Annotated in this window: 65 protein-coding genes and 1 tRNA gene (2 of these 66 cut by a window edge); 29 read left to right on the top strand and 37 right to left on the bottom strand. The window is 61.8% G+C overall.

Annotation, left to right across the window (positions count from 1 at the left end; translation table 11 throughout):
* Window positions 1-1292, top strand: partial view of a DNA double-strand break repair protein Mre11 gene (gene mre11 / locus ACGYLY_RS05495; protein ID WP_395282606.1) — the 3' portion only. It extends 175 nt beyond the left edge of the window; only the last 1292 of its 1467 coding nucleotides appear in the window; its start codon lies beyond the left edge, outside the window; its stop codon occupies window positions 1290-1292.
* A complete protein-coding gene (gene rad50 / locus ACGYLY_RS05490; RefSeq protein ID WP_395282607.1) occupies window positions 1289-3955 on the top strand; it encodes a DNA double-strand break repair ATPase Rad50 in 2667 nt (888 codons plus the stop codon). The genes mre11 and rad50 overlap by 4 nt, the downstream gene beginning before the upstream one ends.
* On the opposite strand, the gene ACGYLY_RS05485 is transcribed toward rad50, so the two are convergent.
* Genes ACGYLY_RS05485 through ACGYLY_RS05475 form a run of 3 tightly spaced genes read right to left on the bottom strand, consistent with a single transcriptional unit; the run spans window position 3932 to window position 4960 of the window.
* Window positions 3932-4366, bottom strand: a complete 435-nt coding sequence (locus tag ACGYLY_RS05485; RefSeq protein ID WP_395282608.1) for a hypothetical protein — start codon at window positions 4364-4366, stop codon at window positions 3932-3934. The genes rad50 and ACGYLY_RS05485 overlap by 24 nt on opposite strands.
* Window positions 4367-4391: 25 nt before the next feature.
* Window positions 4392-4727 carry a hypothetical protein gene (locus ACGYLY_RS05480; RefSeq protein ID WP_395282609.1) on the bottom strand — a complete coding sequence of 112 codons (336 nt, stop codon included), beginning with the start codon at window positions 4725-4727 and terminating at the stop codon, window positions 4392-4394.
* Window positions 4728-4774: 47 nt separating this feature from the next.
* On the bottom strand, window positions 4775-4960 hold the full coding sequence (locus tag ACGYLY_RS05475) for a hypothetical protein (protein WP_231183199.1): 186 nt from the start codon (window positions 4958-4960) through the stop codon (window positions 4775-4777).
* A gap of 108 nt (window positions 4961-5068) precedes the next feature.
* Here ACGYLY_RS05475 and ACGYLY_RS05470 point away from each other — a divergent pair, with 108 nt between their 5' ends.
* The 7 genes from ACGYLY_RS05470 (at window position 5069) to ACGYLY_RS05440 (ending at window position 12803) form a co-directional block, all read left to right on the top strand.
* Window positions 5069-7750, top strand: a complete 2682-nt coding sequence (locus ACGYLY_RS05470; RefSeq protein ID WP_395282610.1) for a DNA-directed DNA polymerase — start codon at window positions 5069-5071, stop codon at window positions 7748-7750.
* A 162-nt stretch (window positions 7751-7912) separates the two neighbouring features.
* Window positions 7913-8818, top strand: coding sequence for an ABC transporter ATP-binding protein (locus ACGYLY_RS05465; protein WP_231183197.1), 906 nt, complete (start codon window positions 7913-7915; stop codon window positions 8816-8818).
* Between the two features lie 9 nt (window positions 8819-8827).
* Window positions 8828-10258, top strand: a complete 1431-nt coding sequence (sufB, locus tag ACGYLY_RS05460; RefSeq protein WP_231183196.1) for a Fe-S cluster assembly protein SufB — start codon at window positions 8828-8830, stop codon at window positions 10256-10258.
* Window positions 10255-11463: a Fe-S cluster assembly protein SufD gene (gene sufD, locus ACGYLY_RS05455; protein WP_395282611.1), complete on the top strand. Its 1209-nt coding sequence runs from the start codon at window positions 10255-10257 to the stop codon at window positions 11461-11463. Before sufB ends, sufD begins: the two co-directional genes overlap by 4 nt.
* A gap of 90 nt (window positions 11464-11553) precedes the next feature.
* Window positions 11554-12054: a ferritin-like domain-containing protein gene (locus tag ACGYLY_RS05450; protein WP_395282612.1), complete on the top strand. Its 501-nt coding sequence runs from the start codon at window positions 11554-11556 to the stop codon at window positions 12052-12054.
* Complete coding sequence (locus tag ACGYLY_RS05445; RefSeq protein ID WP_231183193.1) at window positions 12051-12479, top strand: metal-dependent transcriptional regulator; 429 nt, start codon at window positions 12051-12053, stop codon at window positions 12477-12479. Before ACGYLY_RS05450 ends, ACGYLY_RS05445 begins: the two co-directional genes overlap by 4 nt.
* A 222-nt stretch (window positions 12480-12701) precedes the next feature.
* Window positions 12702-12803 (top strand) — tRNA-Gln (locus ACGYLY_RS05440).
* Window positions 12804-12921: 118 nt separating this feature from the next.
* Here ACGYLY_RS05440 and ACGYLY_RS05435 read toward each other — a convergent pair.
* From ACGYLY_RS05435 to ACGYLY_RS05420, 4 genes are all read right to left on the bottom strand, one after another.
* Window positions 12922-13233, bottom strand: coding sequence for a hypothetical protein (locus ACGYLY_RS05435; protein ID WP_395282613.1), 312 nt, complete (start codon window positions 13231-13233; stop codon window positions 12922-12924).
* Between the two features lies 1 nt (window position 13234).
* Window positions 13235-13606, bottom strand: coding sequence for an ArsR/SmtB family transcription factor (locus ACGYLY_RS05430; protein WP_395282614.1), 372 nt, complete (start codon window positions 13604-13606; stop codon window positions 13235-13237).
* Between the two features lie 300 nt (window positions 13607-13906).
* Window positions 13907-15091, bottom strand: coding sequence for an outer membrane lipoprotein carrier protein LolA (locus ACGYLY_RS05425; protein WP_395282615.1), 1185 nt, complete (start codon window positions 15089-15091; stop codon window positions 13907-13909).
* Between the two features lie 202 nt (window positions 15092-15293).
* The gene (locus ACGYLY_RS05420) at window positions 15294-15941 is read right to left on the bottom strand and encodes a PEGA domain-containing protein (RefSeq protein ID WP_395282616.1); all 648 of its coding nucleotides are present in this window, start codon (window positions 15939-15941) and stop codon (window positions 15294-15296) included.
* Window positions 15942-16378: 437 nt separating this feature from the next.
* Here ACGYLY_RS05420 and ACGYLY_RS05415 point away from each other — a divergent pair, with 437 nt between their 5' ends.
* Complete coding sequence (locus tag ACGYLY_RS05415; RefSeq protein WP_395282617.1) at window positions 16379-16594, top strand: hypothetical protein; 216 nt, start codon at window positions 16379-16381, stop codon at window positions 16592-16594.
* A gap of 28 nt (window positions 16595-16622) precedes the next feature.
* Here the strand turns inward: ACGYLY_RS05415 and ACGYLY_RS05410 are convergent, their stop codons facing one another.
* Window positions 16623-17045 (bottom strand): hypothetical protein, encoded by a 423-nt coding sequence (locus ACGYLY_RS05410; protein WP_395282618.1) that lies wholly within the window; start codon window positions 17043-17045, stop codon window positions 16623-16625.
* A 166-nt stretch (window positions 17046-17211) separates the two neighbouring features.
* Between ACGYLY_RS05410 and ACGYLY_RS05405 the strand changes: the two genes are divergently transcribed.
* On the top strand, window positions 17212-18237 hold the full coding sequence (locus tag ACGYLY_RS05405) for a metallophosphoesterase family protein (RefSeq protein WP_395282619.1): 1026 nt from the start codon (window positions 17212-17214) through the stop codon (window positions 18235-18237).
* A gap of 38 nt (window positions 18238-18275) precedes the next feature.
* Here ACGYLY_RS05405 and ACGYLY_RS05400 read toward each other — a convergent pair whose 3' ends face one another.
* Entirely contained in the window at window positions 18276-18980 is a 705-nt protein-coding gene (locus tag ACGYLY_RS05400; protein WP_395282620.1) for an alanine--tRNA ligase-related protein, read from the bottom strand.
* A 110-nt stretch (window positions 18981-19090) separates the two neighbouring features.
* Here ACGYLY_RS05400 and ACGYLY_RS05395 point away from each other — a divergent pair, with 110 nt between their 5' ends.
* On the top strand, window positions 19091-19798 hold the full coding sequence (locus tag ACGYLY_RS05395) for an HD domain-containing protein (RefSeq protein WP_395282621.1): 708 nt from the start codon (window positions 19091-19093) through the stop codon (window positions 19796-19798).
* A gap of 14 nt (window positions 19799-19812) precedes the next feature.
* On the opposite strand, the gene ACGYLY_RS05390 is transcribed toward ACGYLY_RS05395, so the two are convergent.
* The 6 genes from ACGYLY_RS05390 to ACGYLY_RS05365 all read right to left on the bottom strand — a co-directional run bounded on the left by ACGYLY_RS05390 (window position 19813) and on the right by ACGYLY_RS05365 (window position 24927).
* Entirely contained in the window at window positions 19813-20469 is a 657-nt protein-coding gene (locus ACGYLY_RS05390; RefSeq protein WP_395282622.1) for a LysE family translocator, read from the bottom strand.
* A 39-nt stretch (window positions 20470-20508) separates the two neighbouring features.
* Window positions 20509-21222: a TMEM165/GDT1 family protein gene (locus tag ACGYLY_RS05385; protein ID WP_395282623.1), complete on the bottom strand. Its 714-nt coding sequence runs from the start codon at window positions 21220-21222 to the stop codon at window positions 20509-20511.
* 1 nt (window position 21223) lies between these two features.
* A complete protein-coding gene (locus tag ACGYLY_RS05380; protein ID WP_395282624.1) occupies window positions 21224-21895 on the bottom strand; it encodes a metal-dependent transcriptional regulator in 672 nt (223 codons plus the stop codon).
* Between the two features lie 69 nt (window positions 21896-21964).
* A complete protein-coding gene (locus ACGYLY_RS05375; protein WP_395282625.1) occupies window positions 21965-22618 on the bottom strand; it encodes an HAD family hydrolase in 654 nt (217 codons plus the stop codon).
* Window positions 22619-22740: 122 nt separating this feature from the next.
* Entirely contained in the window at window positions 22741-23997 is a 1257-nt protein-coding gene (locus tag ACGYLY_RS05370; protein ID WP_395282626.1) for a Glu/Leu/Phe/Val dehydrogenase, read from the bottom strand.
* A gap of 84 nt (window positions 23998-24081) precedes the next feature.
* Entirely contained in the window at window positions 24082-24927 is an 846-nt protein-coding gene (locus tag ACGYLY_RS05365; protein ID WP_395282628.1) for an HpcH/HpaI aldolase/citrate lyase family protein, read from the bottom strand.
* 105 nt (window positions 24928-25032) lie between these two features.
* Here ACGYLY_RS05365 and ACGYLY_RS05360 point away from each other — a divergent pair, with 105 nt between their 5' ends.
* The gene (locus tag ACGYLY_RS05360; RefSeq protein ID WP_395282630.1) at window positions 25033-25197 is read left to right on the top strand and encodes a hypothetical protein; all 165 of its coding nucleotides are present in this window, start codon (window positions 25033-25035) and stop codon (window positions 25195-25197) included.
* Between the two features lie 56 nt (window positions 25198-25253).
* Complete coding sequence (locus tag ACGYLY_RS05355; RefSeq protein WP_395282631.1) at window positions 25254-25439, top strand: hypothetical protein; 186 nt, start codon at window positions 25254-25256, stop codon at window positions 25437-25439.
* 125 nt (window positions 25440-25564) lie between these two features.
* Here ACGYLY_RS05355 and gdhB read toward each other — a convergent pair whose 3' ends face one another.
* Both gdhB and ACGYLY_RS05345 read right to left on the bottom strand, forming a co-directional pair.
* Window positions 25565-26839 carry a glutamate dehydrogenase GdhB gene (gene gdhB / locus ACGYLY_RS05350; RefSeq protein ID WP_395282633.1) on the bottom strand — a complete coding sequence of 425 codons (1275 nt, stop codon included), beginning with the start codon at window positions 26837-26839 and terminating at the stop codon, window positions 25565-25567.
* A gap of 308 nt (window positions 26840-27147) precedes the next feature.
* Window positions 27148-28347, bottom strand: a complete 1200-nt coding sequence (locus ACGYLY_RS05345; protein ID WP_395282634.1) for a PQQ-binding-like beta-propeller repeat protein — start codon at window positions 28345-28347, stop codon at window positions 27148-27150.
* A gap of 165 nt (window positions 28348-28512) precedes the next feature.
* Here ACGYLY_RS05345 and ACGYLY_RS05340 point away from each other — a divergent pair, with 165 nt between their 5' ends.
* Window positions 28513-28968: a MaoC family dehydratase gene (locus ACGYLY_RS05340; RefSeq protein ID WP_395282635.1), complete on the top strand. Its 456-nt coding sequence runs from the start codon at window positions 28513-28515 to the stop codon at window positions 28966-28968.
* Here the strand turns inward: ACGYLY_RS05340 and ACGYLY_RS05335 are convergent.
* From ACGYLY_RS05335 to ACGYLY_RS05325, 3 genes are all read right to left on the bottom strand, one after another.
* Window positions 28965-29309, bottom strand: coding sequence for a DUF5658 family protein (locus ACGYLY_RS05335; protein ID WP_395282636.1), 345 nt, complete (start codon window positions 29307-29309; stop codon window positions 28965-28967). The genes ACGYLY_RS05340 and ACGYLY_RS05335 overlap by 4 nt on opposite strands.
* A gap of 113 nt (window positions 29310-29422) precedes the next feature.
* Complete coding sequence (locus ACGYLY_RS05330; RefSeq protein ID WP_395282637.1) at window positions 29423-31126, bottom strand: acyl-CoA carboxylase subunit beta; 1704 nt, start codon at window positions 31124-31126, stop codon at window positions 29423-29425.
* Between the two features lie 151 nt (window positions 31127-31277).
* Window positions 31278-31700 carry a hypothetical protein gene (locus tag ACGYLY_RS05325; RefSeq protein ID WP_231183167.1) on the bottom strand — a complete coding sequence of 141 codons (423 nt, stop codon included), beginning with the start codon at window positions 31698-31700 and terminating at the stop codon, window positions 31278-31280.
* Window positions 31701-31987: 287 nt separating this feature from the next.
* On the opposite strand from ACGYLY_RS05325, the gene ACGYLY_RS05320 reads away from it, so the two are divergent.
* Window positions 31988-34420 (top strand): hypothetical protein, encoded by a 2433-nt coding sequence (locus ACGYLY_RS05320; protein ID WP_395282638.1) that lies wholly within the window; start codon window positions 31988-31990, stop codon window positions 34418-34420.
* Window positions 34421-34483: 63 nt separating this feature from the next.
* Here the strand turns inward: ACGYLY_RS05320 and ACGYLY_RS05315 are convergent, their stop codons facing one another.
* The 3 genes from ACGYLY_RS05315 to ACGYLY_RS05305 form a co-directional block, all read right to left on the bottom strand.
* Window positions 34484-35320: a class 1 fructose-bisphosphatase gene (locus tag ACGYLY_RS05315; protein ID WP_395282639.1), complete on the bottom strand. Its 837-nt coding sequence runs from the start codon at window positions 35318-35320 to the stop codon at window positions 34484-34486.
* Between the two features lie 2 nt (window positions 35321-35322).
* Window positions 35323-36111 carry a class I fructose-bisphosphate aldolase gene (locus ACGYLY_RS05310; protein WP_395282640.1) on the bottom strand — a complete coding sequence of 263 codons (789 nt, stop codon included), beginning with the start codon at window positions 36109-36111 and terminating at the stop codon, window positions 35323-35325.
* Window positions 36112-36230: 119 nt separating this feature from the next.
* Window positions 36231-36809, bottom strand: coding sequence for a helix-hairpin-helix domain-containing protein (locus ACGYLY_RS05305; RefSeq protein ID WP_395282641.1), 579 nt, complete (start codon window positions 36807-36809; stop codon window positions 36231-36233).
* Between the two features lie 138 nt (window positions 36810-36947).
* On the opposite strand from ACGYLY_RS05305, the gene ACGYLY_RS05300 reads away from it, so the two are divergent.
* Window positions 36948-37805, top strand: a complete 858-nt coding sequence (locus tag ACGYLY_RS05300; protein WP_395282643.1) for a 3-hydroxyacyl-CoA dehydrogenase family protein — start codon at window positions 36948-36950, stop codon at window positions 37803-37805.
* Window positions 37806-37861: 56 nt separating this feature from the next.
* Here the strand turns inward: ACGYLY_RS05300 and ACGYLY_RS05295 are convergent, their stop codons facing one another.
* A complete protein-coding gene (locus ACGYLY_RS05295) occupies window positions 37862-38935 on the bottom strand; it encodes a phytoene/squalene synthase family protein (RefSeq protein ID WP_395282644.1) in 1074 nt (357 codons plus the stop codon).
* A gap of 171 nt (window positions 38936-39106) precedes the next feature.
* On the opposite strand from ACGYLY_RS05295, the gene ACGYLY_RS05290 reads away from it, so the two are divergent.
* Window positions 39107-39811 carry an RNase P subunit p30 family protein gene (locus ACGYLY_RS05290; protein ID WP_395282646.1) on the top strand — a complete coding sequence of 235 codons (705 nt, stop codon included), beginning with the start codon at window positions 39107-39109 and terminating at the stop codon, window positions 39809-39811.
* On the top strand, window positions 39795-40400 hold the full coding sequence (locus ACGYLY_RS05285; RefSeq protein WP_395282648.1) for a class I SAM-dependent methyltransferase: 606 nt from the start codon (window positions 39795-39797) through the stop codon (window positions 40398-40400). Before ACGYLY_RS05290 ends, ACGYLY_RS05285 begins: the two co-directional genes overlap by 17 nt.
* Before the next feature lie 179 nt (window positions 40401-40579).
* On the opposite strand, the gene ACGYLY_RS05280 is transcribed toward ACGYLY_RS05285, so the two are convergent.
* Window positions 40580-40870: a hypothetical protein gene (locus ACGYLY_RS05280; protein ID WP_395282649.1), complete on the bottom strand. Its 291-nt coding sequence runs from the start codon at window positions 40868-40870 to the stop codon at window positions 40580-40582.
* A gap of 157 nt (window positions 40871-41027) precedes the next feature.
* Here ACGYLY_RS05280 and ACGYLY_RS05275 point away from each other — a divergent pair, with 157 nt between their 5' ends.
* The 4 genes from ACGYLY_RS05275 (at window position 41028) to ACGYLY_RS05260 (ending at window position 44232) form a co-directional block, all read left to right on the top strand.
* The gene (locus ACGYLY_RS05275; RefSeq protein WP_395282651.1) at window positions 41028-41507 is read left to right on the top strand and encodes an Rpp14/Pop5 family protein; all 480 of its coding nucleotides are present in this window, start codon (window positions 41028-41030) and stop codon (window positions 41505-41507) included.
* A gap of 4 nt (window positions 41508-41511) precedes the next feature.
* Window positions 41512-42270 carry an archaeal proteasome endopeptidase complex subunit alpha gene (gene psmA, locus ACGYLY_RS05270; protein WP_395282652.1) on the top strand — a complete coding sequence of 253 codons (759 nt, stop codon included), beginning with the start codon at window positions 41512-41514 and terminating at the stop codon, window positions 42268-42270.
* A gap of 54 nt (window positions 42271-42324) precedes the next feature.
* Window positions 42325-43050: a ribosome assembly factor SBDS gene (locus ACGYLY_RS05265; RefSeq protein ID WP_395282653.1), complete on the top strand. Its 726-nt coding sequence runs from the start codon at window positions 42325-42327 to the stop codon at window positions 43048-43050.
* A gap of 84 nt (window positions 43051-43134) precedes the next feature.
* Window positions 43135-44232 carry an AI-2E family transporter gene (locus ACGYLY_RS05260; RefSeq protein WP_395282655.1) on the top strand — a complete coding sequence of 366 codons (1098 nt, stop codon included), beginning with the start codon at window positions 43135-43137 and terminating at the stop codon, window positions 44230-44232.
* A 17-nt stretch (window positions 44233-44249) separates the two neighbouring features.
* On the opposite strand, the gene ACGYLY_RS05255 is transcribed toward ACGYLY_RS05260, so the two are convergent.
* The 11 genes from ACGYLY_RS05255 to gvpO (ACGYLY_RS05205) form a co-directional block, all read right to left on the bottom strand.
* Window positions 44250-44489 carry a PRC-barrel domain containing protein gene (locus ACGYLY_RS05255; protein WP_395282657.1) on the bottom strand — a complete coding sequence of 80 codons (240 nt, stop codon included), beginning with the start codon at window positions 44487-44489 and terminating at the stop codon, window positions 44250-44252.
* Between the two features lie 64 nt (window positions 44490-44553).
* Window positions 44554-44802: a gas vesicle protein GvpM gene (gene gvpM, locus ACGYLY_RS05250; protein ID WP_395282658.1), complete on the bottom strand. Its 249-nt coding sequence runs from the start codon at window positions 44800-44802 to the stop codon at window positions 44554-44556.
* Window positions 44799-45584: a gas vesicle protein GvpL gene (gene gvpL / locus ACGYLY_RS05245; protein WP_395282659.1), complete on the bottom strand. Its 786-nt coding sequence runs from the start codon at window positions 45582-45584 to the stop codon at window positions 44799-44801. Before gvpL ends, gvpM begins: the two co-directional genes overlap by 4 nt.
* The gene (locus ACGYLY_RS05240; protein WP_231183150.1) at window positions 45577-45894 is read right to left on the bottom strand and encodes a gas vesicle protein K; all 318 of its coding nucleotides are present in this window, start codon (window positions 45892-45894) and stop codon (window positions 45577-45579) included. The genes gvpL and ACGYLY_RS05240 overlap by 8 nt, the downstream gene beginning before the upstream one ends.
* On the bottom strand, window positions 45881-46258 hold the full coding sequence (gene gvpJ / locus ACGYLY_RS05235; RefSeq protein ID WP_395282661.1) for a gas vesicle protein GvpJ: 378 nt from the start codon (window positions 46256-46258) through the stop codon (window positions 45881-45883). Before gvpJ ends, ACGYLY_RS05240 begins: the two co-directional genes overlap by 14 nt.
* Window positions 46251-47009: a hypothetical protein gene (locus ACGYLY_RS05230; RefSeq protein ID WP_395282662.1), complete on the bottom strand. Its 759-nt coding sequence runs from the start codon at window positions 47007-47009 to the stop codon at window positions 46251-46253. Before ACGYLY_RS05230 ends, gvpJ begins: the two co-directional genes overlap by 8 nt.
* Window positions 47002-47424: a gas vesicle protein GvpH gene (gene gvpH, locus ACGYLY_RS05225; RefSeq protein ID WP_395282663.1), complete on the bottom strand. Its 423-nt coding sequence runs from the start codon at window positions 47422-47424 to the stop codon at window positions 47002-47004. Before gvpH ends, ACGYLY_RS05230 begins: the two co-directional genes overlap by 8 nt.
* On the bottom strand, window positions 47424-47678 hold the full coding sequence (gvpG, locus tag ACGYLY_RS05220) for a gas vesicle protein GvpG (protein WP_231183146.1): 255 nt from the start codon (window positions 47676-47678) through the stop codon (window positions 47424-47426). Before gvpG ends, gvpH begins: the two co-directional genes overlap by 1 nt.
* Complete coding sequence (locus ACGYLY_RS05215) at window positions 47675-48301, bottom strand: GvpL/GvpF family gas vesicle protein (RefSeq protein WP_395282664.1); 627 nt, start codon at window positions 48299-48301, stop codon at window positions 47675-47677. The genes gvpG and ACGYLY_RS05215 overlap by 4 nt, the downstream gene beginning before the upstream one ends.
* A 163-nt stretch (window positions 48302-48464) precedes the next feature.
* The gene (locus ACGYLY_RS05210) at window positions 48465-49112 is read right to left on the bottom strand and encodes a hypothetical protein (RefSeq protein WP_395282665.1); all 648 of its coding nucleotides are present in this window, start codon (window positions 49110-49112) and stop codon (window positions 48465-48467) included.
* 12 nt (window positions 49113-49124) lie between these two features.
* A complete protein-coding gene (gene gvpO / locus ACGYLY_RS05205) occupies window positions 49125-49568 on the bottom strand; it encodes a gas vesicle protein GvpO (protein ID WP_395282666.1) in 444 nt (147 codons plus the stop codon).
* Window positions 49569-49766: 198 nt separating this feature from the next.
* On the opposite strand from gvpO (ACGYLY_RS05205), the gene gvpA reads away from it, so the two are divergent.
* Complete coding sequence (gvpA, locus tag ACGYLY_RS05200; protein WP_231183142.1) at window positions 49767-50030, top strand: gas vesicle protein GvpA; 264 nt, start codon at window positions 49767-49769, stop codon at window positions 50028-50030.
* A 17-nt stretch (window positions 50031-50047) separates the two neighbouring features.
* A complete protein-coding gene (gvpO, locus tag ACGYLY_RS05195; protein WP_395282668.1) occupies window positions 50048-50539 on the top strand; it encodes a gas vesicle protein GvpO, halophile-type in 492 nt (163 codons plus the stop codon).
* Window position 50540: 1 nt separating this feature from the next.
* Here the strand turns inward: gvpO (ACGYLY_RS05195) and ACGYLY_RS05190 are convergent, their stop codons facing one another.
* Window positions 50541-50861 carry an FUN14 domain-containing protein gene (locus ACGYLY_RS05190; protein ID WP_231183141.1) on the bottom strand — a complete coding sequence of 107 codons (321 nt, stop codon included), beginning with the start codon at window positions 50859-50861 and terminating at the stop codon, window positions 50541-50543.
* A gap of 203 nt (window positions 50862-51064) precedes the next feature.
* Here ACGYLY_RS05190 and tfe point away from each other — a divergent pair, with 203 nt between their 5' ends.
* The 4 genes in view from tfe to ACGYLY_RS05170 are tightly spaced (at most 34 nt apart) and all read left to right on the top strand, a layout consistent with a single transcriptional unit that may run on beyond the window.
* Window positions 51065-51592 (top strand): transcription factor E, encoded by a 528-nt coding sequence (tfe, locus tag ACGYLY_RS05185; protein WP_395282669.1) that lies wholly within the window; start codon window positions 51065-51067, stop codon window positions 51590-51592.
* Complete coding sequence (locus tag ACGYLY_RS05180) at window positions 51592-52263, top strand: DUF2110 family protein (RefSeq protein WP_395282670.1); 672 nt, start codon at window positions 51592-51594, stop codon at window positions 52261-52263. Before tfe ends, ACGYLY_RS05180 begins: the two co-directional genes overlap by 1 nt.
* On the top strand, window positions 52260-53027 hold the full coding sequence (locus ACGYLY_RS05175; protein ID WP_395282671.1) for a DUF5803 family protein: 768 nt from the start codon (window positions 52260-52262) through the stop codon (window positions 53025-53027). Before ACGYLY_RS05180 ends, ACGYLY_RS05175 begins: the two co-directional genes overlap by 4 nt.
* Window positions 53028-53061: 34 nt before the next feature.
* Window positions 53062-53669 carry the 5' portion of a competence/damage-inducible protein A gene (locus ACGYLY_RS05170; protein WP_395282672.1) on the top strand. It continues 91 nt past the right edge of the window, so 608 of the gene's 699 nt are visible here — the first part of the coding sequence; its start codon is at window positions 53062-53064; the stop codon falls past the right edge of the window.

Raw genomic sequence — 53669 nt, 5'->3', positions numbered from 1 at the left:
TGGTGGACCTCCACGGGACGATTTCGGTCCTCCGAAAGCTTCGTCGGGCGGACATCCCGTTTCTCGCGATCGTCGGGAACCACGAGAGTACGCACGGCCAACAGTGGCTCGACCTCTTCGAGACGTTGGGGCTCGCGACGCGACTCGGGGCGTCCCCGGTTCTCGTCGGCGACACCGCCTTCTACGGAATGGATCACGTTCCGGTCTCGAAACGCGACGACCTCGACTACGAGTTCGAGGCACACGACGCGGACGCCGCGGCGCTCGTCGCACACGGCCTCTTTCAGCCGTTCGACTTCGGTGACTGGGACGCCGAACGCGTCCTGACCGAGGCGTCGGTCGATTTCGACGCGATGTTGCTCGGCGACAATCACCAACCTGAGAAGGAGCGGGTCGCCGACGCGTGGGTGACCTACTGCGGTTCGACCGAGCGCGCGAGCGCGAGCGAGCGCGACGACCGGGGGTACAACATCGTCCACTTCGAGGAGGACGTGACCATCACCAGGCGCGGCATTCCGACACGCGATTTCGAATACGTCTCCGTCAGCCTCGCCGAGGAGGACGGCATCGACTTCGTCCGGGAGGCGATTCGTGAACACGACGTGGGCGACGCCGTCGTCCTCGTCTCCATCGAGGGCGAAGGAACCGACGTGACTCCCGCGCGGGTCGAGGAGTTCGCCACGAACGAAGGCGCGCTCGTCGCCCGCGTGACCGACCGGCGTGAAATCGAATCCGAAACCGACGACCTCTCGATTTCGTTTGCCGACCCGGACGACGCGGTTCGCGAGCGCGTCCGTGAGATGGGACTCAGCGAGACGGCCCACGCGGTGGACGAGATCGTCCGCGCGAGCAAGGTCGCGGACGCGAACGTTCGGGATGCGGTCGAAGAACACGTTTCGACCCAGATCTCCGAAACCCTCGCGGCGTTCGAACCCGCGGAAGGGGACGACCCCGACGCAGCAGAGTCGGACGCGGACGACGGCGAAGCGGGCGAAGCGGGGGAGGCGGACGCGGAAACCCTCTCGGTTTCGGTGCGCTCGGACGGTGACGAAACGGGCGACACGGACGACGGGGACGAATCGGAGGAGTCGTCGTCCGAGGACGTTCCCGCGAAAGAGACATCACCCGAAGAAACCCAACCCACGGAGGCCGTCGCGGATTCGGAGACGGCTTCCGAGGAGGGTAGTGCCGCGGTGGACGACTCGGCCACCGCTACCGACGAGGAGGCCGACACGGCGGACACCGACGACTCCGGAATTGACGGGCAGATATCCATGGAGGACTACCTGTGAAGTTCGAACGCGTTCGGCTATCCAACTTCAAGTGTTACGAGGACGCGGACCTCTCCCTCGATTCGGGAGTCACCGTCATCCACGGACTCAACGGGAGCGGGAAATCCTCGCTCCTCGAAGCGTGCTTTTTCGCGCTGTACGGCGCACGGGCGCTCGACAGGACGCTCGAAGACGTCGTCACCATCGGCGCGGAGGACGCGGAGGTCGAACTCTGGTTCGCGCACGCGGGCGGAAATTACCACGTTCACCGGCGGATACGTGCGACGGGCGACTCGGCTCAAACCGCAAAGTGCGTCCTCGAAACCCCCGACGGAACCCTCGACGGTGCCCGCGACGTGCGTGCCCACATCGTCAACCTGTTTCGCATGGACGCGGAGGCGTTCGTCAACTGCGCATACGTCCGACAGGGCGAGGTGAACAAACTCATCAACGCCACCCCGACACAGCGCCAAGACATGATAGACGACCTCCTCCAACTCGGCAAACTGGAGGAGTACCGTGAACGCGCGAGCGACGCCCGACTCGGCGTCAAAAGCGTCCTCGACGACCGGCGGGGAAGCTACTCCGAACTCGAATCACAAATCGAGAAGAAGGAGGAAAAGAACCTCCACGGCCTGTTGAACGACCTCGAATCGAAGCGAAACGAGACGGAATCGGAAATAGAACGGTACGAAGGGAACCGTGACAATGCACGCGAAACGCTCGAAAACGCCGAAACCGTCCTCGAAACGTCCGAGGAAAAGCGGGAAGAATTGGCTTCCCTCGAAACGGACATCGAGTCGCTTCAGGACGGGATAACCGAGACGGAGAACGAACGCGAAAACTGCCGCAAGCGGGCGAGCGACGTACGGGAGACCATCGCGGAACTGGAATCGAGTGTCGAAGAACTCCTCGACGAAACGGACCTCGAAACCGCCGACGAGAAGGCCCTCGATTCACGACTCGAAACACTCGACGACGAGGACGGGTCGCTCGCAGAAGAACTCGAAGATCATCGCATGAAAGCCCAGATGTTCGACAATCAAGCGTCGAACCTCGGCGAGCGCGTGGCAGACCTCGAATCACGGGCGACGGAGAAGCGAGAGCGGGCGAACCGACTCGACGACGAAGTCGAGGAGGCGACGGCGGAACTCGAAAACCGCCGCGAAAAACTGACCGAAATCGACGACGAAATCGAATCGTACCGCGAACGCTTCGCGGACGCGCCGGTCGAGTTCGGGGCGGCCGAAGAGCACCTCGAATCGCTCCGCTCGGACCTCGCGGACTGCCGCGAGGCGGAGACGAACGCCCGTGCGAACCTTCGGACAGCGAAAGAGGGAGTCGAGGAGGCGGAGCGTCTCTTGGATGCCGGAAAGTGCCCGGAGTGTGGGCAACCCGTCGAGGAATCCCCACACGTCGATACGATAGACGAGGACCGGGAACGAGTGTCGGAACTGCGGGACGAAGTCGAAACGCTTCGTGAGAAACGGACGCGTCTCGAAGCGCGAATCGAGGACGCAGAGGAACTCCTCACGGCGGAAAACCGCGTTCGAGAGCGTCGGAACAACCGGGAGAACGTCGAACAACTGGTTGAGGACAGGGAGAACGCGATTCGGGAGAAACGAGAGGAGGCCGACCAACTCCGGGAGGAAGCGAAGACGCTCCGATCCGACGCGGCGGAGCGCAAGGAATCGGCGGCGGAACTGGAGGCGAAAGCCGAAACGCAGCGCGAGGAGGTCGAACGCTTGGAAGGGGAACGAGAAGCGGTGGCCGACCGTCGAACCCGAATCGAACGGATACGGACGATTCGGGGGAAGAAAGATGATGCCGAATCCGAACTCGAACGACTTTCCGAAAAACGAAGTCATTTGGAAGAACTCAACAACCAGCGCCGGGAGACCCTCTCGGACAAACGCGCACGTCAGTCGGAACTCCGCAACGCCTACGATGAGTCGGCGGTCGAACAGGCGCGAAACGACAAGGAGCGGGCGGAGAACTACCTCGAACGGGTGACGGACGAACTCTCGTCGCTGCGTGAACGACGGGACGACCTCATCGACCGAATCGGCGGCGTTCGCGGCGAGATCGAGGAGTTGGAGGAGCTTCGTGACCGTCGTGATGATATCGAAGAACGGGTTTCAGCGCTCGAATCGGTGTACGACGAAGCCGCCGACTTGCAGTCGATGTACGGCGACCTCAGGGCGGAACTCCGCCAACGAAACGTCGTGAGTCTGGAGCGGATGTTGAACGAGGTGTTCGACCTCATCTACCAGAACGACTCGTACGCGCGCATCGCGCTCGACGGCGAGTACCGACTCACGATTTACCAGAAGGACGGCGAACCGCTCGAACCGGAACAGCTCTCGGGCGGGGAGCGGGCGCTGTTCAATTTGAGTTTACGATGTGCGATTTACCGCCTCCTCGCGGAGGGCATCGAGGGAAGCGCACCCATGCCGCCGCTCATTCTGGACGAACCGACGGTGTTCCTCGACTCGGGGCACGTCTCGCAGTTGGTGGAACTCGTCGAATCCATGCGGGAGTTGGGCGTCGAGCAGATAATCGTGGTCAGCCACGACGACGAGTTAGTCGGCGGCGCTGACAACCTCGTGCGCGTGGAGAAAGATTCGACGACCAACCGGTCGCACGTCGAGGACAGGGAATCACTCCTCGGCGTCGCCGACTAACGACGCTACTCCGTCCGTTCCGATATCGGTCAAGCCGTAGCCGCGTTCGCCCGCGATTTTTCGCTCTTCGATGAGTCCCGCCGCGCGGAACTCGGCGAGCAATCCGTGCAGGTCGCTTTCACAGAGGTCGTATGCCGAGACTATCGAGCGCGCCGGAACGGGGCCGCGGTCGTAGAACTCGATCAACAGGCCGAGTGCCCGGTCGTTCGGGACGGCAGTGAGGATTCGTCTGACCGGCGACGAAACCCGTCGTGCCGACGTTTCGAGCGGCGACTCTCCGGAGACCGAATCGAGGCGGTCGTTTTCGAGGTAGCGTTCGTCCCCTGTCCGCGGGTCACGGACGAGGCTCGATTCGTCCGACTGCTTGACGAGCAGATACCGGCGTCCCGATTCGTCGCAGACGGTTCGCATGACTCGGAGTAGCGCTGGCGAACGGTTAGTCCTTCTGGACGGAACGGTATCGGCGGTAGCCGCGTCCGAACGCGAACAGGCCGACGGCGAGGAGGCCGCCGCCGACCGTCCATTGTCCCCGAAACACGATGAGCATGACGCCGAGGCTGAGACAGAAGAGGGCGATGTTGAAGAGGAGAACTTGCGCCCAGAACTCCTTTTGGAGTTCCGGGTCGGCGTCCACCTCGCTGTAGTCACGAACGGACGGGCCTTCGACGCGAAGCCGTTCCGATGGGTCCTCCACCGTCGGAATCATGTCGGCTTCCGGGGCGTCACCCGGGTCTTCGGATCCCTCGTCGTCGTGACCGAATCTGTCGAACACCGTGGCTCGTCGTTCGTCTGTAAAAGGGAAAAGCGTTCGGAGTCGATTCAGACGTGTTTTTCTAACGTGACCGTGCTGGACGCCTTCAGCCATCCAAGGGGGTTGTTAGCGTCGTAGAATACGACGCCGTCTTCCGTCTCATAGGCTTCGATCGAACTCATCGGTTCGTCGGGAACCGGAAGTTCGGTTTCTGCGCGGTCCAGCGTTCCGTCTTCTGTTGCACGGTCAGACATTGGCTTGACCTCATCCTGTGCTATGAGTTAACACATTAAATCTCTTTCCCTACATCCGACTGGCCCAAACGGGAGGGTTTTTACCGAGAAGCACCAAAAACAATCGACATGACTCAATCTGGGCTTGGTGACTTCGCGGGTGGAGAAAAGCGTCCCGCGGCAGAAGCCCACGCCGTTGCGGGGAACGAATCGACGACGGCGAACGTCGTGGACGCCGACAAAGATTGGCTCCCCGAATCACGGGGAATCATCGAGCTAGCGGTGACGCAGGTCGATTACACCATCGACGGCAGTGGTGACGAGGAGGAACCCATCATCCACGTGTTCGGGCGAACGTCGGACGACGAACAGCAGCACGTTCGCGTCGTCGGCTTTCGGCCGTACTTCTACGCGCCGACGGAGACGTTGGACGACGGGAAACTGGACGACGGGCGAATCACGGGGTCCGAGGAAGGCTACGAGAGCATCCGTGGCGAGCGGTTGACGAAAATATTCGGTCGGACGCCGCGTGACGTGGGGAACATCCGTGACGAGTTCGACCACTTCGAAGCGGACATCCTCTTTCCCAACCGCTTCCTCATCGATAAGGACATCAAGAGCGGGATTCGGCTTCCCGAGCGTCGCCGTGAAGACGGAGCTATCGTCGTGCAGGAGAGCGAAGTCGAAGCGGCCGACGTGCAGGCGAATCTCCGTGTTCACACCTTCGACATAGAGGTCGACGACCGCTCCGGATTCCCCGAGGATGGGGAGGAACCGATCGTCTGTCTCACCAGCCACGACTCCTATCTCGACGAGTACGTCGCGTGGGTGTTCGACGCGCCGGACGGGAATAGCACCCCACCGACCGACCTCCCCGACTACGAACCCCTCCGGGAGGAACCGACCATTGAGGTTCGAGCGTTCGAAGAAGAGGAGGCGATGCTGTCGGCGTTCCTCGACTACATCGACGAAACCGACCCGGACGTACTCACGGGGTGGAACTTCGAGGACTTCGACGCGCCGTACTTCCTCGACAGGCTCGAACGGTTGGAGGGACCGCACCACGACTACGACCTCAACTACAACCGACTTTCGCGCGTGAACGAGGTCTGGCGGAGCGACTGGGGCGGCCCGACGGTGAAAGGCCGGGTCGTCTTCGACCTGCTCTATGCGTACAAACGGACCCAGTTCAGCGAACTCGATTCGTATCGCCTCGACGCGGTCGGGGAAGTCGAACTCGGCGTCGGGAAGGAGCGCTATGCGGGGGACATCGGGGACCTCTGGGAGCAGAACCCGATGCGACTGTTGGAGTACAACGTTCGCGACGTGGAACTCTGTGTCGAACTCGACAAGAAGCAGGACATCGTCACCTTCTGGAAGGAAGTCGCGTCGTTCGTCGGGTGTAAACTCGAAGATGCGACGACGCCCGGCGACGCGGTGGACGTGTACGTCCTGCACGAAGCACACGACGAGTTCGCGCTCCCGTCCAAAGGACAAGTCGAGAGCGAGGACTACGAGGGCGGCGCGGTGTTCGACCCGATTACCGGCGTCAAGGAGAACGTGACGGTGCTGGACCTGAAGTCACTGTATCCGATGTCGATGGCGACCATCAACGCGTCGCCGGAGACGAAGGTGGACCCCGAAACGTTCGACGGGGACTCCTACGTCGCACCCAACGGCACTCACTTCAGGAAGGACGAGGACGGCATCATCCGGGACATCATCAACGAGACGCTCAGTGAACGCGAGGAGAAGAAGGCGCTTCGGAACGAGCACGACCCGAACAGCGCGGAGTACGAGATGTTCGACCGTCAACAGGCCGCCGTGAAGGTCATCATGAACTCGCTGTACGGCGTGCTGGGATGGGATCGTTTCCGCCTCTACGACAAGGAGATGGGTGCGGCCATCACCGCCACCGGTCGGGAGGTCATCGAGTTCACGGAGACCGCGGCGAACGAAATCGACTACAAAGTGGCATATGGAGACACGGACTCGGTCATGCTCGAACTCGGCGGGGACATCGAGAAGGACGACGCCATCGACCAGTCCTTCGAAATCGAGGACCACATCAACGCCCGCTACGACGAGTTCGCGCGCGAGGAGTTGAACGCGAACGAACACCGCTTCCAAATCGAGTTCGAGAAACTGTACCGTCGCTTCTTCCAAGCGGGCAAGAAAAAGCGCTACGCCGGCTACATCGTGTGGAAGGAGGGCAAGAACGTAGACGACATCGACATCACGGGCTTCGAGTACAAGCGCTCGGACATCGCGCCCATCACGAAGGAAGTCCAGCGGGAAGTCATCGAGATGATCGTCACGGGAGAGGACTTGGACGACGTAAAGGAGTACGTCCACGACATCATCGTGAACTTCCAGGACGGGAACGTCGATTTGAACGAAGTCGCCATTCCTGGCGGCATCGGGAAACGACTCGACAACTACGACACCGACACGGCACAGGTGCGCGGTGCGAAGTACGCCAACCTCCTCCTCGGAACCAACTTCCAGCGCGGGAGCAAGCCTAAACGCCTCTACCTGAAGAAGGTCCATCCGTCGTACTTCGAGAAAATCGAGCGCGAGGGGGATTTCGACGCGCGTCCGGACACGCTGTACGGCGAGTTCAAACACGAACAGGACGTCATCTGTTTCGAGTACGCGGACCAGATTCCCGAGGAGTTCGAAGTCGATTGGGACAAGATGCTCGATAAGACGCTCAAAGGTCCCATCGAACGGGTGTTGGAAGCGCTCGACATCTCGTGGGAGGAAGTGAAGACGGGCCAGCAACAGACCGGCCTCAGCAGTTTCATGTGAAAGACAGGTATCGTTTTTACCCCTGCTCGAATCTACGAAAGTAATCGCTGTGCTTTCACACTGGAAAACAATTTTTTTCTTTCCGAAAACCGATTGCACAGGAATGCGAAACGGTTATGGGACGACCTACCCTTGCTCCATATGACTTAGGTGACCCTAACAATGGCAACGCTCGAACTGAAAAATCTCCACGCAGAGGTCGTGGAAGAAGGCGAAAAGATCCTCAACGGCGTCGATCTCGAAGTCGAATCCGGCGAGATTCACGCGTTGATGGGACCGAACGGCAGCGGCAAATCGACGACATCGAAGGTTATCGCGGGGCATCCCGCGTACGAAGTCACCGAGGGAGAGGTACTGTTACACCTCGAAGAGGGTGAGTTCGGCGACATCGAGATCCCCGAGGACATGCGCACGTGGAACCTCCTCGAACTGGAACCGAACGAGCGCGCGGCGCTCGGCGTCTTCCTCGCGTTCCAGTACCCCGCCGAAATCGAGGGCGTCACGATGTCCAACTTCCTCCGCACGGCGCTCAACGCGAAGCTCGAAGAGCGCGAAGACCTCTTCAGTGAGGAGGACGAAACTGAGGACGAGGAAGAAGAGTCGGGCTACGACACGAGCCCGATGGAAGGCCCGGCGGACGAGGGCGAAGTCGGCGTCGCCGAGTTCCAGCAACTCCTCAAGGAGAAGATGGAGCTTCTCGACATGGACGAGAAGTTCGCGATGCGCTACCTCAACGCCGGGTTCTCCGGCGGTGAGAAGAAGCAGAACGAAGTGTTGCAGGCCGCCATCCTCGAACCGTCCATCGCAGTACTGGACGAGATCGACTCCGGGCTGGACATCGACCGACTGCAGGACGTATCGAACGGAATCAACGCGCTCCGCGACGAGCAGGGAACTGGCATCCTCCAGATTACCCACTACCAGCGTATCCTCGACTACGTGGAACCCGATACGGTCCACATCATGCTCGACGGCGAAATCGTCAAGGAAGGCGGCCCGGAACTCGCCGAAGAACTCGAAGACAAGGGATACGACTGGGTCCGCGACCAGGTCTACGAGACCGCATAAGGTGTTAGTATGAGTTCAGATCAGGACCACTTGAAAGAGACAGATACGGAAGAACGGTTCGAGTTCAAGAAAGAACAGCGGGCCGCGGTCAAGTCCGACAAGGGGCTGACCGAAGAGGTCGTCCGCCTCATCAGCGAGGACAAGGACGAACCGGAATGGATGCTCCAGCGGCGTCTCCGCGCACTGGAACACTACCAGAACATGCCCATGCCGACGGACTGGCCCGGCCAGCCCGACCTCTCGGGACTGGACGTCGAGGAAATCGTTCCCTACATCCGCCCCGACGTGGACAAGCGCGGCGGCGCGGACGACTGGGACGACCTCCCGGACGACATCAAGGACACCTTCGACAAACTCGGTATCCCGGAGGCGGAGCGAAACGCGCTCTCCGGCGTCGGTGCCCAGTACGAGTCCGAAGTCGTCTACCAGAACATGCAGGAACAGTGGGAGGAAAAGGGCGTCGTCTTCTGCAACATGGACCAGGCGGTCCAGGAGCACGAAGACCTCGTCCGAGAGTACTTCATGACGAAGTGCGTGCCGCCGAGCGACAACAAGTTCGCGGCGCTCCACGGTGCGGTCTGGTCCGGCGGGTCGTTCGTCTACGTCCCCGAGGACGTTACCGTGCAGATGCCGGTGCAGGCGTACTTCCGCATGAACTCCGAGGGGATGGGGCAGTTCGAGCACACGCTCATCATCGCGGAAGAGGGCAGCGAAGTCCACTACATCGAGGGCTGTTCCGCTCCCAAATACTCCGCGTTTAACCTCCACTCAGGCGGCGTCGAGGTGTTCGTCGGCGACGACGCTCACGTCCAGTACTCGACCGTGCAGAACTGGTCGAAGAACACGTACAACCTCAACACGAAGCGCGCCATCGTCGAAGCCGGTGGCCGCATGGAGTGGGTCTCGGGAAGCATGGGGTCGAAATCCACCATGCTCTACCCGTGTTCCATCCTCAAGGGTCGCGGCGCGTCCGCGAACCAGATTTCCATCGCCTTCGCGGGCGAGGGACAGAACATCGACACCGGCGCGAAGGTCTACCACAACGCGCCGAACACCAACTCGACCATCGAGTCGAAGTCCATCAGCAAGGACGGCGGCCGCACGAACTACCGCGGCCTCGTCCACATCAGCGAAGGTGCGGTGGACTCGTCCACGTCGGTCGAGTGTGACGCGCTGATGTTCGACAACGAGTCCACGTCAGACACCATGCCGTACATGGAGATCAACGAGAACCGCGTCAACGTCGCCCACGAGGCGACCGTCGGGAAGATCGGCGACGAGGACGTCTTCTACCTCCAGAGCCGCGGTCTCGACGACGACGACGCGAAACAGATGATCGTGAGCGGGTTCATCGAACCCATCACGGAGGAACTCCCCATCGAGTACGCGGTCGAACTCAACCGCCTCATCGAACTCGAAATGGAGGGCAGTCTCGGATGAGCACGCAGGTTCACAGCACCCTCTCGGAGGAGACCGTCCGCCAAATCTCGGGCGACCTCGACGAACCAGACTGGCTGCTCGAAACGCGTCTCGAAGCGCTCGATGCGCTTTCCGAACTCGACATGCCCGACGTCATCCGGACGCCGGGACGCGACTGGACGAACCTCGATGCGCTCGACTACGACAGCTTCGTCGATCCGCTGTCGGCGGCCGAGGAGAAAGAGCGCGTCGAACCCGAGGGCGTCTCCGTCCTCTCGCTGCCCGACGCGCTGGACGAACACGAAGAGATCGTCGAGGAGTACTTCGGCTCGGTCATCGACCCGCAGGAGAACTACCTGACGGCGCTCTCGGCGGCGTTGTTCACGTCCGGCACGCTCGTCTACGTCCCCGAGGGCGTCGACGCCGAAGACGTGACGATTCGGACGACGATGCAGAGCCAGTCGCTCTTCAACTACACGCTCGTCGTCACCGAGAAATCGAGTTCGGTGACGATTCTGGAGCGCCAGGAGAGCGAGGAACTGGACGGCGAGCGCTACTACAGCGGTCTGGTCGAAATCGCGGCCGGCGAGAACAGCCACGTCCAGTACGGCTCCCTGCAGGACGTCGACGAGGAGACGTACACCTACACGCTGAAACGCGGCACCGCCGCGGACCACGCGTCCGTCAACTGGATCGAGGGGAACATCGGCTCGCGTCTCACCAAGTCCTCCGTCGAAACGACCCTCGACGGCGAGGGCTCCGAGACGAAGACCGTCGGCGCGTTCTTCGGCCACGACGACCAGCACTTCGACGTCGCCGCTCGCGTCTGGCACAAGAACGAGCACACGACGGCCGACCTCGTGACGCGCGGCGTCCTCGACGACGAAGCGCGCTCCGTCTACGAGGGTGTGCAGGACGTCGGCAAGGACGCATGGGACACGAGTTCCTACCAGCGTGAGAACACGCTGATGCTCTCGGATCAGAGCGAAGCCGACGCCTCGCCGAAGCTCATCATCAACAACCACGACACCGAGGCCAGCCACTCCGCGACCGTCGGACAGGTCGACGAGGAGGACCTGTTCTACATGACCTCGCGCGGCGTGCCGGACTCGCTGGCGAAGAACATGCTCGTGGAAGGGTTCTTCGTCCCCGTCTTGGACGAAGTCGAAGTCGAGGAACTCCGCGAGGACCTCGAAGCGAAGATCGTCGAACGACTCGACTACTGACGACGGTCCTTTTCGCTCGAACTCGCTTTCGGTCTTTTTCGCGCGGTCACATCAGGGAGTGTTAAGTTTCCCCACCTCTTTTCACCAGCCATGAGTGTGAGTCAGCGCGTCTCGTCGGACCGCCAACTCGCGCGCTTGCTCCAAATCGGCGTCGTGTTGGAAGAGGTCGTCGAGGCACGGGCCGCGCGCCATTTCGAAACCCTGCCCTCCGCGGAGCGCAACGAGCTCCACGAGGATGTGCGCGAACTGCTCGAAGAAGCGCGCGAAGAATCGGCAGAACACCGAGAACGTCTCGAATCGCTCATCGACGAACTCGATGCCGAAACGATTCCGTTCGAGGAAATAGAGTTGCTGGTGGGCGAGCAGTACGCCCAGACCGCGCCCGATGATTTCGACGGCGTGCTCTACGACCAACTGCACGGCGAGGAGACGGCGTACAAGTTCTACGACGACCTCATCGTCGCCATCGAAGCGAGCGAGACGGAGTTCGGAGTCGACAACGACCGACTGCTCGAAACCCTTTCCTCGATTCGAGCGGAGGAGGCGACGGGAGTCGAAGAAGTCGCGAACCTGATGGAGGCCAGCAAATGAACACAGCAGATCAATATCTGAAGGCGATATACCTCGTCCAGCGCATCAACGACGGCCCGGCGGCAACCGGTGCCCTCGCGGACCAACTCGGCGTAAGTCCCGCCAGCGTCAACGAAATGGTCGGCAAACTCCAAGAGCGCGGGTTGGTCGAACACGAGAAGTATCGCGGCGCGACGCTCACCGAGGAAGGGGAAACGCGTGCCAGCGACGCCCTTCAGACCTACTGTATCCTGGAGCGCTTCCTCGCCAACGTCCTCGAAGTGGACGAGTTCCGGACCGAGGCGAAACAGCTAGAAAGCGTCATCGACGAGACGGTGGCGGCCCGACTCGACACCATCATCGACCGGGAGCCACAGTGTCCCGATTGCTTCCACGCCAACGAGGACATGTGTACATATCTGGTCGAAGACGGGCACGCCGACTGATCCGAGGGCAATCGAATTTCTCCGCGAGACAGTTGCGTTACGTTCAAGTAGCCGCCCGAATTACGTGACGACGTAGCCTTCCCGAGGGAGGGCAAACGAACGAAGTCCCGGGGTGTCTCGCCGAACGAAGTGAGGCGAGGCTTGGGAGCCAACAAGTCGGCTCCCGGTGGTGAGCAGTTTCGAAGAAACTGTGAATCAGACGGGACGACGAGTAAAACGAGGAGTCCCGTGGTGTAGCGGCCAATCATAATGGCCTTTGGACGTGACTGGTGTTCCAGTTGCGGAAGACAGCCATTGACGGCGGTTCGAATCCGCCCGGGACTATGCAAAATTTTGCAGTAATCTCCACAGAAACAGCGACTTCTCCCTTGGTGGAGGTCATACTGCATAAGCCGAATGCGTCCGCGCAGCGAGAAATGAGGAGGAACGATACGCGAGCGGACTACCCTCGCGAATGCAACGAGTAGGCGATGAGCAGAACGCCGAGGAACTGAAACAATCGCGTGACGAGCGTGAGCGGTTGTTGATACTGCAAACCGATATAGCCCTCGCGGAGGAGCAGCGAGCCGACGAAGGCGATGCCGAACGCGACGGCCGTGAGGAAAAACAGGCCCATGGAGAGCGCTTGCATCGTTCGACTGTCGTGGCGGCGATACCCGCGGTAGGCCTGATATCCCACGTAGCCACCGACGAGGGTGGACCCGAGGGCGAGGACGACGATAACCCAGTCGATGGCGGTGGCAATGGATGGCATTTCAGAGATCCTCCCACATCTTCTTGAAGCGGTCGGCGGTGTCGGTCTCGCCTTCTCCGGGGAACGATTCGTCGTCGGTGCGCGTCACGGCCGCCTCGAAGGACCCGGTGTCCAACTCGATAGAAACTTCCGACAGCGTGGCCGTATAAACGCTGTAGTGGTTGTTGCTGGTCCGAATCTTGGTCTGCTCTTCGAGGAGTCCGTGCGCTTGTAATCGTTCCACTCGGCGGTAGACCGTCGGCTGGGACATTTCACATTCGTCGGCAAGCTGTTTTGCGGACATTGGTTTGATACTCGTTGCTGCGAGGATTTTCCGGGCGTACTCGTCGCTAAGGACGTCGAGAAGCTCACCCAGTGCTGGATCCTCACTCACGTTTCAGTCGAATGACTATCGGTCGGATTAATAGGCTCATGGGTTTTGAGCGCGGAGGGGTTGCGACGACCGATTCCGGGAGTGTGATGTGGGCTGTCGAAGCTGTACAGCGTTACTGTGGAGGGACTGCTGCGTCAGCGGTGAACGCGATGGGGGACACCGTGCTGTCAGAGGCCACATCACCATACTTCCGGTGTGGGAGCACGTTGTCAGTTTGTCGGAGCCCATCGCATTTTAACGAACGAACCGTCGGATAATATAAAAAGGGGGCGAGTTTCCGACCCAGAAATTCGTACGATTTCAGGCTGGACAGGCCACCGAGCGGGCGACTTCGATCAACCGGTCTATTTCGACGCCGGTTCCCCGGACGGTGAAGCCGTAGCCGTTGCAGTCCCACGAGAGCGAGGTGGTCGGTCCGTGGTCGATGGTCGCCGGATGACCGTTGATCGTCACGTCACGTTCGTTGGAGTCGATGTCGAGGGTGTAGTTGAACTTCGCAACCGTGAGTTCGCGTCCGTCGGCGGCGTAGCGGAGTCCGACCCCGTTGATACGGCCGTTCGTTCGTGTGGCGTAGACCAGTTCGAACGCGGGCGGCACGGTCGGTTTCGGCACTGAAATCGAACTCCGTGCTTCCAGGTCCGCTCTGGTTCGGTACCACTCCGTCCGAGGGGTGTCCGGTCGCCGTACTTTCGTGTCGGCGTCTATGTCGGGTCGGAACGCGTCCGCCGGCACCTGCACGTCGAACGTCATGTTCGTGTACGTCGTCGTCACCGAACGCTGGGTGCCATCGGCGGTCCATGCCGTCTGCTTGCGTAGCGGATAGAACCGTTCGGAGTCGACCCACAGTCGTTGTCTGTAGTGAGCTCCGCTCTGGTTGGTCGTGGGGGTAATATCGAGCACGTACGCATCCCGCCCGCCGACGGTATCGGTCTCGACGAACTCGACGGCGTAACTACGGTTCGCGCCCATTTGCGGGGCGGTGCCGGTGTGTCGCGGCAAGACGGGTAACGGTGATACACCGACGGATTTGGGCCGACCCTCGTCGTCGGTCAACCCCGCGGCCGAGACGAGCAGTTGGAGTCGGGTGGCCGTTTGCGAATCGGTCGGTGGTCCCGTCAACTCGACGGCGGTCACTGCGTTTTGGTCGATATCGTGGAGCCAGAGCGTCGAGCCGTTCGAGACCTGTAGTTCGTACTGCCGATCCGATGCGTTCTGAAAGCGGATCCGTTTCCGGTTAGTACCCGGAACGAGCGTGACGGTGGCGACGTTTCGGGACGTGACGGTACCGTTGGTTCGCATGGTGACCGACTGCGTTCCGGTGAACGCGTCGATGGAGCGGTAGCGTTCGGTCACGTTGGCGTTGACCGAGGGACTCGCGTCTCCTATCGTACCTCCCGCAGCCCAGAGGACCGCAGGAAGCACGATGCCGAGAAGTAAGAGTACAACGAGTGTACGTCGGTTGAATCGGAATCGTGAGCGGCTCATACTAGTAGCAAGCTGAGTGAAGGTTTAATTGCGTATCGGAAAACCGGCGGGAAAACGTGTCTATCCACCCGACATCTAACTCGCAGTCGATATCCGAATTGATGGTATGAATCTCCAAAATAATAAGTGAAAACTAACATAATTGATGGAATTTACTGCTGCACGATGGACGGAGTATCACGACATCGACGGGCAACCGTCGTCACTTCGAACTGTACGTGATCGTCCCGGTCCACTTGCCGTAGATGTCGTCGTGCTGGTGGTCCTCGTCGAGCATGTAGACGGTCACTTTGAGCGTGCCGTCGTTGAACTGCTCGAAGGCACCCTCCTCGATTTCGACGGAGTAGGTTCCCTCGTCGTGCTGGAAGCGGACGCCGGTACGCCCGACGTTCTTGCCGTTGATCCGGACGAGGAAGTACGGGTCGCCGTCCACCAGCGGTTCGGGGTCGACGTTGGGCAGGCTAGTGTTGGCCACGACTTCGACGTTGAAGTCGGAGTAGCCGTTTCCGTTCTTGGCTTTGACCTTGTCCACGAGCGTGACCTTCTTCAGGCGACCCATTTTACTGCCTTTTCGCTTGTCGTCGAGCGGCGTGTTCGGGGACTTCGGCGGCGACCAAGATTCCACTGTCGTCGTAGTGGTCTCCGTGGTCGAAGCGGCCGTCGTAGTCGTTTCCGTGGTGGTCGTCGTTCCACCGTTCGACGACGTCGTTGCCGTTGTCGTCGTGCTCGTTGCTGTGGGTGCGTCCGTGGTCGTTGTCGTCGTGGTCGTATCCGTCCCACCAAGTCCGGCGCAACCGGCGAGGAGAACGGAGAGAACGAGGACGACTGCGATGGATCGATGGCGATTCATACGTGGTACGTTACTGTTGGAGCCAGAAACCATAAATAACCTTTTGCCGGTTTCAAGACCCTATTTCCTCGTATCAAGCCGTTCCACATTGAGGGTAACGCTGGAATACTACCACGAGTAATCGACCCCACGAGGTATTTTGCCGACGTTCCGAGATCCATCGATATATTCGAGAACGCTTCGAATTCGGTGATTACCCCGTCCGTGGGAGAACCTGTCGTCGAGAAATCGGACCATTCCGAGGGCAGGACGTCACCCAGACGAAACCGTTCGAATCGCTTCACGAGGTTCCGCATTTAGTATCAGTGACGTGAAACAGAGAAAACGTACTACGCCGCGAGACGGTATGTTTACATCGTCTTATGAAATGACGAATGGAAACAAGACATATACCATCCCGCCACATTTGTAATATCTACTATCAGATGAAGGACATCATGAAGTACGAGCAAGAAGGTCGGTACGACATGTCCGTAACGGATGCACATTTCGAGGAGGATGGGTCGTTATGTCTGTCGCTTCGTTTCGGACCACGTGGGTTACCGCCCCTCGACAGGTTGCTCACGAGGGGTTACGTCAAACTCAGCGTGTTCGACCGAGAGGAGTTTCCGGAGGACGGAGTACTGACGCTGTACGGCCGCTCCGAGGAATAAAAAGGTGAGACCGTAAAAACGGCTAAAATCAGAGGCGGTCGCGGCCGTTACCCCGAGAGGAAGACCGGGACACGTCGATTCGCTGAACCGCTCGTGCGACCGACCGGAGATACCGACGAATGTCGAATCCCGCTCGCCGGGTCGTTCGACCGTTCCGGGAACGGTCCGACTCCGACCGATTTGACAACCGTTTCACCTTTCGTTGGATTTCAGGCGAGATGAGCGGATCGTCGGGCGAAATCAGTCGTGACAGCACTACGCAAATGGCGGCAATAACGACCGAGTAGTAACCGAACGTGGTCAGTATACTCGACGAAAAGAACGCCACGTAAATGCCGTTGATGAAGAAAAACAGTCCCACTAGTTGCAATCCCCTATTGAGATAGGAGAATGACGACGAACCCGTCGCCGTCGTTGTTGTTCCGATTCCTTGGAGGCTTCTCGTACTCATCCTCGTCCATCGTTTCGACGTGCGACGTAATGAAAGTCAGTCAGACACGTGTATTGGACGTGACGTGACTGAAATAACACCGTTCGGGGAGAACTATATAGACTATGGTATCAAATATATACATTCGTGGTTAGACTTATAGCCGTTGCCGAAGTTTACACACGTGATGATCGAAGACGGGATACCGGCGGAATTTCAGAACGAGTCCCGCCCCATCGAGGCCGTCAGCGAACCACCGACCGAGAACGCCACTGCGGGCCCCCTTTTCGCTCAGTTCTCCTATCCGCGGAGCGAGACACGAACGACGATCGCCGTCGTCTCCGACACCCACGTTTCGACCGAAAAACGTGGCACGTGGAAGGTGTTTCACCGAACCCGTGAACGACTCCGTACCGTGATCGCGGACGCGAATACCCGCGACGTGGACGCGGTCGTGTTCGCGGGCGACCTTACTGAGGACGGTTCGGTCGAGGACTTCGAAACCGTTCGCTCGCTTTTGGCCGACCTCGACGTACCGTACGTCGCCGTCCCCGGAAACCACGACGTTCCGAAGTCCTTCGACAGCCACGAGACGCCGCCGCTCTCGTCGTTTGAGTCGGAGTTCACCCCTGGTGGATTCCCGTTCCACGAGCGCGTCGGCGACGTGGACGTCATCGGTCTGAACAGCGCCTCGACGCCCGACGGAACGCTTTCCGACTGCCACGACGGATGTATCTCCGACGACCAACTCGCGTGGCTCGACCGAACGCTTCCGAAGACGGACGCCCCCATCGTCGTCTCACATCACAACCTTCCGGGACTGTCCGATGGAAAAGACACCCACTCGTGGCGCTCGTCGTTCCCGATGCGCAACGCGACGGAACTGGCGGACGTTTTCTCCGGTCACGACGTTCCGTTGCACGTCTCCGGCCACCTGCACGTCCCCGCAGTCGCGGAAACGATGGGCGTGCGCGAACTGATCGCACCGTCGCTCTGCTCGTTCCCGCAGGCCTACCTCCTGTTCGAAACCGGACCGCTCGGGACCGCCGTTCGATTCGTTCCGACGGCCGACGAAGCGGGGACGATGGAAGCGTACATGCACGCGAAAAAGGACTCCGCACGGAGCGATGCGCTCGCGGAGATGACGCTCGACAGGATGGACTCCTTCCCGCTCGAAGACGAGCGATTGCTCGTTCCGAACCGACCCGCCTAGTGAGAATCGTCCAGGTCGCTCGTTCCGTCCACTCGGCTTTATTCGAGAACGAACTTCAGGCGCTCCTCGTCGCTTCCCTTCGTCTCCCGGCCGGTGATTCGGAACTCGCCGAGTTCGTCGGTTCGTTCGACGTGGGTACCCGCACAAGCGGTTCTATCGGTCCCCTCGATTTCCACGATGCGGATCTCGCGGATGCTTTCGGGAAGGAGGTGAATTCGGGTCCGTTCCGGATCGAGGGAGGACTCGGCCTCGTCGCGGTCCATCTCGTACCAACTGACCGCCAGTCCCGCGTCGATGCGGTCGTTCATGGCCGACTCGATGTGACCGAACTCCTCGTCGGTGAACCGCTCGTAGCCACAGTCGATTCGCGCGCGGTCGGCGTACAACTGATTGCCCGTCGTCTCCGCGTCGTACTCCTCCAACAGCACCGCCGAGAGGAGGTGTTGAGCCGTGTGATATCGCATATGGGCGTAGCGTCGGTCCCAGTCGATTCGTCCGGTGACGGTCGTTCCCTCCTCGGGCGGCGTCCCGTCGAGCGCGTGGTAGACGGTGTCTTTCTTCTGCACGTCCGTGACGTTCCACGTCTCGTCCTCGAATTCGAGAACCCCGGTGTCGTACGGTTGGCCGCCGCCTTCGGGATAGAACAGGGTTCGGTCGAGTACGACGCGGTCGCCCGCGACGCGTTCGACCGTGGCCTCGAACTCCCGCTCGTCCGTCGCGTCGAGATACAGCGCCTCGGTCATACACGGGGAGAAGAGCACCCGTCACTTAATGACCTCGTCGTAACGCTAAAGAGCGAATCGTGCGTTTGTATCAGTAATGAGTACGAACGCCGAACAATGGAGGGAGTTCTGTGGGTGTCGAGATTAAGGGGTCTCCCGTCTCCGAATCGGAATTCGAGGACATGAAGACGTTTGTGTACGAGTATCTCGCGGCAAGCGTAAAGAACGAGGAAAGCGGGGGACGCATGCGGTGGTACCCGTGGCACTCCGCCGACTACCGGTTCAATCACATTCTCAACGTCGTGAACCTCGCCGAGACCATCGCGGAACGGGAAGGTGCCGACGTGGACGTCGCTCGTGTCGCAGCGCTGTTCCACGATATCGCCAAACTCGACGCGGACCAAGAAGTCCACGCCGAGGAGGGCGCGCGCGTCGCCCGCGAGTATCTGGAATCGCACGGCGAGTTCCCCGAATCGTTCGTGGACCAAGTGTGCAAAGCCGTCGAAGATCACTCCTATCAGGGCGACCTGTCGCGCCTCTCGAAGGAGGCACAGAGCCTCATCGAGGCGGACATGCTGGACAAGGTCGGGGCGAACGGAACCGCCCTGATGTTGCTGCGGATGGGCTACGAGGCGCGGACGCACATGGCCGCCGCGGAGATGGTGGACCGGGTGCTGCAACGCGGAAAGGACGCGTCGTCCCGCGTCCAGAGCGATACGGCACAGGACATCGCCCACCGCCGGCTCAAACGCGTGAAATGGTTCCGCGAATGGCTCGAAGAGGAGGTCCCGGAGATGGACGCCGAACCGTCGGGATCGCCGCGCGGCGGCGGACGCTGACCGACGGACGTCGATTATAGGAACGTCGTCGCGGCGTCGTAGACGAAGGAGATCCCGGCGAGCGCGAGGACGCCCGCGCTCACGTACGCGACGGCGGGAGCGAACGAATCGACGCGCTTTCCGGCCGCCGACAGCGCCGCCGGAAAACCGGTTATCCAGCAGGCGATTCCCGCGAAGAATCCGACGATTATTATCGGCCCGCCGGTCGTGACCGTGAGGTTTCCCGGCAGTCCGGAGAGGACGTCCAACTTTCCGGGGTCGAGCAGGCCGACGCCCGCGGTGAGCCACCAGATTATCTGATACGGGTTCGTGATGGCGAGCGCGAACGCCTTTCTGAACCCTCTCGCCCCCTCGTCCACCGTGTCATCGGTGAACGTCGACGTGGCATCCTGTGCCGCTCCGTAGGCGAAGTACAGCATCAACAGGCCGCCGACGCCGACCATGAATCCGCGCACGGTCGGCGCTTCCCTGACGATGGCGACGACGCCCGCGAGCGCGAGGACGAAAAAACAGGCGTCCGCCGTCATCGCACCGAGTCCGGCGAAGAACCCCGACCGCCAGCCGCGGAGAACGCTCTCCTCGGCGATGACGGCGTTCATCGGTCCGGGAGGCGCGGCGAGCGAGAGACCGAGGACGACGCCCGCGAGCGCCGAGACGAGAACCTCAAGCATCTGCCGTCCGTTTTGCCCGGCACCAGTAAAAGAGCGCGGTTAGAGGAAACCCTGCCACTCGGCGAACACCAGCGCGCCGAAGGCGAGGAAGACGAATGCGGCGACGAGTTCGAGCCATTTCGTCGGCAAAATGCGCTCGAACCGTTCGCCGATGACGGCGTCGAGGCCGGTTCTGAGTCCGAGCGCCGCGATGACGCCGACGAATATCGAGAGCGGCGAGTTCGGAAACGTCGTCGCGAGGTTGATGGTCAGCAGTTGGGTTTTATCCCCGAACTCCGCGAACAGGATGAACACGAACGTCGTCAGGACGCCGCCGTAGGCCCCCATCCGGGTCAGCAGACCGTCGGGAATCACCGCGCCGGTCACGCCCACGTCCATCCCACCGGCGGTCAACAGCGGTCGGTCGTCGGACTCCTCGGTGAACTTCGAAACTGCACTCCGTAGCGTCCAGAGGCCGAAGACGACGAACAGGGCGCCGGTCAGGACCGTGATGACGGTTCCGGGCAGGACGGTAACGATGACGTGACCGAACGCGATTTCGACGGTACTCCAGAGGGTAAACGCGGCCATCGCGCCAACGAACACCCGCTTTGCGTCGTAGCGCGAAGCCAGCGTGACCACGACGAGCTGTCCCTTGTCCCCGAACGTGGCGAGGAGGTTGGCGAGGAACGCGGCCGCCACCGGCCCGTAGCCCTCGTACCGATGGATGACGTGCTGTAGACCGGTCGCTAACGGGGTCGCTGTTCCCACCATTTTACGCGAGTTCTTCGACGACCGCCCGGACGCGAATCGACCGAGCGATGGTTTCCGGAAGGCTCTGTTCCCCCTCGTTCACCGTGACCGTCACCATCCCGAACGGGGCCACGTCCACGATCTCCATCTCCGTGCCGGGCGTGATACCCGCGTCGGCCAGATAGCGCAACTCCTCGTCGTCGCGGTCACTGACCCGTGCGACGACGACACGCTGTCCCTCCTCGTGTTCGCTCAGGCGCGTCGTGTCGTCATCGTCGATGGGCGAGAGGCTCGCGTCGGGGATGGGGTCGCCGTGCGGGTCGACCGTCGGGTTCCCGAGCGCGTCGGCCACGCGCTGTTCGAACTCCTCGCTGATGTGGTGTTCCAGACGGTCGGCCTCCTCGTGGACTTCGCTCCACGAGTAGTCCAGGTGTTCGGTCAGGTAGGATTCGAGCAGTCGATGGTGTCGAAGCACTTCGAGGGCGACCGTCTCGCCCTCGGGCGTGAGCTCCACGCCCTTGTACTTCTCGCGGTCGAGAAGTCCGCGATCCGTTAGCTTCTCCACCATGCTGGTGACCGTGGGCGGCGTCACCCCGAGATACTCCGCGATTTCGGAGGTCGCGACCGGCCCCCCATCCTCCTTCTGAAGCGTATAGATGGCTTTCAAGTAGTCTTCCATCACGTCGCTTAGCATCACTGGTCGGAATTAGACACTTCTAAACCTTCAATTTGTCGTGTGCTTATGCCCGTTCGTCGACCGAATCTATCGTCGGTCGGACTCCACCAACGGGAGGAGTACGGCCGCGAGTTCCGTCATATCGACGGCCGAGACGGGGGCATCCGGTCGGGGCTCGTCGCCGACGTACACCGTCCCGAACCCCTGTTCACGGGCGGGGACGATGTCCTCCTCGAACGTGTCGCCGATGTAAATGAACTCGTCCGCGTCGAGCCGTCGTTTCGCTTCCTCGAAAATCGCGGGATCGGGTTTCCGTGCCCCGACTTCGTTCGAGATGACGACGGTATCCACGAGGGATTCGAGGCCGTGTGCGTCGATTTTCCGACGCTGTGCCCGTCCATCCCCGTTCGTGAGGATGCCGGTCGGACACCGAGCGGAGACGGCTTCGACCAGTCGCCGAACGGACGGGCGAACGCGCGTGGCTTCGGCCTCGTTTTCGATGTGCGTGGTCGCCAACGGTCCCGGATCCGCATCGAAGTCGTATCTCTCACGGACCGCGGCGAACGCGCGTTCGTACGGCTTCGATCGCAGTTCCGTAATCCCTTCCAGCACGGTTTCGGAGTACGTCACCAGCATCTCTTCCGTCGGTTCGACGGGAAATGACCGCGCAGCGATCTCGCCGAACGAATCGGTGTATTCGAGGAGCGTGTTGTCGAGGTCGAAATAAACCGCAGTCGTCATTAGTGACGGTGTCGATTCGAGTGAAAAGTATGCTTCGATCGGCGGTTTTCCACCCGTAACGACCGTTCGAAATGACGATTGCCGGCGTACGAAAGCCAATTCGTGAGAGGTCGGTTCCGCGTTCAGGGCCAGTTGCCGCTCTCGGTGTAGGCGTCGATGACGCGCTGGAGGGAGACCACGTAGGCCGCGGTTCGGAAACTCGGCAGGTCGTGTTCCTCGTAGGCGCTCGTCAGGTCGTCGAACGCGGAGACGACGATGTCTTCGAGTTCCTCGTTGACGCGCTCTTCGGACCAGTAGAAGCGCTGGCGGTTCTGTACCCACTCGAAGTACGAGACGGTGACGCCGCCCGCGTTGGCGAGAATGTCGGGGAAGACGTACACGTCGCGCTCCGTGAGGACGTCGTCCGCATCGGGCGTGAGCGGTCCATTCGCGGCTTCGACGATGACGTCGGCCTGCACCTCCCGTGCGAGTTCGCCGTCGATGGCGTTTTCGAGCGCGGCCGGAACGAGGAGGTCCACGTCCAGGGTGAGGAGGTCCTCGTTGCTGATTTCCTCCTCGGTACCCGCGTAGCCGACGACGCTTCCCGTCTCGTTCTTGTGGTCTTTCACGTCGCGGGCGTGGAGGCCGTCGGCGTTGTAGATGCCGCCGCTGGAGTCTGACACGGCGACGATTTTCGCGCCGAGGTTTTCGAGGAGCTTCGCGGAAATCCATCCGGCGTTCCCGTAGCCCTGCACGGCGACGGTCGCCCCCTCCATCTCCTTGCCGAGGTAGTCGAACGCCTCGCGGGCGGTGAGCATGGTCGAGCGACCCGTCGCCTCGACGCGACCCTCGCTGCCGCCGCTTTCGAGCGCTTTGCCGGTGATGACGCCCGGTTCCGTGGTGTTCTCGAGCTTCTCGTAGGTGTCCTTAATCCAGTTCATCTCGCGCTGGCCCGTATTGACGTCGGGTGCGGGGATGTCCTGGTCCACGCCGATGAACGGTCGGAGTTCCTTCGCGAACGAACGCGTGACGCGCTCCAATTCCGCTTCGCTGTACTCGTCGGGGTCGATGATGATGCCGCCTTTCCCGCCGCCGTAGGGGATGTCCACCACGGCGGTCTTGTACACCATCCATCCGGAGAGGGCCTTCACTTCGTCGCGGCTGACGTTGGGGTGGTAGCGGATGCCTCCTTTGTACGGGCCGCGGTCGCCGTTGAACTGCGACCGGAAGGCTTTGAACGTCTCGATCGAACCGTCGTCCATCTCGACGGAGAGGTTCGTTTCGAGTATCCGCTGGGGATGCTTGAGCCGTTCGAGGACATCGGGGGACGCGTCGAGATACTCCGCTGCGTCGTCGATCTGTTCCTGTAAGCTCTCGAACGGATTGGCTTGTTCGGACATCGTCTGTCAATGCCACCCACCCACTGTTAAGCATGACGAAATAAGGATGAGCTAATACCCCTAAATGTGATATAATGTCACGAGTCAGTTGTCAGCGCGAGCGTACTCCATCACCCGCTCGGCTTGCGCGATGAGCGGCGCATCTATCATCTCGCCGTCGACCCTGAACACCCCCCGTCCCTCCTCGTCGGCCTTCTCCTTGGCTTCGAGTACTGACTCCGCCCACTCGATCCGCTCCGGGTCGGGCGTGAACGCCTCGTTGATGGGAGCTACCTGTGCGGGATGAATCGCCATCTTCCCGTCGTAGCCGAGGCGAATCGCGAACTCCGTCTCCTCGGCCAATCCGTCCGTGTCTCCGATATCGGTGTACACCGTGTCGATGGCGTTCACGCCCTCCGCGCTCGCCGCGATGACGACGTGTTCCCGCGCGTAGAGGACCTCGGTTCCCTCGTCCGTCCGCGTCGCCCCGATGTCGGCGGAGAGGTCTTCTGCCCCGAACACGAGCGCGTCCGTCTCGTCCACGGCGGCGATTTCGGCGGCGTTGAGGACGCCGCTCGCGGTTTCGATCAGTGCGAGGATGGGCACCCGACAGTCGTGTTCGTCGAGGAGTCGGGCCAGCGTCTCCGCGTCGGTAGCCGACTCCGTCTTCGGAAGCATGACGCAATCGACCGCTTTCGCGCCGTCCGCGATTCCGCGGAGGTCGTCGTCCGCCGCGATCCCCGTCGGGTTGACGCGAACGCACACCTCGCAATCCGGGTCGAACGCCGGATTCGTGAGTACCTCACGAACCGCGGTTCGTGCCTCTCCCTTCCGCTCGGGAGAAACGGCGTCCTCCAAGTCGAACACTATCACGTCGGCCCCCGCTCCGGGCGCCTTCCACATCATCTCGGGTCGGTCGCCCGGCGTGAACATGACGCTTCGTCGTGGCATGGAGGAAGCGACGCGTGGCGTCGCTTTCAAGCCACCGAAGGGGTATCCGGATGGCCTCCCGATTCCTGTCGGAACCGTTATACTGTCCGAAATATGGGTGGTAGTATGGTCGACGTCGGAACTATCGAACGAAAGCAGTTGGGGATCGCACTCCTGTTGGTCGCGAGCCTCACCCTCTCCGTGGGCGTCCCGATCGGAAACGTTCCGCTCGGGTTCGGCATCGGTGTCGCCTTCGGAGTCGCCAAACTCGTCGTCGAAGCGGTGCGCTGAGTCGGGTCCGGCCACCGCCGAGATAGGTTTATCACCTCTTCGACCAGTGTATCGTCATGACTCGAACGAAAGAGGTGGACGCGAACTCGGAAACCGATTCGGACTCCAACATGGGGATGGGTATCGGTCTCGGTGTCGCTCTCGGTGCCGCACTCGGCGTCGCACTGGACAACATCGCGCTCGGTGTGGGAATCGGAATGGCAATCGGCGTTGCAGTCGGAGCGGGACTGTCCAACCGGTAGCTATCGATTCTCTCGATAATCCTACCTGTAGACGCGTCAGTGAAACGGCTATCTTCGACCAAAAAGACGACCGCACGTTTTCCATCCGTATTCCGTTCGATACGGCCCGTTCGACCGACCTCGAATTAAGGCCAGAGTCCGCGGGCCTGATGGGCGTCCGCGATGCGGGAGAGACCGACGATGTACGCGGCGTCACGCCACGTCACGCCACGCTCCTCGACTTCGCTGCGCACGTTGTCCCACGCGTTCAACATCTCGGATTCGAGTTCCTCGTTGACGCGTTCGAGCGACCACTGACGGCGGTTGATGTCCTGCAACCATTCGAAGTACGAGACCGTGACGCCGCCCGCGTTGGCGAGGATGTCGGGGATGACGTGGATGTCGCGCTTCTCGAATATCTCGTCCGCGGTGGTCGTCGTCGGGCCGTTCGCACCCTCTACGATGATGTCCGCCTGCACGTCGCGGGCGTTCGCCTTGGTGAGGACGTTGCCGATCGCGGCGGGGATGAGGACGTCCACGTCGAGTTCGAGGAGGTCCTCGTTGGGAATCGGGTCGTGGTCGTCGAACGTTGTGACGGCTTCCGGCCTTTCCTCGTGGGTCGGAATGCGGTCGATGTCGAGGCCGTCCTCGTCGTAAATCGCGCCGTTCACGTCGGAGACGGCGACGACGTTCGCGCCCCACTCGTGAAGCGAGAGCGCCGCGTTCGCGCCGACGCTCCCGAACCCTTGAATGGCTATCGACGTGTCTTCGAGGGGGTAATCGTAGTACTCACACGCCTCGCGGGCGATGATGGCCACCGACCGACCGGGCGACTCCTCGCGGCCGTACGAACCGCCGATGACCGGCGGTTTGCCCGTGACGACGCCGGGTTGGGTTTCGCCCTCCTGCATCGAGTAGGCGTCCATGAACCACGCCATCGCCTGCGCGTCGGTTCCCATGTCGGGGGCGGGAATGTCGCGCATCGGTCCGATGAAGTCGCGCAGTTCCTCGGCGAACCGGCGGGTGAGCCGTTCTTTCTCCTCGTTGCTGAGTTCTTTCGGGTTGACGACGATGCCGCCTTTCGCTCCCCCGAACGGGAGGTCCATGACGGCGCACTTCCACGTCATCCACATCGAAAGACCGATACACTCCTCCTCGGTGACGCCGGGGTGGTAGCGCATACCGCCCTTGAACGGCCCGCGCACGCTGTCGTGCTGTGCGCGGTAGCCCGTGAATATCTCCGTGTCGCCGTCGTCCCGCTTCAGCGGAACCGAGACGCGGTGCACTTGGTCGGGGTGTTGCAGGCGCGCGATGACGCCGGGGTCGACGTCGAGGTGCGCCGCGGCGCGTTCGAGTTGTCGTCGTGCCGTTTCTACCGCCGTTTCCGGTTCGTCCGTGGTCTGCTTCCCAGTAGATGCCATGGTGTGGACGCCTCCGACAGGCTTGCCCGTTTAGTCGGGAGCGCCACGAGAAAGACCTTACCATCCGTCATCGCGTCGCCATGCAATACCACGGCACGACGGTCGCGAAAGAACACGATGAACGAGAGGGTGAAACGGGAGAGCGGGTGTGGACCGCGCGAGCGACGAAAGTAACCGAGCGAAGGGAGAGACGAGGAAACGAAGGGAACGGAGAAGGACGAAGGAAACGAAGAGGAGAAAGACAAAGGAAGTGAAGAGGAGAAGGACGGAGAGATGAAAGCAGAACCGGGAGACGGTTCAGGAGCGGATTACAGGGGAAGTGAGTACACCGTTCCGGCCACGTCACCGACGTAAACGGCGTCGCTGCCGACGGCCGGCGACCCGACCAGTGAATCCCGTGCGTGGAAATACCACCTGACGCCGCCGTCGGCGCGGTCGAGTGCGACGAGCAGTCCGTCGTCGTTGCAGACGTACACCAGTTCGTCCGTGACGGCGAGCGACCCCCACACGTGCGCACCGGTTTCGACGCGCCAGCGTTCGGTTCCGTCCGCCGCGTCGAGCGCTAGAACGTCCCCGTTCGCACAGCCGACGTAGACGGTCCCGCCGACGAAAGTGGGAGACGACCAAATCCCGGCGTCGGCCTCGTATCGCCACTCCGTCTCGCCCGTTTCGGCGTCGAGCGCGTAGACTCGGTCCCCGTCCACGGTTCCGACGTACACCGTATCGCCGACGACTGCGGGCGTACCCGCGATGGCGAGCGAGGGCGCAAAGCGGAATCGTTCGTCGCCGTCGGACAGTCGGTGGGCGAACAGACCGCCGTCGAGGCCGGTCGCATAGAGGGTGTCTCCGGCGATCTGCATCGACGTGAGCGCCCGTGCCGGACTTCTGAACGACGACGTTTTCGCCCCGGTTTCGGCGTCGAGCGTGGACATCCGTCCGTTTCGCGCCGCGACGTAGAGCGAATCGCCGAGGAGTATCGGCGACTCCTCGACGCCGGCATCGGTTCGAAAGGTCCACTCCCGCGTTCCCGTCGCCCCGTCCAGCCCGAACAGGTTTCCGCTCCGGTCGCCGACGTAGGTGAACTCCGCACCCGGAACCGGCGAACCGACCGCGTTCGGTGCTTGAAACAGCCAATTGCTGACGCCGTCCAACCGGTCGATGCTGCAGACGAATCCGTTCTCCGTTCCGACGTACACCGACCGGTTCCTGATGACGGGGGCGGTTTCGATCGGCCCGCCGACGTGAGCGTACCACCGTGCGTGAGCACGTCTGCCCTCGCCCGTTGGCATCGTCGGGGTGGTCGGTTCCCCTTCGACGCCCGGTTCGGGGGCATCGATTCGGACGTTCGGCCCGGAATCGATACCGCCGTCGGCGATGAACGTGGCGTCGTCGGGCGTCACCGCTCGATCGAACTCGTCGGTCGTGTTCGAATCGACACCGTCATTCCGTGTCCGCTCCTTTCTCTCACGACGCTTCTCCCTCGCCTGTCGCATGTTTCGTTCTTTCATATTTGTCCTGACCTGACTTTGGCCTGAGCATCACCCCGTTCGAATACTTGCCTCTTTGTTATGGGCTGCTTACGGGGGGCTATCGAACGCGCAACGATTGGGAGCGGTTGCAACAATCGACCCCAGACCGACAGGATTTTTCCCTCGCTCGACGCAGACGTTCGCATGACGGGGCTGTATTACGAGGAGTTCGAGGTCGGCGAAACCATCGAACACGAAAAGCGACGTACCATCAGCGAAAGCGACAATCAGCGGTTCTGCGATATGACGATGAATCAACAGCCGCTCCATTTGGACGCCGACTTCGCGGCGGACACCCAGTTCGGCGAGCGGTTGGTCAACGGACTGTACACCATGAGCGTCGCCGTGGGGGTGTCGATTCCCGACACCACGGACGGAACCATCGTCGCCAACCTCTCCTACGACGACGTCTCCCACCCGGAACCGGTGTTTCACGGAGATACGATTCGCGCCCAGTCTACGGTCACGGACAAGCGCAAGACGAGTGACGGCGAACGCGGCGTCGTCACGATGAAGGTCGAGGTCTTCACAGTCGATGGCGACGACGAGACGCTCGTGTGCGAGTTCGAGCGAACGGTCCTCTCGTTGAAGAAACCTTAGGGCAGGAACGCGGAGAGGTTCACGAAGACGGCGAACACCCACGGGGCGGCGAGGCTGATCGGAACGAACGCGGCGTACTCCCGCGGAACGAGGGTCCGGCCCACGAATCCGACGGCGAGTGCGAACGCCTTCAGTCCGACCAGCGAGAGGAAGCCGAACCGACTGAGCGCGTGGCGTGCGACCGGATTCGATTCGACGAGCCCCGCCCGTAACCCGACGTACGTCGTGAGCAAATCACCCACTAGCGCGAGAAGGACGACCGCCCAAAGTAGTCGCTCGATGTCGCCGAAATCGAACCAATCCGTGCGCTGATATCGAAACGAATAGGGCTGGTGACTCATGGATGCTAACGTGGGTTATTCCACGTACATCCACAGGCACGCCCGAACCGGGCTTTATTATGAACCGGATTATCCGGCTTAAACGGGGTCTAAGACGGCCGGTTTCCGTCTCTCTATAGAATCGTGCCGTGTTTCTTGTCCGGCAGGTCCTTCTCCAAGCCCGCGTAGAAATCGTAGCGTTGGACGAGTTCCTCGCGGAGGGTACTCGGCGGAACGATGTCGTCGATGACCATCTCGCTCGCCATGCGGTGGACGTCGATGTCCTCGCGGTACTCCTCGCGGAGTTCCCGCTCGCGTTGAGCGCGTTCCTCCTCGTCTTCGATGTCGTTCAGCTTGTTCGCGTAGACGGCGTTGATGGCCGCTTCCGGTCCCATGATGCCGATTTCACCCGACGGAAGTGCGATGATACTCTGTGGGTCGTAGGCCGGTCCGGACATGGCGTAGATACCCGCGCCGTAGGCCTTCCGCACGACGACGGAGAGTTTCGGGACGGTGGAGGAGGACGTTGCGTAAATCATCTTCTTCCCCTTCTCCAGAATCGCGTCCTTCTCGACCTGCGACCCGGCCATGAATCCCGGCGTGTCACAGAGGTAGAGGAGCGGAATTTCGAACGCGTCGCACTTCCAGATGAACTCGGCGGCCTTCTCGGCGGCGTCCGGGAAGATGGCCCCGGAGCGCTGTGCCGGTTGGTTGGCGACGATACCGACGGGTCGCCCGTCGATTCGCGCGAAGGCGGTGATGATTTCCCCGCCGAAGTCCGGCCTGAGTTCGAAGTAGGAGTCGGCGTCGACTACGCGCTCTATCAGGTCGGTCATGTCGTAGGCCCGGTTCGGACTGTTCGGGATGACGCCGTCGATGCCCTCCGGAGACCGTTCGGGCGCTTTCGGTTCGCTTCGCGGCGGTTTCTCGTGTGCCTTGTCGGGCAGGTACGTGATGAGGTCTGCGACGAGTTCGCGGGCGTGTTCCTCGTCGCGGGCCACGAGGTCCGCGCTTCCCGAGTGTTCGGCGTGCATGTGCGCGCCGCCGAGATCCTGCATGCTGATGTCCTCGCCCGTGACCATCTGTACCATCCGCGGGGAGGCGATGGCCATCGCCGACATTCCTTCGACCATGATGGTGAAGTCCGCGAAGACCGGGGTGTAGGCGGCCCCGGCGATGCACGGCCCGTAGAGGACGCAAATCTGTGGCACGCGTCCCGAGAGCATCGAGTGGTTGTAGTAGTACTTCCCGATGCCCTCGCGGTTGGCGAAGAACCCGGACTGCTGGTCGATGCGGCCACCCGAGGAGTCCATCAGGTAGAGGACGGGTTTCCCGTTCTGCAGCGCACGCTGTTGCATGCGGAGGAACTTCTCGACGCCCTTCGCGGCCATGCTTCCGGCTTTGACCGTGAAGTCGTTCGCCATGAAGTGTAGGTCGCGGTCCTCGAACTCCGCCGCGCCGGTGATGAGGCCGTCGGCGGGCAGTCGGTCGTCCGCGTCGAACTCGGCGAACCGGCCGTCCTCGAACTTCAGTCCTTCCTCTCCGAACCACAGGTCGAGTCGATCACGGACGAACAGTTTGCCCTTCTCCGAGAGGCGTTCTTTGTATTTTTCCTTCCCGCCCGACTCGATGTCCTCGATTTCCTGCCAGAGGAGTTCCTCGCGTTCCGTCGGTCCGAGGTCGTCTTCCGGTGGTTCGCCGGGGTCGCTCCACGTGGCCGTCGGTTCGTCCGCGTCGCCGACGAACACCTCCACCTCGCTTCCGACGTGTTTTGCGAGCGCGCTGGCGATTGCCGAGGCTTCCTCCTCGGTCGCCTCCGTTCCGATACGAACTTTCATGAATGTGAATCCGTGAGGCGATTTCAAACCGTTTTCCCTTTCCATCGCGGCAACATTTTCTCGGCGAGTGGGTGAAATAGCGGAAAAAGGAAACGAGAGGGGAGGGTTAGAAACGTCTGCGGGGAGGCAGTGCTGAGCGAATCGAGACGGATTACTGGTCGGGGAGTTCCATCGCCGCGACGTGCTCCGCGTACTCTTCGAGAACGGGTTGACCCCAGTACCGAAGTGATTCGCTCCGTGGATCGTAATCGATGATGTTCGCGTCCGCGAGTTTCGGGAGGTGCGTGTGGTGAAGCGATGCCTCGACACGCCGTCGGTAATCGTCCGGGACATCGTCGGCCGACGTTTCGGTCTCCCACGTGACGACCTGGTCAACGAGGTCGGAAAGCGTCGCTACGCCGTCCGCCGTCGTCGAGAGATAGTGGATGGCGTATCGCCGTTGCTTGTTCGACAACAGTTCGAAGATGTCATCGAACGATGGTCTGCTCACTGCCGGTTCGGCGCGAAGTACGTGGGAGGGTTGTCCCGATGGGCGGTTCCCCGTGTCATCACGGTATGGTGACTCGTTGCTCATGCGACGCTCAACAGCAGTTGACCAGCATGGATAAAGAAGGGTGAATCTAGACACCTAGAAAACTGGCAACGAAAGTGAAATCATCGGCCCCAAGAGTTTTATTTCGTATAAATGGAATACCGATTATATTCGGGTCCGTGTGCGAACAGCCACGGTCGCTCGAAACGAGGATTACCCTGTCGATGATCTTTCACTACTTCCGGTATTGGTGGTTTCGGATTCGGCAATCGAGACCGATATTGGCCGGTGATTCGGAGAACGGAATTAACGATGTACGAGGTTGACGTGTGCCATTGTCGTGTGAGTCGTATCCGATGACTCGATTCGCACGGGCCGCACTCGCCCTCTTCCTCGTACTCCTCGTCAGCACCGCAAGCATCGGCGTCGTTTCGCTTTCGAAATCGCCCGACTCGGCTTCGGCACCGTCCGCCCCACCGTCGGCATCGATGGCCACGCTTCCGCTGTTACCGGCGAGCGAGGGAAGCGGTGAACTCCTCCAGCAGACGGCGACAAATCAGTCGGCCCGTGAACGGGCCGCCACGCTCGGTGCCGTGCAGGGTGCGTCGTTGGCACAGAGACAAGGAGTCACGATCAACCAACAGCAGCGTCAAGCCGCCGTGCAGGGTGCAGTGCAGTCCGTCTCCCAGAACCAGCAGGCGAACGTCACGCAGATTCAGGCGGCGGCGCGCGGTGCGGCACACGGGACCCTCCTCCAGAGTCAGGACGCGAACGTCACGCAGATTCAGACGGCGACGCAGGGTGCGACCGCCGGTGCGACCACGCAGGTCCAGCGGGCCACGGTGACGCAGATACAGGCCGCCGCGTTCGGCGCAGCACACGGCGCGACGGCCGGGAGTCAACGAGCGACCGTCTCGCAGGTGCAGGCCGCCGCGAGAGGCGGTGCACAGGGCGCGGCAACCGGCGCGACGCAGAACCAGCAAGCGAGCGTCTCACAGATTCAGGAGGCAGGACAGGGGGCCGCGTTCGGCGCGCTCGATCAGAGACAGAGCGTCTCGGTGAAACAGATACAGGCCGCGACGCGAGGGGCCGCGAGCGGCGCGGTCCAAGCCCAGCGCGCCAACGCGAAACAGGTCCAAGTCGCCGCGATGGGAGCAGCACGGGGCGGCGTCACGCAAGTGCAGCAAGCGACCATCCAGCAAGTTCAGGCGGCGTGCCACGGTGCCGCGGCGGGGGCCGTCTCGCAGGTGCAGCAGGTGTCCGTAACGCAGATTCAGGTGGCGACACAGGGTGCCGTGACGGGTGGACTCACGCAGGTCCAGCAAGCGACTGTCGAGCAAATTCAGGCGGCCTGCCGCGGCGCGGCCGCCGGCGCGTTGAGCGTCACGCAGATTCAAGTCGTGAACATCGTCCAGATTCAGGTCGTCGCACAGGGGTCGGCACAGGGTGCGGTGCAGGGAGCCGTCCAAAAGCAGGTCGTGAACGTCGAACAGATTCAAGCCGCCGCGAAAGGGGCGTCACAGGGCGGCATCACGCAGGTTCAGACCGTCCGAATCACACAGATTCAGTCGGCCTGCGTCGGGGCGGCGTCGGGTGCCGTCACACAAAGCCAGCAGGTGAGCGTCACACAGGTCCAAGCCGCCGCCCGAGGTGCGTGTGCGGGTGGCGTCGTGGCGAGCCAACGCCAGCAAGCCTCCGTCAAACAGGTGCAGGCGGCGACGCAGGGCGCATCGAGCGGGGCGATTTCACAGAGCCAGCAAGCGTCGGTGACGCAGTTGCAGGCGGCCTCGCGCGGGGCGGCGCTCGGTGGACTCACGCAAGTGCAACGAGCGACCGTCCGGCAAGTGCAGGCGATATCGTTCGGCGCGGCCGCCGGTGCGACGCAGGGAGCGACCGCGGGAAGCGTAACCGACCCGGACCAGGTTCGACAGGCGGCCCTCTCGGGGACGTCACAGGCGTCGGATGAGTTACAACCGGGAACGACCGTTCCGCCCGAAACGCTTCGGTCGATAGCCCAGAACGAGGCGAGCGGCGGAGCGCAACCGACGGCACAACCGACGCAGACGCAACCGCCGACACCGACGACTCCATCGCAGGGTCCGACGACGACGCCGTCGCCGACGTCTACGGAAGTACCGACGCCGACACCGACTACCACGCCAAACCCAGTCACTACGACCCCGACGCCGCCCACCACGACGACGAACGTCACGGTCCCAACCACGACGACGCCGAACGGGACGACCACCGTCGCGCCGCCGACCACGACGAACGCCACGACAACGACGACCGGACCACCCACTGCACCGGCGAGCGTGAATCTGACCTGTACGCAAGTCACGGTGAACGCGACGCAACCGGACGACTATCGGGTGCAGGCGGTGTTGGTGAACGCCTCGAACCCGCAGTCGGGCGTGCTGGTGACACGGAACGTCTCGGCGGCGGACTTCGTACAGCAGCCGAACGGGACGGTGTCGTGGACGAACACGACCGCTGACTTGGACGCCGACGGGTACGTCTTCGTCAACGCGACGATATTCGACTCGAACGGCCAGCAAGTCGCGACGACGCAGCAGAGCGACCTGCAGGCGTGTATCCGCCAAGTCGGTGGTCCCGGCCAGACCACCGTACCGCAGACGACCGTCGGCGGCCCGACCGCCACCGCCGGCCCCACGACAGTTGCGACGACGGCCGGACCACAAACGACGCCGGCGACTCCCGCTCCCACGACGGTGGGAACGAACCAGTCGCTCGAAACGTGACCCGTCGCCTAACGGCCGGAAACCCGTCCACAACCCCGAAAGAAAACCGAACGGTCCGAAGAGCTATAGCGTCGATTCGAGACGGTCGATGAGGTCCTCGTTGCCGATGTGCAGCGGCACTCGCTGGTGAAGCTCCTCGGGCGTCACGTCGAGAATCGACGTCTCGCCGTCGGAGGACCGGCCGCCCGCGGACTCGATGATGTACGCCATCGGGTTGGCCTCGAACTGGAGCCGGAGCTTTCCCTCCGGGCGCGATTCCAGTCCGGGGTAGGCGAACACGCCGCCGTAGGTCAGTACTTGATTCACATCCCCGATCATCGAACCGCCGTAGCGTAGTTTGAGTTCATTCTCGACCTCGCGTGCGTAGGCCGTGAACGCCTCGGGCCAGTCCGGGACCCGGCCGCCAAATCCGTAGACGGTGGGATCGTCGGGGAGCGTCACGTCTTCGGTGACGACTCGGTATTCCCCACTCTCGATGACGTATTCCGTCACGGAATCGTCTCGGGCGACCATCATCGTCGTGATGGGGCCGAAGAGGACGAACGCCGCCGCGACGAGGTCGGTTCCCTTCGCCGGGAGCGGCGCGTCGTAGACGCCGACGACGGTTCCCATCGAGTTGTTCGATTTGAGGTTCGACGACCCGTCGAGCGGGTCGACGGCGACCGACAGACCCTCGCCACACTCGACGACGTGTTCCCGTTCCTCGCTCGCGAACTCGCCGACGCCGTCGATGGCGGTCAACTCGGCTTCGAGGTGCTCGTCGGCCCACACGTCCGCCGCCATCTGGATTTCCCCGCTTGGATTCTCCTCGTCCGCCTTCCGACGGCGGCCGGTGAGACCGCCGCGGATTTCGGGCGCGGCGGCGGCGACGGTCGCGATGATTTTTTCAACCGTATCCATCGTTAGAGCGCTTCGTCGGCGGTTGCGCCCTCGAAGATGACCTTTTCGAGCGCGTCGAGGATTCGCTCGGGGTCGTCGCGCTGCCAGACGTTGCGACCGACCGCGAGTCCGGCACCACCGGCGTCCATCACGGCTTCGACGCTGGAGAGGAAATCGTAGTCGCTGGTCTTCGAGCCACCGCTCATGACGACGGGCATGTCCGCGGCGGACTTGACCGCCCACTCCATGGATTCGCGGGAGCCGGGATATTTCACCTTCGCCATGTCAGCGCCGATTTCGAGCGCGATTCGGGTCGCGTAGGCGATGGTGCTCTCCTTGGTGTCGTTCTTGAGGCCCTGTCCGCGCGGGTACGACCACATGACGACGGGCATGTCGTATTCGCGGTGTGCCCGCTCCTGCACGTCGCGGAAGTCCTCGTACATGTTACACTCGTGGTTCGAACCGGAGTAAACGGTGTAGCCGACGGCGTCCGCGCCGAGTTCGGCGGCGTAATCGACCGTCCAGTTCTGGGGCGAGTACGGTTCGCCCATCCAGAGGTTGCTCGTCCCGTTGAGTTTGGCGAGCAGGTTCACGTCGTCCTCGTAGGAGGGGTAGTACGTCTCCGCGAGGCCTTTCTGGACAGCGAGGCACGTGACCGCGTCGTGGGTCGCGGTTTCGAACACCTTCTCGGGATCAAGCGTCTCCGGAACGGAGCCGAAGTCGGCTGACGGTCCGTGTTCCAGCCCGTGGTCGTGAGCGAGAATAAGTGCTTTGCCGTCTCGCGTGACTTGCGAGTCAGTCAGCGGAATCATCATTCCGAACTGCGCCGACGATATATAAGAGTGTACTGGTAGCGCCCGAACCTAAACGATTGATTTCAGCCTTCTCAATAGCTCTATTGTGAGAATAGAAAACTACGATAGTAGTAAATTCACAGCAGTTCGTGGGCGGAATCGCACCATTCGACAACTCGATCTTGGTCGAACGCGAGCGAGTCTGCGACTCGTTCCGGGTTGGCGATGGCGAGACTCCGAACCGAGGTGATGCCCGCCTCTGCGAGTTCCTCGGCTAGTCGCTCGTCGATTTCCGGCACGTCGGTCACGGGGTCGGGACTGCTCCGGTCGCGCCACGCCGCTTCCTCCGCCTTCGCGTCCCCGCTCCCGTCGGTCGTGGCCGTTTCGGGTGTCTCACGTTCCCAGTCGCCGGAACTGGCCGCGATCCACGCGCGCTCTTCGTCTCGAAGACCGCGGACCTGCGTGGACCGCCCTCGGAGGTCGTTGCCCGACTCGAACGACCACGAAAGGGAGTGTTCGCGCCGTAGACGCCCCGCGACGCCCGGATTGACGTCCGCTCCGCGGAGCATCTCGTAGGAGACGGTTCGGTTCCGGATGTCCTCGACGCCGAACGACACGCCTTCGAGAACCGCCGCCGTCGCTGGTCCGACGTATTTCACGTCCGTCGGTTCGGTCACGTCATCTTCGCCTGTCTCGTGTTCCCTCACTGCCCTCACCGATTCGTTTCTTTCTCCCACTCACTCATCTTGAATGTTTCGCCATGCGACCTGTTCGAATAGTTACTATATCAACAGATTTTGTCCTCCCGCTCGCGTTCCGCTATCCTTACAACCGCTCCCGGAGCAGTCGCCACCATGCGGACGCTTTCCGACATCGACAGCATCGGCGTGATCGGGGCAGGCACCATGGGCAGCGGCATCGCGCAAGTCGCCGCGACGAACGGGTTCGACGTGGTCATGCGCGACATCGAGACGGAGTTCGTGGAAAACGGGTTCGACACCATCGAGAGCAGTCTCGACCGGTTCGTCGGAAAGGAGAAGATGAGCCGTGAGGAGGCCGACGAGGTACTCTCGAATATTACGGGCACGACCGAACTCGACGACCTCTCGGACTGTGACTTCGTCGTCGAGGCCGCCGTCGAGAACATGGACATCAAACAGGACATCTTCGCGGAGTTGGACGACGCGCTTCCCGAGGACGTCGTCCTCGCCACGAACACCAGCACGCTCTCGATAACGACCATCGCCAGCGTCACCGACCGCGAAGAAAAAATCGTCGGCCTGCACTTCATGAACCCCGTCCCCATCATGAAGGGCGTCGAGTTGGTCGTCGGCGAGAAGACGGACGAGGACGTCGTCACCCTCGCCCACGACCTCGCGGAGGAACTCGGAAAGGAGACGTGGGAATCGGACGACAAACCCGGATTCGTCACCAACCGTATCCTCATGCCGTGGATCAACGAGGGAATCCGCGCCTACGACGAGGGCGTCGCGGACAAGGAGGACATCGACAAGGGAATGACGCTCGGAACGAACGTCCCCATGGGTCCGCTCACGCTCGCCGACCACATCGGTCTGGACATCTGTCTCGACGCCAGTCAGACGCTGTTCGAGGAACTCGGCGACCGGTACAAACCCGCCTACCTGCTGAAGCGCAAGGTGGACGCTGGCGACCTCGGCAAGAAGACGGGTACGGGCTTCTACGATTACTGAACCGCGACTCGCTGTTTTACCGATATCGTAGACGAACCGAGAACGGCGACGGAAAATCAGGACAGGTGGAACGGCCGTTCAGAAATCGTGCGCCGCAACTCGCCGAGCGTTTCGCGTTCGACGCCGCCCGCGAGCGAGGTGATGAGGGCGTGGACTTCCTCGCGGGACACCTTGACTCCGGCGCGGCGAAGCGCGTCTTCCGGCCGTTTTCGCACTTCACGAAGCGTGCCGACGGCGAGGAGGTAGGGAATCGTCCACGCGACGAGGCGATTGCCGCGTTCGCGCGGCATGCTCTCCAGATACGTTTGGGCGTCGTCGGTGAAACTGTGGGCGTGGTCCGCTGTTCGGGCGACGACGTCCGCGACGTCGTCGCTGTGTTCGGGATCACAGAGTTCACCCTGGGGTACGTCGGCGTCTTCGAGCCACGTCTCCGGCAGGTACACGTTGTTCTCGTCGTGGTAATCGACGTACACGTCCTTGGTGACGTTGACGAGTTGTAAGAGGAGTGCGAACGACTCGGACGTTTCGCGGAGGCGGTTCGCCTGCGCCGAGTCCGCGTCCCGACAGACGAGGTTCGTGATGAGTTCGCCGACGGTTCCGGCGACGTAGTAGCAGTACTCCTCCAGTTCGGCCCGCGTTCCGATTCGAAGGCCGCCCTCGTCGGCGTGCCGCTCGACGAACATCGCCATGCCGCCGACGAGTTCGCGGACGGGCGGTCGAACCGCCTCGCGGACGGACGGCGAACAGGCGTCGAACGTTTCGACGATTCGAGGTGCGTTCGCGACCACGGACCAGTCGGCATCGTCGTCGCCCCCGTCGTCCGGTATCCATTGGTCTACCGCCTCCCGGAACTCGTCTATCGTCGTCGAATCGGTCGGGTCGAGGACGGCGTCGTACTGATAGAGGAGACGCGTCTGTTCGGCGGGCGGAATGTGACCAGCGTCCTCGATGGTGTCGGCGACACGACAGAGGAGGTATCCGACGCAGATGGCATCGGCCATCGGCGCATCGAGGAGGTCGATGGTGATGGCAAACGTTCGGGAAACACCCTGAACGGCCTGATGGCACCATTCGAGGTCGTCCTCGGAGGGGTCGTCGGAGGTCGCGGAGGTCGGTGGGTGACTGTCCATTCTGTTACTGAACCTTTCGGCCCTTAGGGTTGCGAGGGGAAAACCGCTTGGGCTTACCTCTCCGGTGTCACTGGAACGGCTAATCAGTTCCGACTCCGGTCGGGACCCGCTGTCGACCGAACCGCGAGTCGCAAGCGCCAAGTCTCGCGGCCGCACACCCGAAGACGAGCAATGTACGAGGGCGTCCACGCCGTCCCCGATGGGGAGGGTACCGTCGCACGGTTCGCCGCCACCGCCGCGGACTACGGGTTCGACGGCATCGTCGTCCGTAATCACGGCGATTCCCGCGCCGAATTCGACGCGGAACGAATCAGCGACGCCTACGGGGTAGACGTGGTGGACGGCCTCGAAATCCGCGCGGACAATCCCTCGCAGGCGAGCGGTCACGTCGGCAACTTCCGCCCGAAAACGACGATACTCCTGTTTCACGGGGGAACGGTCAAACTCAATCGCTTCGCCGTCGAGGAGGAACGAATCGACGTGTTGGCCCACCCGATGCGCGGCCGCGGCGATTTCAACCACGTGCTGGCGAAAGCTGCCGCCGAACACGGCGTCCGGGTCGAGTTCAACCTGTCGCGTATCCTTCGCGCCGACGGCGGCCCGCGGGTGCAGGCGATACAGGATCTCCGTAAACTCCGCGAACTGGTGGTCCACTACGACGCGCCGTTCGTCGTCAGCGGCGACCCCTCCTCTCACCTCCACCTGCGAGCCCCGCGCGAACTGAAAGCAGTGGGCGAGGTCATCGGCTTTTCCCCCGAGCAAATCGAGGACGGACTCCGGGAATGGGGTCGCCTCGCCGAGCGAAATCGAACGATTCGCTCCGACGATTTCATTGCCCCCGGCGTGAAACGTGGGAGGTATGAAGAAGACGATTGAGGAACACGCCGACCGCTTTTCCGACATCGCGGGCGACTACGACGATTCACAGGACAGCGAGGAGTATCGCGCCTGCGTCTCGCTCGTCGTGGACCACGCGGACCCCGGCGGTGACGACACCGTCCTCGATTTGGGGACCGGGACGGGCGCGATCGCCCTCGCGCTCGCCCCTCACGCGAAGCGCGTCATCGGTCGCGACATCAGCGAGGGGATGATGGACGAAGCGCGAACGAAGGCCGAGGCGAACGGCATCGAGAACGTCGAGTTCGGCGAAGGGAAGTTCCGGGACCCGAACGTGGACGAGGAGATCGACATCGTCGTCTCGAACTTCGCCATGCACCACCTCTCCGACGACGAAAAGCGCGAAGCCGTCGAGGCCATCGCGGAACTCGGTCCGCGAACGTTCGTCCTCGGCGACGTCATGTTCTTCGGCCTGCCCGACCCCGACGAACCGTTTTACAGTCCTGAAGTGGACGACCCGTCCACGGTCGGGCATCTGGCCGACGTGTTGACCGACAACGGATTCTCGTTGACCGCCGTGGAGCGGGTTCACGACCAAGTCGGCGTGCTGGTCGCGGAACGGGCGTGAGTACGTCGACGGTTTCGGCTGACCGATATCGCCGAACTCCGTCGAAATAGCTGAATCCAGCCGATATCGACGAAGTTCCGCAGTTTCGATACCGTCCGCTCGTCCCGTCGCAATCGTGTCCGCTCCGAGCCGCGTACGACGCGAAAATAACGGTCATCCCCGAGCGGTTCGTGTTCCGCTCAGGGCCGGTGCGGACCCGACTGTCGGGGAACGTACGGCTTGCGCGGTTCGACGGAGATGCTGCTCACGGGCAACTCCCGTTCGTCCAGCACGGCGTGAATTGCGCCCAAAAGTTCCTTGTCCACGTCATCGGCGTCGATGCCGCGGAACCGGAGGGCGACCTGTTTGATGGCGATACTCTTTTCTTGAGAAGGTTCGTTGTCGGATATGCTTCGTAGCTGTTCGAAGCAAGCAGGGTAGGTGCTGTCACACCTGCCTTTCGGCGTAAGCCCTGTTGCTTCGTCAGACATATCATATCACAGGGAGTTAATTCTATTGGTTCGGCGTGTTCGAAATCCGAGAAGAACGCGCTCGTCCGTCGAATAGCGGCCGAACCGCTTCCCGTCCTTCCGACGCGAGAGCAAGCCATTCAAACCCATCGCCACCCAATCGACACCAGAGCTCCGAATGAAGCACCTCCCGAAGCACATCAGGCCCCACTGGCGGTATCTCGCGGTCGGACTCGAAGCGTGGCCCGACGCGGACGTCGACCGTCGGTCGTTCCAACGAAGTATCTGGTTCGCGGCACAGAACTTCCTCGGGGACGCCGGAAGCGCGGACACGGACCTGACGGTGTTTTCCTTCGAGTTCGAGGAGGGGACAGGTGAGGCGCTGGTTCGGGTTCGTCGGGGACACACCGACGAGGCCCGAGCGGTGCTGGCCTGCATCGACGACGTGGATGGCGATTCCGTCGGCGTGTTCGTCCGCGGTGTAAGCGGGACGGTGCGAGGTTGTGAAGAAAAGTATTTAGGTCGCCAAAGGGAAGTTTTGGGCGAGAGAAGCGTCGTGTTCGCGGACGAAAATCGTCCCGCCGTCATCCGTGACGGCGTATTCGACATTCAGGTCGATGACTCGTTCGTAGGCGCGACGGAACTCGATTTCGAGTGATACTATGCAGGGACAAGCCCAACAGCAGGCGTACGACCGCGGGATTACCATCTTCTCCCCGGACGGCCGTCTCTATCAAGTCGAATACGCACGAGAGGCCGTCAAACGAGGTAGCGCCAGCATCGGTGTCCGAACCGAAGGCGGCGTCGTCCTCGCGGTGGACAAACACACGCGGTCACCGCTCATGGAGCAGACCAGCGTCGAAAAGCTCCACAAGACGGACGACCACATCGGTATCGCCAGTGCGGGCCACGTCGCCGACGCCCGCCAACTCATCGACTTCGCGCGACGCCAGTCCCAGATCAACCGATTACGCTACGGCGAACCCATCGGTGTCGAGACACTGACGAAGGAAGTCACCGACCACATCCAACAGTACACGCAGGTCGGCGGCGCACGACCCTTCGGCGTCGCGCTCATCATCGGCGGCATCGAGAAGGGCGAACCGCGCCTCTACGAGACGGACCCGTCCGGGACGCCGTACGAGTGGAAGGCGCTCGCGGTCGGTGCGGACCGCGGCGAGATTCAGGATTACCTCGAATCGAACTACAGCGAGGAGATGGACTTGGACGGCGGCATCGACCTCGCCCTGAGTGCGCTCGGCACGGTCAACGACGACCAGCTTTCGGCGGGCGGCGTCGGTCTCGCCACCGTCGACGTCGAAACCGAACAGTTCCGTATGCTCGACGACGACGAGGTAGAGGGCTACCTCGACGAACTCGACCTCCTCGAATCCGAGGACGACGACGAGCAGGAAGAGTAATTTCGACGCCTTTCTCGGGAAACATCTTTTAGGTGGGCGCGTTTACCCTCGGGTATGATATCATTGGACGAGGCGGTGACGGCGCGTCTCGAATCGCACGGTGCTCGATTCGAGGTACTCGTGGACCCGGACGCGGCGCTCGCGATGAAACGCGGCGACTTCGACGGCGACATCGAGGACGTCATCGCCGCCGAGGACGTGTTCGAGAATGCGAGTCGGGGGGACCGACCGGCCGAGGAGGATCTGGAGACGGTCTTCGAGACGACGGACCCGCTCGAAATCATCCCCGAGGTCGTGAAACGAGGGGAGATCCAGATCACGGCCGAACAGCGCAAGGAGATGCAGGACCAGAAACACAAGCAGTTGGTCAACCGCATCACGCGCAACGCGGTCAACCCGCAGATGGACAACGCGCCCCACCCGCCGGAGCGCATCGAGAACGCGCTGGATCAGGCGGGCTTTTCGGTGGACCCGATGGAACCCGTGGACCAACAGGTGGACGACGCGCTCGACGCTCTCCGGCCGGTCATCCCGATTCGATTCGACGAAGTGACCATCGCGGTGCAGGTGCCCGCGAACTCCGCCGGTAGCGCACAGGCGCGAATTCGACAGTTCGGCGATTTGGAGCGCGAGGAGTGGCAAAACGACGGCTCGTGGGTCGGCGTCATGACGTTTCCCGCCGGGATGCAAAACGAGTTTTACGACCTCGTCAACGAACACACGAGCGGCGAGGCGGAGACCCGTATCGTCAAGGACGAAGACGACCTTCAGACGCGGTAACACTTTCGGGACGGCCGATTGTTTCGAGAACACGAACGGTCCGGCGGACACATCCTTTTGGGGACTGGTCGTGTATCGAAGACGATGGGGGGTTCCGAACGGCGGTCACGGCTGGGGTGGTGGGCACTCGCAATCGCGTTGGCGTTGGCGCTCGCGTTCGTCGCCTACGCCTTCGTCGGCACGCTCGTCCTCGGGTTGTTCGTCTACTACGGGTCGCGCCCCGTGTACCGGCGGGTGGCTGGGCAAATCGAATCGAAGACGCTCTCTGCGGCGGGCACGCTGTTTTTGCTCTCCCTTCCGGCGCTGTTCCTCGTCGGCTACACCGTGGCCGTCGGGGTCCGGGAACTCAGCGCGTTCACGGGAACGGGTATCGAGACGTACTACGCGCGGCTGATTCCCGGTTCGACCGACGTTCCGGGAATGCTCTCGCATCCACAACGGCTCGTCGGGTCCGACTTGGGAACCGCGTGGGGCGAGTTCATGACCGCGCTCAAATCGCTCGGAATCGTCTCCAGAAGCCTCCTCACGCTGTTCCTTTCCATCTCGTTCGCCTTCTTTGCGCTCCGTGATGGGGACCGCTTGGCGTCGTGGTTCCGCGGCGAGATGGGCGAGGAGAGCGCCGTCGTCGCCTACCTCTCGGCGGTGGACGAGGACCTCTCAATCGTGTACTTCGGAAACGTACTCACCGTCCTGCTCGTCGGCGTGGCGGCGACGATTCTGTACAACGGGTTCGCCGCAATCGCCCCCGCGGGAGTGGCGTTTCCACTGCCCACCGTCTTCGCCCTGTTGACCGGGCTTGCGACGTTCGTCCCCCTCGTCGTCGGAAAACTGGTGTACGTTCCGCTCACGATATACTTCGGCTGGCAGGCGCTCCAGGTGCGAACCCGGCTTCTCTGGTTCCCGGTGGCCTTCTTCGTCGTCTCGCTGCTGTTGTTGGACCTCCTGCCACAGACCGTCATCAGGCCCTACATTTCGGGCCGAACGACGCACACTGGGTTGGTGATGTTCGCCTACATCCTCGGCGGCGTCCTCTTCGGCTGGTACGGTATCTTCCTCGGACCGTTGGTCCTCGTTCTCGTCGTGCAGTTCGCCGACATCGTGTTCGGCGATTTGGTGCACGGGAAGCGCGTCACGCCGTCCTCCTCGCTCTCCATCGGTTCGAATCCGCCGGAAGAAAAGTGATTTCGTCGAAAAGCGACCTACGCTTGTAGTCGGATTTCGTCGTCGGTGATGGAGGATACCATCTCCTCTTGAAGCGGGTAGGTTTCCTCGTCCTTGTCTCCCCACCCGAGCTTCGATTTCACCTTGTCGGTGACACCCGGGTTCGGGTCGATGTGCGCGGTACCGTGGTCCACGTCCGAGACGATACCGACTTCGTCACCCGATTCGTCCACGACTTTCTTCCCCTCGTCGTCTTCCGTGATCTGTGTTGTTGCCATCGCGTTCGTACCTCGTCGGTCCCGCGGGTACCGCCGGTGGTTGCCCATGCAGGGACTTTATCGGTTACTCGTCGTTGGGAAGCAACGGATGGTCGTCCGGCGCGCGAGCGAGTTGCCGCTGTGCGGCGTCCCACTCCTCGAAGTAGCCGTAGTCGGTCATCGTGGACATACCTGCGAGGGCGGCCCTGAGGCTCAATCCGACGAGCGGGACGTCCGCGATGGTGATAATGACGTCCGCCTGTAGGATGACGCCGTCGCTGAGGATCACGTCGAGCAGGTCCACGACGGCGTGGTCGTCCTTCGTCGGTTTCATGCGTCCAACTCCGGTGCGAACGAGTAGGGCGGCCACGGCCCCGTAAACCTGATTTCGACGCCCGGTTCCGCCGCCACGTCGTCCAATACGCGCCCGATTTCCTCCTCGCGGTCCTCGTGTGCGAGAAACGATACCTGTACGACCTCCTCCGTTTCGTTCGATTCGAGGACGCCTCCCTGCGAATCGACCACGTCGAACTCCGCGACGAGCGGGGCCAGTTCGTTCCGAAGGCGCGTCGTCAATTCGTCCTTCCGCGCTTTCCTGAGGTCGCGGAGTCGATTGTCGTACTGTTTCTCCAGCAGGAAGGCGGTTCCTTCGCTCGCGTCGTCGATCCGTTCGCGGAGGTCGGCCAACTCCTCGTCTTCGGCCCGCAGTTCGTCCCGAACGCGTTCTTCATCCCACGTCACGCCGACGCGGTACTCCCAGTGGCCCGCCAACTGGTCCAAATGGGAGTCGAGCATCTCCGACTGGTCCGCGAGCCACTCGCGAACCGCGTCGTCGTCCCCCTTCAGAATCGTATCGAAGCGGAACGGAAGCGGGGTCCCGAACGCTTCCCCCGCGGCGTCGATGACCGACTGATGGGTCACCAACCACTCGCGAACCGTTTCGAGGTCGTCGGAATCGTAGGGCGAATCGCAGGGCTGGACGACCGCACCGAGGCCGTTCCGTACGAGGACGGAAATCGGTTCACCGTCGATGCCGTTCTCCGATAGCTCCGCGTCGTCTTCGTTTTCCACGACGCAGTAGAGATACCGTCCCTCCTCGAAGGTCGGGTCACCCATCGAAGCCCTCCACGCCGGGTTCGCGATCGGACATATCGACCAACGCGTCCGATATCAGGTCGTCCAAATCGCCGCGAAGGTTTTCGACGCCCTCCTCGATTCCCTCGGACTCCTTCAGGCGCTCCAACTCGTCCTCGATGGCCGCCAATTGCGCCCCGAGTCGCTCGATTTCGTCGGGCGACAGGTTGCCGCTTTCCATCCGTCGAATCGCCTCGCGCTCCATGGCCTCGACGAGCAGTTCGACCACCGTGATGACGAGCGCGACGAGTCCCTTTCCGGCGTCGTCGCCGTCGACTTCAATCGCCGTCATGCTCGGCCTCCGCCGTCTGAGCGTCCTCCTCGGCCACCTCTTCGTCGACCGATTCCGCTTCGGGTTCCCCTTCCTCATTCCCTTCTTCGGCTTCGACGCCGACGGTCACGGTCTCCGATTCCGGGAGTTCCTCGACGCCGGCCGCCTCTTGGACACGCTTCATGTCGGTCCCCTCCGGGAACTCCAAGCCGTACTGTGCGGCCGTCTCGAACGACGCGAGGGCGGCTCGGAGTTTCACGCCGAGGAGTTCCGTCTCGCCGACCGTCACCACGATGTCGGCGTTGATGACGACGCCCTTGTCGAGGAGGAGTTCCAACATCTCGGCGAGGTCGGACTGACTTCGGGTGGGGCCGGTTTCACCCATCCTCTTCCTCCTCGAATCGGTCGCCGTAGATTCGTTTGGAACCGCCACCCGACGAGTGCCACCCGCTCTTCGGAATCGTCGAGTGTCGGCCGACGCCTCCCATGTCCGACCGCGACCCCGCCGCCGTGGAGTACGCGGACGGGTTGTCGGACGACGGTTGTCCCGCACCGCCCATCGACTCGTTTTCCTCCTTGACCTCCTTCAGGTCGTTTCGGGTGTCCATGAGCTTATCGCGGAACTCGTCGACGCTCTCCTGTAGCTGAGCTTGTAGCTTCGACTCGTACAGTTCGGACTGCACCTCGTTTTTGAGGTCGCTCCGCATCACGCCGTCGCCGTCCTCGTCCTCGTCCTCGTCCGAAGCGACCATACTGGTTTCTTCGAGAGCGTCAGTGAACTCGTCGCTCTCGTTCCACAGGCTTCGAACGTCCGTGGACGACCACAGTTCGCGGAACTCGATGGCGCGTATCAGGCTTCGAACGTCGATGAGTTCGCCGGGGTCGCCTTCGTCCACCGCGTCCGGGGTGTCCTCCAACTCGATGATGTCCGGGAGTTCGGAGAGGTCGACGACCTCGGGAACGTCGGCGAGGTCGAGTTCGTCGAGGACGTCCTCGCCCTCGTCCAGCACGTTCCAGAGCTTCTCGGCTTCCCCCGAGACGTCATCGAACGACTCGGCTGATTCGAGCGCCTCCGTGAGTCCGTCGAGTCCCGATTGCACCTCCTCCGTGAACGATTTGACTCGGTCACTATTCATCCGGTAACTCCCGTTCGATGCGTAGTTCGAGTACATGGTTGTTGTACGATGCGTTCGTGACGGTCGCATCCTCCCATTCGAGTCCGAGTCGTTTTATCGGCCGCTCGCCGTCCCGGATCTCGACCGTCCCCGTTTCGGCGTCGAACGTAACCCCGATATCCTCCTTCGAAACACCGAGGAGGTCGACCGTGACGACTAGTTCATCCTCCTCCGTCCGGGTATTCGTCAGGTATTCCTGCCGACGTTGACGCGATTGACTCCGTTGTTCTTTCGATCGACCCGAGTCGATGGGGCCGACGGAAACCCCGTAGTTGATTCTGCTTCGTGGCGTCTCGTGGTCGCCGGCGTACGTTCGCTTCGCGTCGTCGTCCGAGAGTTCGTTCGCCAGTCTGACCAATCGTTCGATGAGTCCCATTATCGTTTCACCTCGACTTTCCCGCTTCGCAGCCGTTCGTGGGCCGTCTCCGCGACGTCGAGCCGTGTTTCGAGGGTCGTCTTTCGCTCCTCGTACTCCTCGTCCGACAACTCTCCGAGTTCGTACAGCATGTGCGTCTCCTTGAGTTCGTCCTGAATGCCCGCGATGTCGTACATTTCCTCCACCGCCAGCGAGTGAAGCACGTCCACCATCGACACCAGCGGTTTGAACAGCAGGTCGTCGACGATGATCATCGCTGGGCCCCGATGTGGATGTCCACGAAGTTGTACGGTGCCCACGGTCCCGTAAACTGGACGGTCACCTCGTCGTACTCGTCGCGTATCTCGCCCACCACGTCCGCGAACGTCTCGCGATCCTCGGTCGCCACGAGATACGACCGGTTGAGGACGAGTCTGTCGCTGAACAGGTCGTCGTCCGTCTCGCTCTCGGCGACGGCCGCCAGTCGCTCGCCGATGTCCTCCCGAATCTCCTCGCGCGGCAGGTCGTCGTCCTCACCGGCCACTATCTTGACGCCGAGTTCGACGTGGCCTTCCACTTCGTTGAGTGCCTTCGTGAACGCGCGGCGGGCGCTCCTGAGGACGGTCTTCAGGGTTCTGTTGTCCTTGAACGCCATGCCGAACTGCATCGGCACTACGGCGTCGACGTCGTCGCGTTCGAGGACCTCCCGAAGTACCTCGTCGTGCGTCTTACTATCCTCGTCGGTTCGTTCGGGGTCCGTCGTGTCGATGTCCGAGACGACGGCGGAGAGCGACCGGTACGTTACCGTGTACACCTTGTCCGCGTCACCAACCGTGTCCGTGTCGAACTCGAAATCGTTCTTTTCGACGACCCCATAGACGTATCGATTCGAACTCATCGTTTCATGGAGACGGTGCTCCTACGACTGGAAATCGACGTGACGTGCGTTAATAAGTCGTGTGGCGGAGAGTGCAAGCAAACGCCGCGAAAGCGGCGTATCGGTGGTCGTTTCCGACTCTTCTCGTCCCCCCGGCGACTCCACGAGAGACGTCGGAGTTTCGTCACTGTGCGGCTTTTCGTTGGTCCAGTTCGTCCATCAGGTCGTTCGCCAACGATTCGAGGTCCTCGTTCGAGAGTTGGTCGAGTTCGATTTTCGAATCCTCGGAGTCCGTCTCCCCCTCATCTTCGGCTTCGCTTTCCGACTCTTCCGACTCATCTTCGGCTTCGCTTTCCGACTGTTCGCTTTCGGATTCTTCGTCTTCGGACGACTGCTCGTTTTCGTCTTCACCGCCGTCAGCGGACTGTTCCGCTTCATCCTCGTCTTCGTCTTCGCCTCCACCGATGCTGCTCGCAGTGGCGATTATCTCCTTTGCCTCCTCCTTGCTCACTTCGAAGGCGTCTTGCACCCGTTCGCGGACGAGTTGTTCGCGGGTTTTCTCCCCCTCTTCGTCGCCCGTTTCCTCGCCTTCCTCGACCTCTCGCTCGGCCTCCAATCGGGCTTCGAGACGGTTCCCGAGCGACTCGCCGACCTTCCGACCCACGAGCATTCCGAGCCCGCAGCCGACGAGACGACCGAGGTCCCGGCCGACGGTTCCTCCGTTCTCCGTTTCCATCTCGGTGAGTTCGTCCACTAACTGCTCGGCGGTCAGTTCCTCGCCCACGTTCTGTTCCACCAGCTTTCGTACCGTTCCTGATTCTTCTTCGGTCATATCGTCCCCCAGTTACCGCTCCTCGACGTCGAAAATCTCGTTCTGCGTTTCGACACGGCCGCGCCGGTATCGACCGGCGCGGCCGTAGCCTCGGACCTCGCCGTCCGGTCCGAGGCTGATGACGTACCGTCCGAGGATGTCTTGGGTGTCCGGAATCGAGTTTCGTTCGACGACTTCGGCGACGACCCGCCACCCGTCTTCGTCCTGTTCCTCGACTTCGACGACGTTGTCGAGCGGGGACCCGATGAGGTCCCCGGCGACGGCTCGTCCGACGTCCCTCGCATCGTAGAGGTCGATCCCGCCCTCCGAATCGATGATCTCCTCTACGTCGACCGATCCCTCCGACCCCGCATCGCCCGTCGAACCGTCGTCCTCCCGCTCTTCGACTGCCGCCGACAGGCGGTCGAGCACGTCGTCGAACTCGCGCGTTTCGGAACCGCTCGTTTGTTCGGTCATCGTTCCCCCGCAAGCGAATCGGGACCGAGTGCCATAATACGTGTGCCTGCAAACCCGTCTTCCGGTTCGGTGCCGTTCCCGGCGAAAACCGCTAGCCGATTCGTTGCCGGTTAAAAGTAACTTGCAGTGTCGGCCCTAAGCGTGAAATATCGTCCACCTGCACTTTCCATCCTAGGGATTCGGTTCCCGTGAACAACCATGGTACAAGCAGACCCAAACTCATCCAGTCTCGCGGACGTACTCGACCGCATCCTCGACAAAGGCGTGGTCATCGACGTATGGGCGCGTATCTCCGTCGTGGGTATCGAAGTGCTGACCGTCGAGGCGCGCGTCGTAGTCGCGTCGGTCGACACGTTCCTCCACTACGCAAAGGAGATGGCGAAGTTAGAACGAGCCTCCTCGGACGACGAGGTCGACTTCGAGCAGGTCGAAGTCGCGTCGCCCGAGGCCAGTACGTCATAAGCACCGACTGAGAAAGCATGTCCGAAGCAGAACAGTGCCGGGCGCTCACGGAGGACGGAGAGCGATGCTCCCGCCCGGCACAGAACGACGGTTTTTGCCACCAGCACGGTCCGGATAACGAGACGATAGACGATGCTCCCGAGGACGGGAACGACTCGGAAAACGACGATGAGAGTAGCCAGGAGGAGAACGTGAGCGAAAACGAAACCGAACACCAAGAGGACGAAGAAGAAAATCCCGCGGAGAACGGTGAATTCGACGTGATGGACGTCCGTGAGACGGTCGAGAACGTCGCCGACGATTTGGTCGGGCATCCGCTCGACGGTATCATCGAAATAATGGACGACGGTGACGGCTGGGAAGTCGTGGTCGAAATGGTAGAACGGAGCGCGATTCCGGACACCCAGGACATCCTCGGACAGTACGAAATTTCGCTCTCCGAGTCGGGTGACGTAACCGGCTACCGTCTCCGGGAGCGATACCGCCGGGGCGACAGTCAGGAGTGGTGAGCTATCCCTTTCGGAATCCGATCATGAAACCGCCGACGAATCCGGCGCTCACCGAGAGCGTCGAAAGGAGCGTCGTGATCCACGACGGCGGCGTACCGTTTCCGGCCGCTTGACCGGTTTTCAGCATACCGGCTGAGAGTTTCTCCCAGTCTACCGACAGTATTCCGCGCGATTCGAGGAACTTGAACAGGGCGAGTTCGAGGCCGACGATGACCGCGATGAGCTTCGCGATTTTCTTCGCGGCGAACCCGATGATACCGCCGATGACGGCACCGCTTCCCAGTTGGAGTCCGAGTTGTTGAGGGTCTATCCCGACTTGCATCGTCACACCCAGAACACTGATAGGTTAAGTTTCTTGTGGTTTTCGTCCAATTCCAAACGAGGAATCGACAGGAAGAACGGCTCGCGTCGAGCGTGACGGTTGTAACAGAAACAAAACTGTTCTGCGACAGTCCCAACGAAACGATATCCCGCGACCCGCTCCCGATGGTTTTAAACAGATGAACGACCCGATATAACATATCAATGGCTTTCGAGGACCTGTTAAGCGACCCGGTGATTCAGAAATATCTTCACGAACTGGTTGGGCCGAAGGGAATGCCGGTGGCCGCCGCGCCGCCGGACGGCGAGGTGACCGACGAGGAACTCGCCGAAGAACTCGACCTGGAACTCAACGACGTTCGACGGGCGCTGTTCATCCTGTACGAGAACGACTTGGCGACGTATCGACGCCTCCGTGACGAGGATTCGGGCTGGCTCACCTACCTCTGGACCTTCGAGTACGACAAGATACCGGAGAACTTGGAGGACGAGATGTATCGCCTGCTCGACGCGCTGAAACAGCGCCAGGAGTACGAACGAAACCACGAGTTTTACCTCTGTGAGATCTGCTCGCTTCGCTTCGAGTTCGGCGAAGCGATGGACTTCGGTTTCGAATGTCCCGAATGCGGATCCCCGCTCGAATCCATGGAAAACTCGATGCTCGTCGAATCCATGGAGGACCGGATCGACGGCCTCGAAGACGAACTCAATATCGAGACGCTCGGTGCATAATGGTCGTTCTCGCAACCAAAGTGTACGTCCGCGGCGACGCGAAACGACGCGCGCTCGACGGACTCCGATCGCTCATTCAGAACGCGCTCGGCGACCTCGACGTCGAATACGACATCGGCGTTCGTCACGACGACTTCGTCTCGGTGACGGTCGAAGGCGAGGACGAGGTCATCGCCCGGAACCTCCTCTCAGAGGAGTGGGGTGAAATCACGCCGACCCTCCGGGACGGCGAACCCTACGTCGGAACGCTCGAATCGTGGGACGACGACGGATTCGTCCTCGACGCCGGACAGGAGGTTCGGATTCCGGCGGCCGAACTCGGTCTCGGTCCGGGTAAACCGGAACAGGTGGTCGAGCGGTTCGCTCTCGTTCAGCACTTGGCGATGGAGTTCGTCTACGACGAGGGCGGTTCGTCGCGCCTCTCGGACGACGAGCGCGACCGCCTGTTCGACTGGACGCGCGGAAACGGTCGCGTGAACGTCAACAGCGCGACGCGGGGTGAGGTCCGGGCGACGGTCAACCGCGCCGGACACGCACAGGACATCGTGACCGTCGAGCGACTCGGCGTGTTGGAACAGAGCATCGTCTGCACGGAGAACACCGACCCACCGGGACTGCTCGCCAGCATCGGCGGCTACATCCCGGCGGAAATCCGTTGTGTAATTCCATGAGGAAACGGTTCGCCCTCGCGATCGGTCTGCTCTTCCTCCTCGCGGCCAGCGCCGGTTGTACCTCGATGTTCGGGCCGGGCGAAATCAGCCAACAGCAACTCTCGAAGAACGCGACGTACGACTGGGACACGTCACAGAACGTGACGTACAACGTCACGAGCCACCAGTATCAGGCGATATACGAACTGAACAAGAAGGGGACCCTCGAAATCCACCAAGAGGAGTCCTTCGGCGAGGAGGCACCCGTCGATATTTCGGCCGTGCAGTTCCGGTATCCGAACGGAACGGTCGTCGGGGCCAACCAAATCACGGTGAAGAAGACGAAGTCATCGACCATCATCAAGCCGCCACAAGGGGAAGGAACGCTCGCGTACACGGCATCGAGACAGGGGAAGACGTTCTACGTCCCGACCTACCTGAAGGACAAGACGTACGAGGTCACCATCCCCCGCGGTATGCGCGTCGATACGTTCCTGCTGAGCGACGTTCGACCCGGCAGCTACGATACGACGATGGAAGACGGTCGGGAACACATAATCTGGTCCTCCCCGGTATCGTCGGACGGCATCTCGGTCCGGTACTATCTCGGCCGCGATAAGTGGATATTCGCGGGCATCGTGGGACTGGCGCTCATCATCGGCGTCATCGGGTTGGCCTACTACCGCTACCAGATCCGACAACTCGAACGCGAACGGGAGGAGATGGGCCTGAACATGGACATCTCCGACGACGACATGGGCGACGGGCCGCCGCCCGGAATGTGAGAGTACTTTTCTTTATCGCGGCCAACGGGTTCGTATGAACGTTGCGCTGGTAACAGTCGGAGACGAGATTCTCTCCGGGGATACCGTCAACACGAACGCCGCATGGTTGGGCGAGCGACTGACCGAACGCGGTGTGGCCGTGGAGAGAGTGTTCGTCGTCCCGGACCGAATAGCCGACATCGCCCGCGTCGTGAACGAGGCCCGCGCCGAGTACGACGCCGTCCTCGTCACCGGCGGGCTCGGCCCGACGCACGACGATTTGACGATGGAGGGTATCGCGGCGGCCGTCGGCGTTCCCGTCGAGGAACACGAGGAAGCCGTCCAGTGGATAGAGGAGCACTCGGACTACTCGCACGCCGACCTGACGAGCGGAACGACCCACCTGCCGAAGGGGTCGCGCATGCTTCCGAACGAGGTGGGCGTCGCTCCCGGCGCGGAGATAGAGAACATCTACGTCCTGCCGGGCGTGCCGAGCGAGATGCACGCCATGTTCGACCGCATCGCCGACGAGTTCGACGGCGACCCGTACTACACGGGGACCGTTTCGGCGGGCGAACCCGAGAGCGCGCTCCTCGACCGGTTCGAGACCCTCCGCGAGCGGTTCGACGTGAAAGTCGGGAGCTATCCGGGAGATTACGTGCG

Origin of the sequence: Haladaptatus sp. CMAA 1909, from assembly GCF_043952005.1 — an archaeon.
GTDB lineage: Archaea > Halobacteriota > Halobacteria > Halobacteriales > Haladaptataceae > Haladaptatus.
This window is presented reverse-complemented; position numbering and strand designations above follow the sequence as displayed.

Coding starts and splice junctions, on each gene's coding strand:
- ACGYLY_RS05390 (WP_395282622.1), bottom strand. CDS start 20,469: ATGCTTGAGGTTCTCGTCTCGGCGCTCGCGGGCGTCGTCCTCGGTCTC.
- gvpM (WP_395282658.1), bottom strand. CDS start 44,802: ATGAAACCGACGAAGGACGACCACGCCGTCGTGGACCTGCTCGACGTG.
- ACGYLY_RS05255 (WP_395282657.1), bottom strand. CDS start 44,489: ATGGCAACAACACAGATCACGGAAGACGACGAGGGGAAGAAAGTCGTG.
- gvpO (WP_395282668.1), top strand. CDS start 50,048: ATGTCCGAAGCAGAACAGTGCCGGGCGCTCACGGAGGACGGAGAGCGA.
- ACGYLY_RS05275 (WP_395282651.1), top strand. CDS start 41,028: ATGAAGCACCTCCCGAAGCACATCAGGCCCCACTGGCGGTATCTCGCG.
- ACGYLY_RS05180 (WP_395282670.1), top strand. CDS start 51,592: ATGGTCGTTCTCGCAACCAAAGTGTACGTCCGCGGCGACGCGAAACGA.
- ACGYLY_RS05330 (WP_395282637.1), bottom strand. CDS start 31,126: ATGAAAGTTCGTATCGGAACGGAGGCGACCGAGGAGGAAGCCTCGGCA.
- ACGYLY_RS05290 (WP_395282646.1), top strand. CDS start 39,107: ATGTACGAGGGCGTCCACGCCGTCCCCGATGGGGAGGGTACCGTCGCA.
- sufD (WP_395282611.1), top strand. CDS start 10,255: ATGAGCACGCAGGTTCACAGCACCCTCTCGGAGGAGACCGTCCGCCAA.
- ACGYLY_RS05300 (WP_395282643.1), top strand. CDS start 36,948: ATGCGGACGCTTTCCGACATCGACAGCATCGGCGTGATCGGGGCAGGC.
- ACGYLY_RS05400 (WP_395282620.1), bottom strand. CDS start 18,980: ATGACCGAGGCGCTGTATCTCGACGCGACGGACGAGCGGGAGTTCGAG.
- ACGYLY_RS05280 (WP_395282649.1), bottom strand. CDS start 40,870: ATGTCTGACGAAGCAACAGGGCTTACGCCGAAAGGCAGGTGTGACAGC.
- gvpG (WP_231183146.1), bottom strand. CDS start 47,678: ATGATCATCGTCGACGACCTGCTGTTCAAACCGCTGGTGTCGATGGTG.
- ACGYLY_RS05230 (WP_395282662.1), bottom strand. CDS start 47,009: ATGAATAGTGACCGAGTCAAATCGTTCACGGAGGAGGTGCAATCGGGA.
- ACGYLY_RS05345 (WP_395282634.1), bottom strand. CDS start 28,347: ATGAAAGAACGAAACATGCGACAGGCGAGGGAGAAGCGTCGTGAGAGA.
- ACGYLY_RS05370 (WP_395282626.1), bottom strand. CDS start 23,997: ATGTCCGAACAAGCCAATCCGTTCGAGAGCTTACAGGAACAGATCGAC.
- ACGYLY_RS05425 (WP_395282615.1), bottom strand. CDS start 15,091: ATGAGCCGCTCACGATTCCGATTCAACCGACGTACACTCGTTGTACTC.
- ACGYLY_RS05465 (WP_231183197.1), top strand. CDS start 7,913: ATGGCAACGCTCGAACTGAAAAATCTCCACGCAGAGGTCGTGGAAGAA.
- ACGYLY_RS05175 (WP_395282671.1), top strand. CDS start 52,260: ATGAGGAAACGGTTCGCCCTCGCGATCGGTCTGCTCTTCCTCCTCGCG.
- gvpH (WP_395282663.1), bottom strand. CDS start 47,424: ATGGGACTCATCGAACGATTGGTCAGACTGGCGAACGAACTCTCGGAC.
- ACGYLY_RS05470 (WP_395282610.1), top strand. CDS start 5,069: ATGACTCAATCTGGGCTTGGTGACTTCGCGGGTGGAGAAAAGCGTCCC.
- ACGYLY_RS05380 (WP_395282624.1), bottom strand. CDS start 21,895: ATGCTAAGCGACGTGATGGAAGACTACTTGAAAGCCATCTATACGCTT.
- ACGYLY_RS05310 (WP_395282640.1), bottom strand. CDS start 36,111: ATGATTCCGCTGACTGACTCGCAAGTCACGCGAGACGGCAAAGCACTT.
- ACGYLY_RS05410 (WP_395282618.1), bottom strand. CDS start 17,045: ATGAGTACGAGAAGCCTCCAAGGAATCGGAACAACAACGACGGCGACG.
- gvpL (WP_395282659.1), bottom strand. CDS start 45,584: ATGGGTGACCCGACCTTCGAGGAGGGACGGTATCTCTACTGCGTCGTG.
- ACGYLY_RS05475 (WP_231183199.1), bottom strand. CDS start 4,960: ATGTCTGACCGTGCAACAGAAGACGGAACGCTGGACCGCGCAGAAACC.
- ACGYLY_RS05210 (WP_395282665.1), bottom strand. CDS start 49,112: ATGACCGAAGAAGAATCAGGAACGGTACGAAAGCTGGTGGAACAGAAC.
- ACGYLY_RS05295 (WP_395282644.1), bottom strand. CDS start 38,935: ATGGACAGTCACCCACCGACCTCCGCGACCTCCGACGACCCCTCCGAG.
- ACGYLY_RS05340 (WP_395282635.1), top strand. CDS start 28,513: ATGACGGGGCTGTATTACGAGGAGTTCGAGGTCGGCGAAACCATCGAA.
- ACGYLY_RS05435 (WP_395282613.1), bottom strand. CDS start 13,233: ATGCCATCCATTGCCACCGCCATCGACTGGGTTATCGTCGTCCTCGCC.
- ACGYLY_RS05325 (WP_231183167.1), bottom strand. CDS start 31,700: ATGAGCAACGAGTCACCATACCGTGATGACACGGGGAACCGCCCATCG.
- gdhB (WP_395282633.1), bottom strand. CDS start 26,839: ATGGCATCTACTGGGAAGCAGACCACGGACGAACCGGAAACGGCGGTA.
- ACGYLY_RS05375 (WP_395282625.1), bottom strand. CDS start 22,618: ATGACGACTGCGGTTTATTTCGACCTCGACAACACGCTCCTCGAATAC.
- ACGYLY_RS05285 (WP_395282648.1), top strand. CDS start 39,795: ATGAAGAAGACGATTGAGGAACACGCCGACCGCTTTTCCGACATCGCG.
- ACGYLY_RS05335 (WP_395282636.1), bottom strand. CDS start 29,309: ATGAGTCACCAGCCCTATTCGTTTCGATATCAGCGCACGGATTGGTTC.
- ACGYLY_RS05355 (WP_395282631.1), top strand. CDS start 25,254: ATGACTCGAACGAAAGAGGTGGACGCGAACTCGGAAACCGATTCGGAC.
- tfe (WP_395282669.1), top strand. CDS start 51,065: ATGGCTTTCGAGGACCTGTTAAGCGACCCGGTGATTCAGAAATATCTT.
- ACGYLY_RS05260 (WP_395282655.1), top strand. CDS start 43,135: ATGGGGGGTTCCGAACGGCGGTCACGGCTGGGGTGGTGGGCACTCGCA.
- ACGYLY_RS05485 (WP_395282608.1), bottom strand. CDS start 4,366: ATGCGAACCGTCTGCGACGAATCGGGACGCCGGTATCTGCTCGTCAAG.
- ACGYLY_RS05365 (WP_395282628.1), bottom strand. CDS start 24,927: ATGCCACGACGAAGCGTCATGTTCACGCCGGGCGACCGACCCGAGATG.
- ACGYLY_RS05265 (WP_395282653.1), top strand. CDS start 42,325: ATGATATCATTGGACGAGGCGGTGACGGCGCGTCTCGAATCGCACGGT.
- ACGYLY_RS05240 (WP_231183150.1), bottom strand. CDS start 45,894: ATGACGGCGATTGAAGTCGACGGCGACGACGCCGGAAAGGGACTCGTC.
- gvpA (WP_231183142.1), top strand. CDS start 49,767: ATGGTACAAGCAGACCCAAACTCATCCAGTCTCGCGGACGTACTCGAC.
- ACGYLY_RS05420 (WP_395282616.1), bottom strand. CDS start 15,941: ATGAATCGCCATCGATCCATCGCAGTCGTCCTCGTTCTCTCCGTTCTC.
- psmA (WP_395282652.1), top strand. CDS start 41,512: ATGCAGGGACAAGCCCAACAGCAGGCGTACGACCGCGGGATTACCATC.
- ACGYLY_RS05405 (WP_395282619.1), top strand. CDS start 17,212: ATGATCGAAGACGGGATACCGGCGGAATTTCAGAACGAGTCCCGCCCC.
- sufB (WP_231183196.1), top strand. CDS start 8,828: ATGAGTTCAGATCAGGACCACTTGAAAGAGACAGATACGGAAGAACGG.
- ACGYLY_RS05315 (WP_395282639.1), bottom strand. CDS start 35,320: ATGGATACGGTTGAAAAAATCATCGCGACCGTCGCCGCCGCCGCGCCC.
- gvpJ (WP_395282661.1), bottom strand. CDS start 46,258: ATGGGTGAAACCGGCCCCACCCGAAGTCAGTCCGACCTCGCCGAGATG.
- gvpO (WP_395282666.1), bottom strand. CDS start 49,568: ATGACCGAACAAACGAGCGGTTCCGAAACGCGCGAGTTCGACGACGTG.
- ACGYLY_RS05190 (WP_231183141.1), bottom strand. CDS start 50,861: ATGCAAGTCGGGATAGACCCTCAACAACTCGGACTCCAACTGGGAAGC.
- ACGYLY_RS05415 (WP_395282617.1), top strand. CDS start 16,379: ATGAAGTACGAGCAAGAAGGTCGGTACGACATGTCCGTAACGGATGCA.
- ACGYLY_RS05445 (WP_231183193.1), top strand. CDS start 12,051: ATGAACACAGCAGATCAATATCTGAAGGCGATATACCTCGTCCAGCGC.
- ACGYLY_RS05450 (WP_395282612.1), top strand. CDS start 11,554: ATGAGTGTGAGTCAGCGCGTCTCGTCGGACCGCCAACTCGCGCGCTTG.
- ACGYLY_RS05385 (WP_395282623.1), bottom strand. CDS start 21,222: ATGGTGGGAACAGCGACCCCGTTAGCGACCGGTCTACAGCACGTCATC.
- ACGYLY_RS05215 (WP_395282664.1), bottom strand. CDS start 48,301: ATGAGTTCGAATCGATACGTCTATGGGGTCGTCGAAAAGAACGATTTC.
- ACGYLY_RS05360 (WP_395282630.1), top strand. CDS start 25,033: ATGGTCGACGTCGGAACTATCGAACGAAAGCAGTTGGGGATCGCACTC.